At 39.5% G+C, this 49,378-nt stretch carries 51 protein-coding genes, 3 tRNA genes and 1 pseudogene; 27 read left to right on the plus strand and 28 right to left on the minus strand.

The features are described 5' to 3' along the window. From AC979_RS07155 to fis, 8 genes are all read left to right on the plus strand, one after another. Positions 1-746: transferrin-binding protein-like solute binding protein (locus tag AC979_RS07155; protein ID WP_049373564.1), on the plus strand; the 746-nt coding region annotated here is incomplete at its 5' end. A 64-nt stretch (positions 747-810) separates the two neighbouring features. After that, on the plus strand, positions 811-2,259 hold the full coding sequence (locus AC979_RS07160; protein WP_080971325.1) for a surface lipoprotein assembly modifier: 1,449 nt from the start codon (positions 811-813) through the stop codon (positions 2,257-2,259). 16 nt (positions 2,260-2,275) lie between these two features. Further along, positions 2,276-2,530 carry a YhdT family protein gene (locus AC979_RS07165; RefSeq protein ID WP_049373566.1) on the plus strand — a complete coding sequence of 85 codons (255 nt, stop codon included), beginning with the start codon at positions 2,276-2,278 and terminating at the stop codon, positions 2,528-2,530. After that, complete coding sequence (gene panF / locus AC979_RS07170; protein ID WP_049373568.1) at positions 2,530-3,954, plus strand: sodium/pantothenate symporter; 1,425 nt, start codon at positions 2,530-2,532, stop codon at positions 3,952-3,954. Before AC979_RS07165 ends, panF begins: the two co-directional genes overlap by 1 nt. A 16-nt stretch (positions 3,955-3,970) precedes the next feature. Further along, a complete protein-coding gene (locus AC979_RS07175) occupies positions 3,971-4,846 on the plus strand; it encodes a DMT family transporter (protein ID WP_049373570.1) in 876 nt (291 codons plus the stop codon). A gap of 12 nt (positions 4,847-4,858) precedes the next feature. Further along, a complete protein-coding gene (gene prmA, locus AC979_RS07180) occupies positions 4,859-5,746 on the plus strand; it encodes a 50S ribosomal protein L11 methyltransferase (protein ID WP_049373572.1) in 888 nt (295 codons plus the stop codon). Positions 5,747-5,893: 147 nt separating this feature from the next. Further along, positions 5,894-6,874, plus strand: a complete 981-nt coding sequence (gene dusB, locus AC979_RS07185; protein ID WP_049373574.1) for a tRNA dihydrouridine synthase DusB — start codon at positions 5,894-5,896, stop codon at positions 6,872-6,874. Then, positions 6,868-7,167 (plus strand): DNA-binding transcriptional regulator Fis, encoded by a 300-nt coding sequence (fis, locus tag AC979_RS07190; protein WP_005696908.1) that lies wholly within the window; start codon positions 6,868-6,870, stop codon positions 7,165-7,167. The genes dusB and fis overlap by 7 nt, the downstream gene beginning before the upstream one ends. 50 nt (positions 7,168-7,217) lie before the next feature. Here fis and AC979_RS07195 read toward each other — a convergent pair whose 3' ends face one another. The 4 genes from AC979_RS07195 to bcp form a co-directional block, all read right to left on the minus strand. Next, positions 7,218-8,018 carry an energy transducer TonB gene (locus AC979_RS07195; protein WP_049373576.1) on the minus strand — a complete coding sequence of 267 codons (801 nt, stop codon included), beginning with the start codon at positions 8,016-8,018 and terminating at the stop codon, positions 7,218-7,220. Then, positions 8,015-8,452, minus strand: a complete 438-nt coding sequence (gene exbD, locus AC979_RS07200; RefSeq protein WP_049373578.1) for a TonB system transport protein ExbD — start codon at positions 8,450-8,452, stop codon at positions 8,015-8,017. Before exbD ends, AC979_RS07195 begins: the two co-directional genes overlap by 4 nt. 2 nt (positions 8,453-8,454) lie before the next feature. After that, positions 8,455-8,907, minus strand: a complete 453-nt coding sequence (gene exbB / locus AC979_RS07205; RefSeq protein ID WP_049365293.1) for a TonB-system energizer ExbB — start codon at positions 8,905-8,907, stop codon at positions 8,455-8,457. A 176-nt stretch (positions 8,908-9,083) separates the two neighbouring features. After that, positions 9,084-9,551 (minus strand): thioredoxin-dependent thiol peroxidase, encoded by a 468-nt coding sequence (gene bcp, locus AC979_RS07210; protein ID WP_049365294.1) that lies wholly within the window; start codon positions 9,549-9,551, stop codon positions 9,084-9,086. Positions 9,552-9,667: 116 nt separating this feature from the next. Between bcp and dapA the strand changes: the two genes are divergently transcribed. Continuing rightward, positions 9,668-10,564 carry a 4-hydroxy-tetrahydrodipicolinate synthase gene (dapA, locus tag AC979_RS07215; protein ID WP_049373580.1) on the plus strand — a complete coding sequence of 299 codons (897 nt, stop codon included), beginning with the start codon at positions 9,668-9,670 and terminating at the stop codon, positions 10,562-10,564. 101 nt (positions 10,565-10,665) lie between these two features. Then, a complete protein-coding gene (gene bamC / locus AC979_RS07220) occupies positions 10,666-11,667 on the plus strand; it encodes an outer membrane protein assembly factor BamC (protein ID WP_049373582.1) in 1,002 nt (333 codons plus the stop codon). Between the two features lie 65 nt (positions 11,668-11,732). On the opposite strand, the gene AC979_RS07225 is transcribed toward bamC, so the two are convergent. From AC979_RS07225 to arsC, 3 genes are all read right to left on the minus strand, one after another. Next, positions 11,733-12,029, minus strand: a complete 297-nt coding sequence (locus AC979_RS07225; protein ID WP_049365297.1) for a DUF5377 family protein — start codon at positions 12,027-12,029, stop codon at positions 11,733-11,735. 25 nt (positions 12,030-12,054) lie between these two features. Continuing rightward, positions 12,055-12,309, minus strand: a complete 255-nt coding sequence (locus tag AC979_RS07230) for an alternative ribosome-rescue factor A (RefSeq protein WP_014064744.1) — start codon at positions 12,307-12,309, stop codon at positions 12,055-12,057. Between the two features lie 65 nt (positions 12,310-12,374). Further along, the gene (gene arsC / locus AC979_RS07235) at positions 12,375-12,725 is read right to left on the minus strand and encodes an arsenate reductase (glutaredoxin) (RefSeq protein ID WP_049373584.1); all 351 of its coding nucleotides are present in this window, start codon (positions 12,723-12,725) and stop codon (positions 12,375-12,377) included. A 94-nt stretch (positions 12,726-12,819) separates the two neighbouring features. On the opposite strand from arsC, the gene AC979_RS07240 reads away from it, so the two are divergent. Then, positions 12,820-13,866 (plus strand): AI-2E family transporter, encoded by a 1,047-nt coding sequence (locus AC979_RS07240; protein WP_049373586.1) that lies wholly within the window; start codon positions 12,820-12,822, stop codon positions 13,864-13,866. Between the two features lie 36 nt (positions 13,867-13,902). Here AC979_RS07240 and tsaA read toward each other — a convergent pair whose 3' ends face one another. After that, a complete protein-coding gene (tsaA, locus tag AC979_RS07245) occupies positions 13,903-14,640 on the minus strand; it encodes a tRNA (N6-threonylcarbamoyladenosine(37)-N6)-methyltransferase TrmO (RefSeq protein WP_049373588.1) in 738 nt (245 codons plus the stop codon). Positions 14,641-14,701: 61 nt separating this feature from the next. Here tsaA and AC979_RS07250 point away from each other — a divergent pair, with 61 nt between their 5' ends. The 3 genes from AC979_RS07250 (at position 14,702) to AC979_RS07260 (ending at position 17,708) form a co-directional block, all read left to right on the plus strand. Beyond that, a complete protein-coding gene (locus AC979_RS07250; RefSeq protein WP_049373590.1) occupies positions 14,702-15,613 on the plus strand; it encodes a 1,4-dihydroxy-2-naphthoate polyprenyltransferase in 912 nt (303 codons plus the stop codon). A 45-nt stretch (positions 15,614-15,658) separates the two neighbouring features. Then, positions 15,659-16,159 carry a ribonuclease E activity regulator RraA gene (rraA, locus tag AC979_RS07255; protein ID WP_049368652.1) on the plus strand — a complete coding sequence of 167 codons (501 nt, stop codon included), beginning with the start codon at positions 15,659-15,661 and terminating at the stop codon, positions 16,157-16,159. 163 nt (positions 16,160-16,322) lie between these two features. Beyond that, positions 16,323-17,708 carry a DASS family sodium-coupled anion symporter gene (locus tag AC979_RS07260; RefSeq protein ID WP_049373592.1) on the plus strand — a complete coding sequence of 462 codons (1,386 nt, stop codon included), beginning with the start codon at positions 16,323-16,325 and terminating at the stop codon, positions 17,706-17,708. A gap of 60 nt (positions 17,709-17,768) precedes the next feature. On the opposite strand, the gene plsB is transcribed toward AC979_RS07260, so the two are convergent. Beyond that, entirely contained in the window at positions 17,769-20,225 is a 2,457-nt protein-coding gene (gene plsB / locus AC979_RS07265) for a glycerol-3-phosphate 1-O-acyltransferase PlsB (RefSeq protein WP_049373594.1), read from the minus strand. A gap of 218 nt (positions 20,226-20,443) precedes the next feature. Between plsB and lexA the strand changes: the two genes are divergently transcribed. Further along, positions 20,444-21,070, plus strand: a complete 627-nt coding sequence (gene lexA / locus AC979_RS07270; protein ID WP_049373596.1) for a transcriptional repressor LexA — start codon at positions 20,444-20,446, stop codon at positions 21,068-21,070. Between the two features lie 121 nt (positions 21,071-21,191). Further along, positions 21,192-22,016, plus strand: coding sequence for a diaminopimelate epimerase (gene dapF / locus AC979_RS07275; RefSeq protein WP_049373598.1), 825 nt, complete (start codon positions 21,192-21,194; stop codon positions 22,014-22,016). 51 nt (positions 22,017-22,067) lie between these two features. On the opposite strand, the gene AC979_RS07280 is transcribed toward dapF, so the two are convergent. From AC979_RS07280 to dauA, 6 genes are all read right to left on the minus strand, one after another. After that, positions 22,068-22,820 carry a carbonic anhydrase gene (locus AC979_RS07280; protein ID WP_049373600.1) on the minus strand — a complete coding sequence of 251 codons (753 nt, stop codon included), beginning with the start codon at positions 22,818-22,820 and terminating at the stop codon, positions 22,068-22,070. Between the two features lie 154 nt (positions 22,821-22,974). Further along, on the minus strand, positions 22,975-23,907 hold the full coding sequence (gene dusC / locus AC979_RS07285) for a tRNA dihydrouridine(16) synthase DusC (RefSeq protein WP_049373601.1): 933 nt from the start codon (positions 23,905-23,907) through the stop codon (positions 22,975-22,977). Then, the gene (djlA, locus tag AC979_RS07290) at positions 23,907-24,773 is read right to left on the minus strand and encodes a co-chaperone DjlA (RefSeq protein WP_049373603.1); all 867 of its coding nucleotides are present in this window, start codon (positions 24,771-24,773) and stop codon (positions 23,907-23,909) included. Before djlA ends, dusC begins: the two co-directional genes overlap by 1 nt. A gap of 106 nt (positions 24,774-24,879) precedes the next feature. Continuing rightward, a complete protein-coding gene (gene pyrE / locus AC979_RS07295; protein ID WP_049373604.1) occupies positions 24,880-25,521 on the minus strand; it encodes an orotate phosphoribosyltransferase in 642 nt (213 codons plus the stop codon). Positions 25,522-25,530: 9 nt separating this feature from the next. Beyond that, on the minus strand, positions 25,531-26,247 hold the full coding sequence (gene rph, locus AC979_RS07300; RefSeq protein ID WP_049373607.1) for a ribonuclease PH: 717 nt from the start codon (positions 26,245-26,247) through the stop codon (positions 25,531-25,533). Positions 26,248-26,310: 63 nt separating this feature from the next. Then, on the minus strand, positions 26,311-28,053 hold the full coding sequence (gene dauA, locus AC979_RS07305) for a C4-dicarboxylic acid transporter DauA (protein WP_049373609.1): 1,743 nt from the start codon (positions 28,051-28,053) through the stop codon (positions 26,311-26,313). A gap of 125 nt (positions 28,054-28,178) precedes the next feature. Here dauA and AC979_RS07310 point away from each other — a divergent pair. Continuing rightward, positions 28,179-28,268: transfer RNA gene (locus tag AC979_RS07310), tRNA-Ser, on the plus strand. Positions 28,269-28,386: 118 nt separating this feature from the next. Here the strand turns inward: AC979_RS07310 and AC979_RS07315 are convergent. From AC979_RS07315 to AC979_RS07325, 3 genes are all read right to left on the minus strand, one after another. Continuing rightward, positions 28,387-29,640, minus strand: coding sequence for a YadA-like family protein (locus tag AC979_RS07315; protein ID WP_049373610.1), 1,254 nt, complete (start codon positions 29,638-29,640; stop codon positions 28,387-28,389). A 191-nt stretch (positions 29,641-29,831) separates the two neighbouring features. Then, positions 29,832-29,908 (minus strand) — tRNA-Arg (locus AC979_RS07320). A gap of 52 nt (positions 29,909-29,960) precedes the next feature. Then, positions 29,961-30,037: transfer RNA gene (locus AC979_RS07325), tRNA-Pro, on the minus strand. Between the two features lie 177 nt (positions 30,038-30,214). Between AC979_RS07325 and folD the strand changes: the two genes are divergently transcribed. Next, positions 30,215-31,072: a bifunctional methylenetetrahydrofolate dehydrogenase/methenyltetrahydrofolate cyclohydrolase FolD gene (gene folD, locus AC979_RS07330; protein WP_049373611.1), complete on the plus strand. Its 858-nt coding sequence runs from the start codon at positions 30,215-30,217 to the stop codon at positions 31,070-31,072. Between the two features lie 41 nt (positions 31,073-31,113). Here folD and AC979_RS07335 read toward each other — a convergent pair whose 3' ends face one another. The 4 genes from AC979_RS07335 to rsmA all read right to left on the minus strand — a co-directional run bounded on the left by AC979_RS07335 (position 31,114) and on the right by rsmA (position 34,888). Further along, a complete protein-coding gene (locus AC979_RS07335; RefSeq protein ID WP_049373613.1) occupies positions 31,114-32,448 on the minus strand; it encodes an NAD(P)/FAD-dependent oxidoreductase in 1,335 nt (444 codons plus the stop codon). A gap of 101 nt (positions 32,449-32,549) precedes the next feature. Further along, the gene (locus AC979_RS07340) at positions 32,550-33,173 is read right to left on the minus strand and encodes a glucose-6-phosphate 1-dehydrogenase family protein (RefSeq protein ID WP_049368811.1); all 624 of its coding nucleotides are present in this window, start codon (positions 33,171-33,173) and stop codon (positions 32,550-32,552) included. A gap of 9 nt (positions 33,174-33,182) precedes the next feature. Then, entirely contained in the window at positions 33,183-34,010 is an 828-nt protein-coding gene (gene apaH / locus AC979_RS07345) for a bis(5'-nucleosyl)-tetraphosphatase (symmetrical) ApaH (RefSeq protein WP_049373615.1), read from the minus strand. Between the two features lie 14 nt (positions 34,011-34,024). After that, on the minus strand, positions 34,025-34,888 hold the full coding sequence (rsmA, locus tag AC979_RS07350) for a 16S rRNA (adenine(1518)-N(6)/adenine(1519)-N(6))-dimethyltransferase RsmA (protein ID WP_049373617.1): 864 nt from the start codon (positions 34,886-34,888) through the stop codon (positions 34,025-34,027). 225 nt (positions 34,889-35,113) lie between these two features. On the opposite strand from rsmA, the gene infA reads away from it, so the two are divergent. The 5 genes from infA (at position 35,114) to rplI (ending at position 36,919) form a co-directional block, all read left to right on the plus strand. Continuing rightward, positions 35,114-35,332, plus strand: a complete 219-nt coding sequence (infA, locus tag AC979_RS07355) for a translation initiation factor IF-1 (protein WP_005627617.1) — start codon at positions 35,114-35,116, stop codon at positions 35,330-35,332. Between the two features lie 190 nt (positions 35,333-35,522). Beyond that, on the plus strand, positions 35,523-35,900 hold the full coding sequence (rpsF, locus tag AC979_RS07360) for a 30S ribosomal protein S6 (protein WP_005627620.1): 378 nt from the start codon (positions 35,523-35,525) through the stop codon (positions 35,898-35,900). Further along, complete coding sequence (priB, locus tag AC979_RS07365) at positions 35,887-36,213, plus strand: primosomal replication protein N (protein ID WP_049373618.1); 327 nt, start codon at positions 35,887-35,889, stop codon at positions 36,211-36,213. The genes rpsF and priB overlap by 14 nt, the downstream gene beginning before the upstream one ends. An 11-nt stretch (positions 36,214-36,224) precedes the next feature. Next, entirely contained in the window at positions 36,225-36,455 is a 231-nt protein-coding gene (gene rpsR / locus AC979_RS07370) for a 30S ribosomal protein S18 (RefSeq protein WP_005696867.1), read from the plus strand. Positions 36,456-36,469: 14 nt separating this feature from the next. Beyond that, complete coding sequence (gene rplI / locus AC979_RS07375) at positions 36,470-36,919, plus strand: 50S ribosomal protein L9 (RefSeq protein WP_005698599.1); 450 nt, start codon at positions 36,470-36,472, stop codon at positions 36,917-36,919. A 146-nt stretch (positions 36,920-37,065) separates the two neighbouring features. Here rplI and frdD read toward each other — a convergent pair whose 3' ends face one another. From frdD to frdA, 4 genes are read right to left on the minus strand one after another with little or no spacing between them, the layout of a single operon-like run. Then, the gene (gene frdD / locus AC979_RS07380) at positions 37,066-37,410 is read right to left on the minus strand and encodes a fumarate reductase subunit FrdD (RefSeq protein WP_049373620.1); all 345 of its coding nucleotides are present in this window, start codon (positions 37,408-37,410) and stop codon (positions 37,066-37,068) included. Between the two features lie 11 nt (positions 37,411-37,421). Further along, the gene (gene frdC, locus AC979_RS07385) at positions 37,422-37,832 is read right to left on the minus strand and encodes a fumarate reductase subunit FrdC (protein WP_049373622.1); all 411 of its coding nucleotides are present in this window, start codon (positions 37,830-37,832) and stop codon (positions 37,422-37,424) included. Between the two features lie 10 nt (positions 37,833-37,842). After that, the gene (locus AC979_RS07390) at positions 37,843-38,613 is read right to left on the minus strand and encodes a succinate dehydrogenase/fumarate reductase iron-sulfur subunit (protein ID WP_049367031.1); all 771 of its coding nucleotides are present in this window, start codon (positions 38,611-38,613) and stop codon (positions 37,843-37,845) included. Beyond that, complete coding sequence (frdA, locus tag AC979_RS07395; protein WP_049373623.1) at positions 38,606-40,405, minus strand: fumarate reductase (quinol) flavoprotein subunit; 1,800 nt, start codon at positions 40,403-40,405, stop codon at positions 38,606-38,608. The genes AC979_RS07390 and frdA overlap by 8 nt, the downstream gene beginning before the upstream one ends. 279 nt (positions 40,406-40,684) lie before the next feature. On the opposite strand from frdA, the gene epmA reads away from it, so the two are divergent. Both epmA and AC979_RS07405 read left to right on the plus strand, forming a co-directional pair. Beyond that, on the plus strand, positions 40,685-41,668 hold the full coding sequence (epmA, locus tag AC979_RS07400) for an elongation factor P--(R)-beta-lysine ligase (RefSeq protein ID WP_049373625.1): 984 nt from the start codon (positions 40,685-40,687) through the stop codon (positions 41,666-41,668). 312 nt (positions 41,669-41,980) lie between these two features. Further along, positions 41,981-43,024, plus strand: a complete 1,044-nt coding sequence (locus AC979_RS07405; RefSeq protein WP_049373627.1) for a porin — start codon at positions 41,981-41,983, stop codon at positions 43,022-43,024. 220 nt (positions 43,025-43,244) lie between these two features. Here the strand turns inward: AC979_RS07405 and hemH are convergent, their stop codons facing one another. Both hemH and AC979_RS07415 read right to left on the minus strand, forming a co-directional pair. Next, a complete protein-coding gene (hemH, locus tag AC979_RS07410; RefSeq protein WP_049373628.1) occupies positions 43,245-44,216 on the minus strand; it encodes a ferrochelatase in 972 nt (323 codons plus the stop codon). Then, on the minus strand, positions 44,213-44,632 hold the full coding sequence (locus tag AC979_RS07415; protein WP_049373629.1) for a hotdog fold thioesterase: 420 nt from the start codon (positions 44,630-44,632) through the stop codon (positions 44,213-44,215). The genes hemH and AC979_RS07415 overlap by 4 nt, the downstream gene beginning before the upstream one ends. A 395-nt stretch (positions 44,633-45,027) precedes the next feature. On the opposite strand from AC979_RS07415, the gene AC979_RS07420 reads away from it, so the two are divergent. Together AC979_RS07420 and AC979_RS07425 are read left to right on the plus strand one after the other, a co-directional pair. Beyond that, positions 45,028-45,378: an ESPR domain-containing protein gene (locus AC979_RS07420; RefSeq protein ID WP_049373631.1), complete on the plus strand. Its 351-nt coding sequence runs from the start codon at positions 45,028-45,030 to the stop codon at positions 45,376-45,378. An 8-nt stretch (positions 45,379-45,386) separates the two neighbouring features. Continuing rightward, positions 45,387-49,378 (plus strand): annotated as a pseudogene (locus AC979_RS07425) (hypothetical protein); the annotation flags it as partial.

Here is a 49,378-nt window from a genome sequence, read left to right on the forward strand (position 1 = left end):
CTAAACCAGTTGAGCAACCTAAACCAGTTGAGCAACCTAAACCAGCTGAACAAATAGCGCTTAAACGAGTGGGGTTTGAGGTTAATAAAGAAGATAAAACAGTGACGGTCATTGAAAGACAAATACATGATGACAATAACGTTAATCTCGTTAATGTTGAAGGTCAAGAAATTGAAATTATTCCATCAGGGTATTACGAACGTCCAGTCATTGGAACGAATGAGAAAGAAATACTACAGGCGGATCCTCCCGAATTTCGTTCTATTAGTGGCAAAAATTATAAAAATATTCGTTGGGGGAAATTTACGGAGCCTACTTTAGGTTCTGATTATTATGTTGCATTTGGTGTAAATCCAACAACAGAAATGCCACAATCAGGTACTGCAAATTATACTGGAAATGGTATGCATGTAGAGAAGCGGGCTGATGACTTAAAGTCTAACTTATCATTCGTAAAACTAACGGCTAATTTTGCAGATAAAACATTAAATGGAACAATTTCTTTAGCAACAACTGGCTTTAAAGATGAGCTTGTATCAAATGAGATTGCTGGAGGCGCTCTTCCTCCTCATTTACATTTCGATGATGTTTCTTTATCTGCTAAAATTCAAGGTAATCAATTTAGTGGAACAAATAGCCAAGGTGTTCAGGTTGAAGGAGGCTTCTATGGAAAAGATGCAGACGAAGTAGCCGGAACTTATCAAGGAAATGATAAATTTGGTGTTTTTGGTGCTAGAAAAAATTAGAAAATTTTTGTAAATTTTAAAGCAAGCCTTTGGCTTGCTTTATTTTTCTTTATAGGAATAAAAAATGACTTCACAATCTAAACTTGTTTTATTTTTAAGCTCCTCATTGTTGCTTAGTTCATTCTCTTTTGCTGCAGAGAAGTCTCCACAACCTCGGGATGAGCGGTTTGATGATCAGCTTCAGCTTGCGAAACCAGACTTATCCACTCAAAAGCCACAAATTTCAGAAAAACGTGATGATCAACATACACTTTCTATGACGAAAGAAGAATTGGCAAAACATCCTGATTTGATCGTACGTGGATTGATTCCTGCAGTGTTGCAAAATAACGGTGAAGCCGTTCAACTATTACTGCCGTTGTATCAAAATTTGCCAAAACAAGATCCATTTTTACTTGAGTGGGCAAATGCAATTAATGCTCGCGAAAATGGTCGTTTTTCGGAGGCGGTAACTCGTTATCGTACGCTATTTTCTCAAGATTCGACCATTCTGCCGTTACGTTATCAGTTAGCACAAGCACTCTTTTTAAACAATGATAATGAGGCGGCCAAAGATCAATTCCAAAAACTGAGAGCTGAACAAGTTTCATCTGAGTCTATCGTCATGATCGACCAATATCTTTCGGCACTTAACCGCCGAGATCAATGGAAGTTTCGAGGTGGTTTGAGTTTCTTGAATGAAAGTAATATTAACAATGCGCCAAAAGCTGGCACTCGCATTGGAAATTGGAATGCCTGGGAACGTGAAAGTGCAACAGGTTTTTCTTATTTTGCAGAAGCAGAGAAAAAATGGTCATTATCCCATAATTATTTCGCTCAATTTTCTATTGAGGGAAGAGGAAAATATTACTGGGATAATAAAAAATATAATGAATTTAATGGTAGAGTCGGTGCTGGAGTAGGTTATCAAACAGCACATTTTGAGATTTCATTGATGCCATTTACAGAAAGACGATGGTATGCTGGTGGCGCATCAGGTAACGAGTCAATGAAACAGTATTCGAAAAATTCAGGTGCTCGTTTAGATTTAACTTATTGGTTGAGTGAAAAGTGGCAAATTTCAACCGCACTTGAGTATGGTGAACAGCGTTATAACACTCGTAAACATTTGAATGGGAATAACTATCTTTGGTCGAATACGTTATCTTATTTTCCTAAGAGTGGTCAATTTTGGTTTGTAGGCGCTGATTATAATCGTGAAAATACACGAGACGAAGACAATGCTTATCAACGTAAAAATCTGCGTTTAGGTTGGGGGCAAGAGTGGGGCTGGGGTATTTCAACTCGAGTTTCCCTTGCCTATGCGCATAGAACTTACAAAGGTGCTGATTTATTTAATATTCGTCAAAAAAATAATGAATATCAATCAGCAGTAACATTATGGCATCGTGATCTTTACTTTTGGGGAATCACGCCTAAAATTACATGGTCTTATCAACGAGTTTCAAGTAATCATCCATTTTATAGTTATGATAAAAATCGTATTTTTCTAGAAATGGGCACAACTTTCTAACCAAAAGGAGTTAATAATGAATTTATCACAACGATATAAACAAGCTACCAAGGAGGCGCGCTGGGCATTAGGTTTAGCTATTTTTTACGTAATTGGATGGTGTGTTTGTGCTTATTTACCCAAAGACTCGCCTGGACCGATAGGTTTTCCGTTGTGGTTTGAATTATCCTGCATTTATTTACCTATTTTGTTTGTCGTCATTGGGTATTGGATTGTCAAAATTGTCTTTTTAGATATTCCGCTAGATGTTGAGTCAAAGGAGAATAAATAATGAATTTAGGTATTATTCTCCCCTTAGCTATCTATTTAGTCTTTATCTTTGGTGCGGCATTATTTGCTTATGTAAAACGCAGTAAAGGTGATTTCCTTACGGAATATTATGTAGGAAATCGCTCCATGACGGGCTTTGTGCTTGCGATGACAACGGCTTCCACTTATGCTAGTGCCAGTTCTTTTGTTGGTGGACCTGGGGCAGCTTATAAATATGGGCTAGGTTGGGTATTACTCGCCATGATCCAAGTACCGGCTGTTTGGTTAGCCTTAGGTGCATTGGGCAAAAAGTTTGCATTACTTTCTCGCGAGACCAATGCGCTTACTATCAATGATTTATTTCTCTATCGTTATAAAAATAAATATCTCGTTTGGATTTCCAGTCTAGCATTGTTGCTTGCCTTCTTTGCTGCTATGGTTGTGCAATTTATTGGTGGGGCAAGATTGCTCGAAACCACGATAGGGATTCCTTATACTCACGCCTTGCTTATTTTTGCCTTAACGGTTGGTATTTATACGTTTATTGGTGGTTTCCGAGCCGTCGTGTTAACTGATACGATTCAAGGCACCGTAATGATTTTTGGCACAATCGTGCTATTAGTGGGCGTGATTTACCATCTCGGTGGCGTAGAAAGTGCGGTCAATAAATTAACTGAAATTGATCCGAGCTTAGTAAGTCCTTACGGCCCAAATGAGATGCTTGATTTTCAATTTATGGCATCGTTTTGGATCCTAGTCTGTTTTGGTGTGGTTGGTTTACCACATACAGCCGTGCGTTGCATGGCTTTCAAAGACAGTAAAGCCTTACATCGAGGTATGCTCATTGGGACGATTGTCCTTTCCGTGATTATGTTAGGGATGCATTTGGCTGGCGCTTTAGGACGTGCTGTTGTGCCAGATTTAACGGTGTCAGATAAAGTCATTCCAACCTTAATGTTGGAAGTGCTCCCACCTATTGTTGCAGGGATTTTCTTAGCGGCGCCGATGTCTGCGATTATGTCCACAGTTGATGCGCAACTCATTCAATCCTCCTCAATTTTTGTGAAAGACTTATATCTTGCAAGCAAACCTGAAGCTGCGAAGAATGAAAAACGAATTAGCCGTATTTCATCAGTCATTACACTAATTTTATCGGCGTTGTTAATTCTTGCCGCACTGAATCCACCTGATATGATTATTTGGTTGAATCTATTTGCTTTCGGTGGATTAGAAGCAGCATTCCTTTGGGTGATTGTATTAGGCATTTATTGGGATAAAGCAAATGCAGCAGGTGCAATAAGCTCAATGGTGGTGGGATTAAGTAGTTATGTGCTACTGACTCAATTTGGTATCAAACTATTTGGTTTTAATGCCATTGTACCTGCACTTGTATTTGGCTTGATTGCTTTCATCTTGGGTAACCAATTCGGCGCAAAAAAACAGTAAAAATGGACCGCACTTTATGATTTACCAGATCCTAGCATTGTTTATTTGGAGTAGTTCCTTTGTTGCCGCTAAATACACCTTTACAATGATGGACACCATTTTGATGATCCAAGCCCGTTTATTAATGGCGGCGATTATTGTGATGCCACTCTTTTTTCGTCGTTGGAAAGGCGTGTTTAAACCGATGCGAAAACAGCTTTGGTGGCTAGGTTTTTTCAATTATACCGCGACCTTTTTGCTGGGATTCATTGGTTTAAAATATACAAGCGCGGCGAGTGCAACGACCATGATTGGATTAGAACCATTATGTGTGATTTTCATTGGGCATTTTTTCTTTCAAGATCGTGCGAAATGGTATCATTGGTTGTGTGGGGCTTTTGCCTTTTTAGGCGTAGCCATTTTAATTCTAGGCGGGCAGGGCAATGAAGGCGCAAGTGAAATTAGCTTATTGGGTTGCTCCTTAGTGGTGGCGGCAAGTATTGTGTTTGCTTGTTGCTTGCGTTGGACGAAAAAAGTGGTGGCAACGGTTTCAGCACAAGCCTATACATCCATTTCGATTGTGTTAGCAAGCATCACCATGCTGCCATTTACTTTATTGCTGACGGAAAACTGGGATATCCATTTTAACTGGCTTGGTTTCTTTGGTTTGATTTATCTCGGTGTAGTATGTAGTTGGTTTGCCTTTTGGTTGTGGAATAAAGGCTTAAATTCGGTGGATGCAAAAATCTCGGGAATTTTGACCGCACTTGAGCCGATTTTTGGTGTCTTTTTGGCAGTATTATTACTCAACGAAGAGGTTTCACTTGTTTCAGCGCTTGGGATTATCATTATTGTGGTTTCAGCCCTAGGCGTAAGTTTATTACCCAGATGGTTACATAAAGAAATTAATTAAAAGGAAAAGAAGATGGCGTGGATTCAAATTCGCTTAAATAGTACAAATGAAAAAGCCGAGAATATTAGCGATTTTTTAGAAGAAATTGGCTCAGTTTCGGTCACATTTATGGATAGCCAAGATACACCGATTTTTGAACCACTTCCAGGCGAAACACGTTTGTGGGGAAATACGGATGTGATTGCATTATTTGATGCAGAAACCGATATGAATGAAATTGTGAGTTTGCTTAAACAAGCACATCATTTAGATGAAAACACCGCTTACAAAATTGAGCAAATCGAGGATAAAGATTGGGAACGTGAATGGATGGATAACTTCCACCCAATGCAATTTGGCAAACGTTTATGGATTTGCCCAAGCTGGCGTGAAGTGCCAGATCAAAATGCAGTTAATGTGATGCTTGATCCTGGTTTAGCTTTCGGAACAGGCACCCACCCGACAACCGCACTTTGTTTAGAGTGGTTAGATGGTTTGGATTTAACTGACAAAACCGTCATCGATTTTGGTTGTGGCTCTGGAATTCTTGCCATTGCAGCCCTTAAATTAGGGGCTAAAAATGCAATCGGTATTGATATCGATCCACAAGCCATTCTCGCCAGTCGAAATAATGCAGAACAAAATGGGGTGGCGGATCGTCTTCAACTTTTCTTATCCGATGATAAACCTGCAGATTTAAAAGCAGATGTTGTTGTGGCGAATATTCTTGCGGGGCCATTGAAAGAACTTTATCCGATTATTTCTCAACTAGTGAAAGAGAGCGGTGATCTTGGATTATCGGGTATTTTAGAAACCCAAGCAGAATCGGTATGTGATGCTTATACACAATCCTTTGATTTAGATCCTGTTGCAGTGAAAGAGGAATGGTGCCGTATTACAGGTAAATTAAAATCGGCTTAATTTCTTTTTGTCAATTAAAAAAAGTGCATTTTTTGAACAAATTTCCCTTTGCAAAAAAAAGAAAAATGCGTAATATAGCACCCCTTGTCGGTTGCTATTGTGGCCTGACTTGCTGGAGATAGGGCTTGTAATTGGGGATAACATAAAATGCGAATTGGTTCTTACGAATTAAAAAATCGTATTTTATTGGCACCCATGGCAGGTATCACGGATCAGCCCTTTCGACGTTTATGTGCCCATTATGGTGCAGGGTTAACGTTTTCAGAGATGATGTCTACTAATCCACAAGTTTGGCATACAGAGAAATCGAAACTTCGTTTAGCACATAGTGAAGAGTTGGGATTAAATGCGGTGCAAATCGCAGGTTCTGATCCTTTAGAAATGGCCCAAGCTGCAGCAATTAATGTAGCCTATGGTGCTGAAATTATCGACATCAATATGGGCTGTCCCGCAAAGAAAGTAAATCGAAAATTAGCGGGCTCTGCACTGCTTCAATTTCCTGATTTAGTGGAAAAAATTTTAAAAGAAGTGGTGAATGCCGTTGATGTGCCTGTGACGTTAAAAATTCGCACAGGTTGGGATAAAGCAAACCGAAACTGTGTGCAAATCGGTAAAATTGCAGAACAATCTGGTATTCAAGCTTTAACCATTCACGGGCGGACGAAAGAATGCTTATTTGAAGGGAAAGCGGAATACGACAATATTCGAGCAGTAAAACAATCAATTTCAATTCCTGTTATTGCGAATGGTGATATTGATTCTGCCCCGAAAGCGAAAAAGGTACTTGAGTACACAGGTGCCGATGCAATAATGATCGGTCGTGCCGCACTAGGCAATCCATGGCTTTTTCAAGCCGTTGAGGCCTTAGTGGAACATGATTCGATAATTCAAACTCCAAGTTTGCGTGAAAAGTGCGGTCATATTTTGCGTCATATTCAGGAACTTCATCAGTTCTATGGTGAGCAAAAAGGCTATCGAATAGCCCGTAAGCACGTGGCTTGGTATTTACAGGGAATTCAACCCGATTCCGTTTTTAGACAGACTTTTAACGCAATTAATGAACCGAAAGAGCAATTAATTGTGCTGGAAGATTTTTTAAATTCAATTTTGGATAAAGAAAAATGTTAGAACAACAACGTAGTCCGTCTGAAGCGTTAACCGTTTCAGTTTTAAACTCTCAATCACAAGTAACAAACAAACCATTACGTGATTCAGTAAAACAAGCTTTACGCAATTACTTATCACAATTAGATGGTCAAGATGTGAATGATCTTTACGAATTAGTATTAGCGGAAGTTGAACACCCGATGTTAGATATGATTATGCAATACACCCGCGGTAACCAAACCCGTGCAGCGAACATGCTCGGCATTAACCGTGGTACATTGCGTAAGAAATTGAAAAAATACGGTATGGGCTAATTAAGATTAGCAAAAAGAAAGGCGAACATGATGTTCGCCTTTTTATTTATCTATTGAATGGTGAAGCTAATTGGCACACTGACTGAAGAGGTAAATCCAGCTGGTTTTGGACCAACAGGTCTTGCACTTCTCACCGCTTCCAGTGCTGCGTTGTCTAAGCTTTCATCTCCAGAGGAATTTGTTACTCGTTCTCCAGATAAGGAACCATCTGCCCCTACGCTAAAACTCACGCTCACAACACCTTGTTTACGCATCATCTTCGCACGAGCAGGATAGCGTTTGTGCCGTTCAATTTCACGTCGAATAGCCGCACGATAAGCATTTAGTTCATCCGTATTGGTACCTGAGCCACCTTGAACGCCATTTGTACCAGGTTGACCTGTGGTCGTTGCTTTAGAATTTGCCGTAGCCGTTGAATTAATATTCTTATCGCCAATCGGTAAGCTCTTCGGCATTTCTACCGCTTTCTCTGCTTTTACCTCATTTTTAGGTTTTTCCTTTGGCTTCTCTTTCGGTTTTGGTTTCGGTTTTTCTATTGGTTTTTCTGGCTTTTTCTCAGGTTCTTTTTTCTTCTCGGGTTCTGGTTTTTTCGTTGGATCCGCAACGACTTCCTGTTTTTCAGGTTCCGGTTCTGCCTGTTGAGGTTCAGGTTCCGGCTCTGGAGCCTGTTTTTCTACTCGCATTCCTTGAATCATTTCCATCGAAATCGTTGTAGATGTTTCACCTGTAGCATTACTTGCGGCTTCACTTGGCTTATGCCAGTTCCAAAGCGATGCGCCTACAATGGCACCATGAATTAATAGAGAAATAAGCAAGCCTAATAGTGATCGTTTAGCTTGTTGGCTGTTCATTGTTTATGCCCTACTCCGACGCCTCCCACTGCTGGCGAATTTTTGCTCGAAGCGCCTTTATCTTTCATCGAAACAATCGCGACATTTTTAATTTCGTTTTTCGATAACATGTCAGTAATCGTCACAAAATCTTGGAAAGAGGCTTCTGCATCAATTTTTAATGTCACTTTCTGATCTTTATTCCAACCTGCAATCTCTTTTTCAAGTGCTTCTTGCGAGATAGGTTTGTCATTAAAATAAAGTTGTTTATCTGCCGTCACGGTCAATAATTTGGCTAATTCATCTGATTTGAATGCCACCGTTGAACTGGCTTTTGGCACATTAACTTGAATTTTTCCTTGAGAAATAAAGGATGCGGTGATCAACACTATCGCTAATAGCACCAACATAATGTCGATGAAAGGAATAATATTGATTTCATCAAATTTTTTCACGATTATTCCTTATCTTTTTGAGCGTTTAATACTTTCCATTTCAATAAGTTAACTTCTACTTTACGACCTAAGCCGTTATAGAACATCATAGATGGAATTGCGACTAAAATACCTAGTGCGGTTGCTTTTAATGCAAGAGAGAGGTGCATCATGATTGCGCCAGCATCGACATCACCGCCAGCTTGACCAATTTGATAAAAGGTTAACAAAATACCAATTACTGTTCCTAACAAGCCCACATAAGGTGCGTTTGCACCAACTGTTGAAATGATCGTCATATTGCGATTTAAATCAATTTCAAGCGAATGGATATTGGAATATTTAGCGACATTGATACGGCTTAAAAAGATAAAGCGCTCAATTACAGTAGCAAGCATAATTACGCTCATAAGAAGTAAAAGCCCGATAATAATGTAATCACTATATTGTTCTAAAAACTCAAAAAGTTTTGGCATCTGATAGTCCTTTTATGTGTAATAAAGAATACAAAATGAATTGATAATTAATTTCAATTAGATTGAGAATTCTATCAAATGGAAAATAGAGCGTAAATATAAATTAGAAAAATGGCTACTTTTTTGACCGCACTTTGAGGTAAATCATAGAAAGTGCGGTTGTTTTGAGAGGGGATTTAAAGGGATTGCAGGTAATCTAAGACAACCTGATGATGTTCGCCTGTTTTGAATTTATCAAAAACGTGTTGAATTTTGCCTTGTTCATCAATGAGGAAGCTAATACGGTGAATGCCGTCATAGGTGCGTCCCATGAATTTTTTTTCTCCCCATACACCAAATTGCTCGGCAACCTGGTGATCTTCATCAGAAAGCAAGGTGAAATTGAGCGACTTTTTCTCAACAAATTGAGCCAGTTTTTTTGGCGCATCTGTGCTGATGCCTAAAATAACCACACCTAATTTTTCTAACTCACTTTTAGCATCACGTAGACCGCAGGCTTGAGTTGTACAGCCTGGTGTTAAGGCTTTGGGATAAAAATACACAAGTACTTTTTTACCTTTAAAGTCGCTAAGTGAAATCGGTTGATTATCTTGATTTAAAAGGGTGAATTGCGGTGCTAAGTCACCTGCTTGTAATGTTTTCATAAAAAATCCTTAAAAATGTAAAAAATGATTTGTAAATTTAGGTTATTTTAGCCATTATAACCAGGCATTTTCAAATGTTATGGTTAAAAAGTAGAATAGATGTAAATGGAGTGCTTATGACCACGCAAAATCCTTTATTTTCGGGCAGTATCGTTGCCTTAGTGACACCAATGGATAATCATGGACACATCGATTTTGAAACGCTAGAAAAACTTGTTGAGTTCCACATCAATTCTGGCACAGATGCGATTGTTTCTGTGGGAACAACGGGTGAATCAGCCACTTTAAGCATTGATGAAAATGTCCGAGTAATTGAGAAGACGGTTGAGTTCGCAAAAGGTCGTATTCCTATTGTTGCAGGGGCGGGAGCAAATGCAACGAGTGAAGCCATTGTGATGACAAAATTATTACGTGATAGCGGTGTTGCTGGTTGTTTATCTGTTGTTCCTTACTACAATAAACCAACTCAAGAAGGCATGTTCCAACATTTTAAAGCGATTGCAGAATGCACGGATTTACCACAACTTCTTTATAACGTACCAGGTCGTACCGGTAGTGATATGAAACCTGAAACCGTCGCACGTTTGTCTCAAATTGAGAATATTGTAGGGATTAAAGAAGCAACAGGCGATTTAACTCGCATTACAGCGATTAAAGAATTAGCCGGTAAAGATTTCATTGTATTAAGTGGAGATGATGCCACAGGGTTAGAAGCGATGAAATTAGGCGCAGAGGGTGTTATTTCTGTGACAAATAACCTTGCAGCAAAAGATATGGCTGCGATGTGTCGCTATGCTTTAGCGGGCGATTTTGCGAAAGCGGAAGAAATTAATGCACGTTTAATGCCTTTACATCAAGATTTATTTATTGAATCAAACCCAATTCCAGTTAAATGGGCTGCATATCGTTTAGGTTTAATTAAGACTCCACACTTACGTTTACCACTTACTGTGTTAAGCGAAAGCGCGCAAGTAAAAGTAGAAGAAGCATTAAAAATTGCTGGCTTAATTTAATGAATTAAAGGGTTGTTTTTACAGCCCTTTAAACTTTCGACTTTTTTATTTGTCAAAGAGCGGCCATTATTTTAATTATTTTTTATTGAAGGATTTAAGGAATGAAAAAAATCGTACTGAGTTTAGTCGCAGCAGCATTGTTATCGGCGTGTTCAAACAGCGTAGAAAAAATGCAGACGGCTAATGACACTTATCAAAATTCTGATCGTGAAATACCGAGCTTTTCTCCTTTAGCAAGCGGTGGTGTAACATTACCGCAAGCCGATCCGACTTATGAACTTCCTCAGCTTAATGCGAAAAAAGAACGCGTGGATATTCGTCCGCCTTCAACCCCATTAGCGATTATCAAAAATTCTTTGACACAATTTGATGGCGAACGCGCATTGATTGTTTATACGGATGCACAAGCAGAGCTTTATAATCTCAAACAAATTGAGCGTTTATTGAAAGAAGAAGGCACGAATTCAACTTTAAATGGTGCGGTATTAATTAGCGATTGGGCGCCAACAGGTCGTGCAGATGATAAAGCCAATACAGAGATCCGTTATAAAATTGAACAAGTTACGGCGCAAGATGCAAGTGCGTTAGCGGTTTCTGTAGAGCAAATGCGTCGTGATGGTGTGATTTACACACCAAACCAAGCAGATAAACAACGCTATGCATCGGATCGTTTAAATCGTTTTGTTGCTGCGCTTACTAACGCTTATAACAAGCAACAACAAGATTTAAATAATGCTTCTGCAGGACCTTTCCAATCAGGTTTAATTACTGATACGAACGGTAGAATGGCATTAGGTATGGATGCAAGCTTTGGTCAAGCATGGCAACGTTTAGGTTCGGTTTTACCGAAATTAGGCTTTAAAGCTACATCGGAATCTGCTGGCCGTGGCTATCGCGAGTTAAAATATAAACCATTAGATAAACAAGAGTGGTTACGTTTAGGTGTGAATCCGCCTAATTTAGAAAAAGGTGTTTACCAAATGCAAATCTCTGCAGTGGGTAAACAAAGTGCGGTCGTCATCACTGATGAAGACGGCAAGGCATTACCAAATGAAGCAGCTCAATCCTTGTATTCAGCATTAAGTGTATTACTTGCACAATAATAAATATGAGTTGAGAAATAAAAAGTGCGGTTCAATTTGACCGCACTTTTTTATTGGTAGAGACGTTATTCAGCTTTTACGCCTAAGTTACCAATTTTTACACCAAGATTACCGAGAGAAACCGGATCCAGATAATCCCCTAAGAATTTGAATAACTCACTTAATTCTGTAAATGAGCGTTTGATTTTTACTTGATCTTCTACTTTTCGCACAAATTCATAACGCACATTTTCGCCTTCAAAATAAGCCGTGAGCGTGAGATAAATGGTTTCAAAAAAGTGGCTTTGAGCCCCTTCTTCACCCGGATCACTGATACGGACATTCCAAGTATTGTTAAATAAAACTTCTGTTTTGATTGACATATAGACTTCCTCTGTTTGTTATTTTTTATACTGAAATTGAAACGAAAAACCCGATGATAAAATTTCTGAAATCAAAAACTTTATCATCGGGCTTTTCAAACCAATTGCTAGCATATTTTGCTTTGCGTTGGTAACTGCCTTTACCTTTACGTTTTTTCTCAACGCGTTGGCGGAATAATTTGTCGTGTAATAGTGCCATCACGGCATTATCTTTCACGACACCTTTGGTGTGTTGATAAATGGGCTGATTTTCAACCGCACTTTTTGTTTTTTTCGTCATATTTACCTCTAAAAAATTGCCGTGAAGTCGTTCACGGCAAGTCATTATAGCGAAAATGAATAGAATTACAAAATGGTGAGTACGCTTTCAGGCGGTCGTCCAATTTTAGCTTTTTCACCTTTTACCACAATCGGGCGTTCTAATAGGGCTGAATTTTCACTGATGGCTTTTAATAAATCATCATTCGTTAATGCAGGATTAGCTAACCCTAATGATTGATAAAGCTCGTCTTTGGTACGCATCATTTTTCTGACATCATCTAATCCTAATTTATTAGCCAGTTGCTGCAATGCTTCAACAGAGTAGTGTTGTTGTAAATAAAGTTCAATCGTCGGTTGAATGCCTTTTTCTTCTAATAAAGCTAAGGTTTCACGGCTTTTTGAGCAACGCGGATTATGATAAATCGTCACAGACATAACGTTTCCTTCTATTTTATGTTGAATGAGTGGATATAGGATTGATTCAAATTTTAACTTATAATGACAAAAAATACTTGTTTAGGAAGACTTTATGTTAGAAATGCTAAAAAATTGGTATAGCCGTCGCTTAAGCGATCCGCAGGCGATGGGGCTACTTGCCATTTTGTTGTTTGGCTTTATTGCGATTTATTTCTTTAGTGATTTAATCGCCCCCTTGCTGATTGCCATTGTATTAGCATATTTATTGGAAATGCCGATTAATTTTCTAACGAAAAAATTAAAATTTCCTCGAATGCTTGCTACGCTAGTCATTTTTGGTGGATTTATAACCTTGGCGTTATTAATTTTCTTCGGGCTTGTGCCAACATTATGGAATCAAACGATTTCCTTATTAAGCGATTTGCCAGCCATGTTCAATAAGTTACATGAATGGTTGTTAGCCCTTCCTGAGCATTACCCTGAACTCATTGACTACACCATGATTGACACCTTTTTTAGTGCTGCTCGTGCGAAGATTTTGGGCTTCGGTGAATCTGCGGTGAAATTGTCGATTACCTCATTAATGAACCTTGTATCACTGGGTATTTATGCGTTTTTAGTGCCATTAATGATGTTCTTTATGCTGAAAGATAAAACTGAGCTTCTTGCTGGCGTGAGTCGCTTTTTACCTAAAAATCGTCTTTTAGCCTCTAAAGTATGGAATGAAATGCAGCAACAAATTGCGAATTATATTCATGGTAAGCTGTTGGAAATTTTGATTGTCGGCGTGGTGACTTACATCATCTTTTTAAGCTTTGGTTTAAATTATCCGCTCTTACTTTCTGTTGCCGTTGGGTTGTCTGTATTAGTGCCTTATATCGGGGCGGTATTAGTGACGATCCCTGTTGCGTTAGTGGCGATGTTCCAGTTTGGCATCTCCCCAACGTTTTGGTATTTAATTGTGGCCTTTGCGGTGAGTCAACTTCTAGATGGAAACTTGTTAGTACCGTATTTATTCTCTGAAGTCGTTAATTTACACCCTTTAGTAATCATTATTTCCGTGCTGATTTTTGGCGGATTATGGGGATTCTGGGGAGTATTCTTCGCGATTCCATTGGCAACGCTCGTCAAAGCTGTGATAAATGCATTGCCGGATTAGACAGAATTAAAGAGATAAAAAGAAAGCTGACGAAAGTCAGCTTTTTTGTTCTTTTAATTTTTGGATATCCAGAATTTCGACACAATCTGTTGTCCCTGCTTTAATACGCCATTTAATATTAAATTCGTACAGACTAATGCCGTAAATGCGATCGGTTTCTTTACCTTGTTGATAAGCGGGACGGGGATCTTGAGCGATCACTTCCGTAATAAATCTTGCTAAGTGAGGTCGGTTTTTGTGATATTTTTCAACTGCGCTTTGGGCGATTTCTGTAAATTCTACGCTTAATTTTGCAGGTGGTTTTTCTTGCGCAAAACTTGATTTTGCCTCAGGTTCGCTATCAGCATAGGTAATATAAGGTTTAATATCAAAAATAGGTGTACCATCGACAAGATCCACAGATCCTAAATGCAGAAAAACACGTCCATGAATACATTCTACTTGGCGTAATTCAACTTTGGATAAGCCTAGCGGGTTTGGACGATGTGTAGCGCGTGAAGCAAATACGCCGACACGTTGATTGCCGCCTAAACGAGGAGGGCGAACGGTGGATTGCCATTTCCCATGAGGTACTTTGTCGAATTGGAAAATAAGCCAAAGATGGCTAAATTGCTCTAATCCTCGCACAGCCTCTGGCGAATTATACGGAGGGAGTAGTTCCACAATACCAATGCCATCCTGTACTAAATCTGGTTGGCGTGGCACCGAGAATTTTTCTTTGTAAGGCGTGTGAATCACCGCAATTGGGTGAAGAGTCAGTGTTAAATCATTCATAAAAAGGCAATTTCCGTGTAGAATACGCCCTTTATTGTAATCAAAAGTGCGGTCAAAAAAAATGACAAATCATAAATTGAAAATGTGGTGGGAAACCGCTCGCCCAAAAACCTTGCCTTTGGCATTAGCTTCTATTTTTACGGGCTCAGCATTGGCATATTGGGCAGATAAAGAAAGTTTTAATCTCACCGTGATGTTACTTTGCTTGCTTACCACCATTTTATTGCAAGTACTTTCTAACTTTGCTAACGATTATGGTGATCATCAAAAAGGGTCAGATACCGAAGAACGCATTGGGCCTTTACGTGGTATTCAGCAAGGTGCAATTTCCGCGAATGAGCTCAAATGGGGCTTAATTTTAATGGCCGTAGGTTCATTTTTTTCAGGTGCATTCTTAATTGGTATCGCATATCAAAGTCTCACAGATTTATTGGCTTTTGCAGGTTTGGGTATTCTTGCCATTATTGCTGCCATTACTTATACCGTAGGGGCTAAACCTTATGGCTATTTAGGTTTAGGCGATCTGTCAGTGTTGCTCTTTTTTGGACTATTAGGTGTAGGTGGAACTTATTATCTACAAACTCACAGCATTGATAGCTTAATTACGTTACCAGCTCTTGGCTCAGGTTTATTAGCGACAGCGGTTTTAAATATCAATAATTTACGTGATATTGAGCAAGATGCGAAAGTAGGAAAAAATACCTTGGTGGTACGTATTGGACCGAAGAAAGGACGTATTTATCATTGTGTTTTATTAAGCGTTGCCGCTTTATGTTATGTGCTATTTGCGGTATCAACAGCATTTAGTCCTTGGCATTTCTTATTTTTGTTGGCATTTCCACTGTTATTAAAACACGCATTATTTGTTTATCGCAGCAAAGAGCCCGCAGTGTTGCGTCCTATGCTAGCTCAGATGTCAATGATTTCTTTATTTATCAATATCTTGTTTAGTTTAGGCTTGCTTATCGGCTAAATCGGCTTATACTAGAGAAAAAATTTTAACGACAAGGGGTACATTATGTATATCGATACTTCAGAACTTTGTGATATTTATGCTGATCAAGTGGATGTAGTTGAGCCAATTTTTTCTAGCTTTGGTGGCGTCAGCAATTTCTACGGCAAAGTGACGACAGTAAAATGTTTTGAAAATAATGGATTAATTGCCGAGATCCTTGAAGAAAATGGTGAAGGCAGAGTGCTTGTCGTAGATGGCGGTGGTGCAGTACGTCGTGCTTTAATTGATGCTGAGCTTGCACAACTTGCCGCAGATAATGACTGGGCGGGCATTATTGTTTATGGTGCAGTACGTCAAATTCAACAACTTGAAAATATTGATATTGGTATTCATGCGCTTGCTCCAATTCCAGTTGGCGCAGATGAAAATAATCATGGTGAAAGTGATCTTCCAGTGAATTTTGGTGGTGTAACATTCTTCCCTGAAGATTATATTTATGCCGATTTAACAGGTATCATTCTTTCACAGGAAGCATTAGATTTAGAAGACGTCGAAGAAGAATAATTTTGAAATTATTGACCTTTTTAAAGTGCGGTTAGAAATAACCGCACTTTTTTTGTTAAAATTTTTTTGAACAAGATCACATTTTAGACATTTGTTAGTTGAAAGTTTGTAACATTCATTTAACATCGAAAATAGTTCATTTGTAATCAGTTTGGAGGGACTCATGAACGAAACAAACACAACTAAAAATTATAAAAGTGGGATTATCTTTCTGCTGGCGATAGCCTGTTTTTTTATTTTGTTAAAATCTTTACCTTTCGCACCTAAGGAAAATGCAGGTTTAGCATTATTAGCCTTTGTGGCGATTCTTTGGTTAACTGAAGCATTACATGTCACAGTGACCGCTCTGTTGGTGCCATTGCTTGCGATTGCACTTGATTTGGTAACAACCAAGCAAGCTTTAGTCGCCTTTGCCGATCCAACTATTTTCTTATTCTTTGGTGGCTTTGCTTTAGCGACAGCTTTACATATACAAAAACTCGATAAAATGATTGCCAATAAAATCATGGCAATGGCTCGTGGTAATTTATTTGTCGCTGTGATGTATCTTTTCTCTATTACTGCTTTCCTTTCTATGTGGATGAGTAACACAGCAACAGCAGCCATGATGTTGCCTTTAGCGATGGGGATCTTGAGTAAACTTGATAAAGAAAAAGAACATAATACTTATGTCTTCGTCTTATTAGGGATTGCATATAGTGCGAGTATTGGTGGTATGGGTACATTAGTGGGTAGCCCACCAAATGCGATTGTTGCAAGTAACTTGCATTTAACCTTCTCTGATTGGTTATGGTATGGCTTACCAATTATGCTCATTTTGATGCCGTTGATGATTGGTACACTTTTCATTGTCTTTAAACCAAAACTTAATTTACATTTTGAACAAAACTTTGAACGTATTGAAATGAATGGCCAACGCGTTTTAACGCTTGTCATTTTTGCTGTGATTGCACTTTGTTGGGTATTTAGTAGTTATATTAATCCAATCATTTCAGGTGTATTTGGTCTTGCTAAAAATATCGGTAGTTTTGATAGTGTGGTCGCATTACTTGCTGCAGTTATCATTTGTTCAACGGGTGTGGCAAATTGGAAACAAATCCAAGAAAGCACAGACTGGGGTGTGTTGATGCTTTTCGGTGGTGGTTTAACCTTAAGTGCGGTGTTAAAAGATTCGGGTGCAAGTAAAGTGTTAGCTGACGGTATTGTATTCTTAGTTCAAGGACAACATTACTATCTCATTGGTTTATTGGTTGCAACCTTCATTATTTTCTTAACGGAATTTACTTCCAATACCGCAAGTGCAGCGTTATTAGTACCAATCTTTATTTCTATCGCGCAATCTCTCGGCATGCCGGAAATTGGTCTTGCGTTAATTATCGGTTTAGGTGCATCTTGTGCCTTCATGTTACCAGTGGCGACACCGCCAAATGCCATCGTATTTGGTACAGGTGAGGTTCGCCAAAGTGATATGGTGAAAGCCGGATTTATCTTAAATATTGTGTGTATACTCGTTATCGCGACAATAGGATATTATTTCTGGTTGAATTAATCATATAAAGAAAAGGGCGTGTTGGATATTCAACACGCCCTTTTATTATGTCAGTAAAGATTATTCATCTTTATTTGATTTATCCTCTTCTTCTACTTCAATCTCAACTTCATCTGCTTTATCTGCAGCGCCGTTGATTGTTAAGCAAATCTCGCTCGAAATCAAATGCTCTAAGATTGTGGCAAGCTCGTGTAATTTTTCTTTATCATCATCGAAATAACCTTCTTCTTTTAAGTTAGCAATGAAGGCAGAGAATACCGCTTTATCAAAGAACTCTGGTGCGTTAATGCCGTGTAATACAGAAAGACGCTGTGCCACCAATTGGCTTTCTTTTTCTAGTAAACCACGGGCAATTCCAGGATCTCTACGTAAAATGCTTACTGTAATGTAGTAGCGTTGTAAGATTTCACGCATACCGGCAGACCAAAGTTGTAAAATACGAACTTTAGAGCGGTGGATAGATAAGAAATTATCATTGGCTTGGATAACGTCCTGACGCGCAAATTCATCAATAATGGCTTTAATTTGTGTATTTAATTCTTCTTCATTGAAATGAAGGAAGAGTTCGCCTTTCAAGAATGGATAAATTTTACGTACTGCATCCAACAATAAATCTTTTTGAATCGCTTCATAATGTAAAACGATACTCGCAACAAGTGAAGGCAACACAAATAAGTGTTGAATATTGTTGCGGTAATACGTCATGAGAACAGCGGAATTACGTTCTAAACGAATAATTTCCCCAAAATTATCTTTTTCAACTAACACACCAACACGATCTAAGCTTAATACGTGGTCAAGCATCGCTTTTGGTGTATCAGTTGGCAGTACCACATCAGTAGAATACGGTACATTCTTTAACATTTCTTGATAACTAGAGAGTTGTTCTAATAGTTGCTCATGAGAAAGTGCACGCTGACGAGAAGAGAGTAGAGCTGTCCCCACTAAATTCATCGCATTAACAGCAGCGGCTTTATTAATATTCACCATCACTTGATTCGAAACAGACCCAACTGCATGGTTAAACCAGTGAGGTTTATCTTCATGATGTTGTTCTTTCCATTCTGGATAATGGTGATTGAGGTAATTTGAAAGCGTGATTGGCTCACCGAAATTCACAAAGCCTTGACCTAAATTACGCAATTTTTTAATCACACGTAAAACTAAGCCAGCATTTTCTTTTTCTTTCGCTGCACCACGTAATTCTTTCGCGTAAGTATCTACTTCTAATACGTGCTCATAACCGATATACACTGGCACCACAGAAATTGGACGAGTTTGGTTATGTTGAAGCGCTTGTAGCGTCATTGACATCATACCTGTTTTCGGTGCAAGCAAGCGACCTGTACGAGAACGGCCACCTTCAATAAAGTATTCAACGGAATAACCGCGATGGAATAATTCCCCTAAATATTCTCGGAAAATCGCAGAGTAAAGGCGGTTACCTTTAAAGGTACGGCGAATAAAGAATGCCCCCCAGCTACGGAATAAAGGACCCGCTGGCCAGAAGTTTAAGTTAATCCCTGCCGCAATATGTGGCGGTACAAGGCCTTGGTGATAGAGCACATAAGAAAGTAATAAATAGTCAATGTGACTACGGTGACAAGGCACATAAACAATTTCATGGCCTTCTAATGCTAATTTACGCACACGGTCCGCATTTTGCACATTAATACCGGAATACAGTTTGTTCCATAACCAACGCAAGAAACGATCCGCCGCACGAAGGCTTGAATGGCTTACATTTGCTGCTATTTCATGAAGAATTTTTTCGGCTTCAGCGTAAGCTTTATCGCGGCTGATATTTTTTGATTTTGCCTCATCTTCAATCGCATTTTGGATTGCTTGGGAATTTAAGAGCTTATTAAACATCGCTTCGCGGTTTGGCAAACGAGGTCCTGTCGCGGAAATACGTTGTTTAGCAAAGTGTATTTTGGCCACGCGAGCCAGTTTTTGCGCAATTTTTTCATCTGAACCGTGCTCATTTACCATGTAACGCAAAGAAAGTGCCTGAGAAAAACGCACAAAAGTATCACGTCCAAACCAAATGGCAGCAAAGGTTTTTTGAAGACCATTTAATAAACGTAGATTGGGTAAGCTTGCTTTATCTTCTTTACCTGGTGAACGCCCCCAAAGCACAGAAACAGGGATCAGCTGTACATCTAAATCAGCTGTATCACGGTGCAGTTCTAAATATTTATTGAAGACTTTGACAGTTTCATCTTTTGCGCCTTTTGATTTAAAAAAGCGGCGACCTTCGTCTAAATAGACATAACGTGGTAATGCTACGCCATCAATCACATTCTTTTCAGCTGGATCAGGTAAACCGACGCTCAAACAGTTACGACGGAAAATCACGAAGTCAGTTTGAGAGGTATAAGGTAAAACGTAAAGAATGGGTTGATTGATATTGAGTTGAAGCTCTTCGATGGGTTGAGCGGGAATAGGGTTATTTTTTACTAAAACCGAAAGCGGTAATTCTAATAATTTACGATAAGTACTTACGATGCCAGACATAATTAATATTCTCTTTTTGTTAGACATTTCTAGGTATTATCAGGCATTTTAACACATTCGACCAGTCAAATTCTAAAAATTTACATTTGCGATTTATGATGAGCAGTCAAAAATATGAAAAAAATTGACCGCACTTTTATCGCTAGAAAATAGTTGTTGCAATCGTCATATTTCTGTATATACTAACAGTTATTCTGTATAAAGTAACAGGAGTGTATGTGAGACCATTAACTGCCAGACAACAAGAGGTGCTGGAACTCTTAAAACGCCATTTAGAAACCACGGGTATGCCGCCAACTCGTGCAGAAATTTCTCGTGAATTAGGCTTTAAATCCCCTAATGCGGCGGAAGAACACTTAAAAGCACTTGCTCGTAAAGGTGCAATTGAAATTGTTGCGGGGGCTTCTCGCGGTATTCGTATTATTGATGACGGTGCAAATGATGAGGAAGAAGAAGGCTTACCGCTCATTGGTCGAGTGGCCGCAGGGGAGCCAATTTTAGCCGAGCAACATATTGAAGGTACCTATCGTGTTGATGCTAATATGTTTAAGCCTCAAGCTGATTTCTTATTAAAAGTATATGGCCAATCCATGAAAGATATTGGTATTTTAGACGGCGATCTTCTTGCCGTACATAGCACAAAAGATGTGCGAAATGGACAGATTGTTGTTGCCCGAATTGAAGATGAAGTGACAGTAAAACGCTTAGAACGCAAAGGTTCAGTTATTTATCTGCATGCAGAAAATGAAGAGTTTCAGCCGATTGTCGTTAATCTTGAAGAACAGCCTCATTTTGAAATTGAAGGGATTGCAGTAGGGATCATTCGTAATAACGCTTGGATGTAATGATGAAAGTGCGGTGAGAAAATAACGTGTTTTTTGACCGCACTTTGTCTATTCTAGCTATTTGCCATTCGGCTTATTGCTCTCTATAATGCCAAAAAATTTTCAAATCAAGGAAGGAAACATGCAGTTTTCCAAAATGCATGGCCTTGGCAATGACTTTGTCGTTGTTGATGCTGTGACGCAAAATGCCTATTTTACCCCTGAAACCATTAAACGCTTAGCTGATCGTCATCGTGGCATTGGTTTTGATCAGCTTTTAATTGTTGAGCCACCTTATGATCCAGATTTAGATTTCCATTATCGTATTTTTAATGCCGATGGCAGTGAAGTGTCGCAATGTGGAAATGGGGCAAGATGTTTTGCGCGTTTTGTCACCTTAAAAGGGTTGACCAATAAAAAGGATATTGCAGTAAGCACGCAAAAAGGAAAGATAGTTTTAACGGTAAAAGAAGATGGGCAAATTCGCGTCAATATGGGTGAGCCGATTTGGGAACCCAATAAAATACCTTTTACTGCAAACAAATTTGAAAAAAACTATATTTTACGTACCGATGTGCAAACGGTGCTTTGTGGTGCGGTATCAATGGGTAATCCACATTGTGTTGTTCAAGTGGACGATATTGAAACGGCCAATGTAGCAGAATTAGGTCCATTATTAGAGAATCACGAACGTTTTCCAGAAAGGGTAAACGCTGGATTTATGCAAGTCGTCAATCGTAACCACATTAAGTTGCGTGTATATGAACGTGGTGCAGGTGAAACGCAAGCTTGTGGCAGTGGTGCTTGTGCTGCAGCAGCTGTAGGGATTATGCAAGGTTTACTTGATAACAAAGTGCAAGTCGATCTACCTGGTGGTAGCTTACTTATTGAATGGGAAGGCGTAGGCTCACCGCTTTATATGACTGGCGATGCGACTCATATCTATGATGGCAATATTCACCTTTAATCTTTCTAATCTGAATAAAAAATGCGTGGAGATTATCCACGCATTTTTTATTTATTGTTCAACTTCTACATCACGCTGATTTAATGGTTGCGTTGGACGGTTGTTTTTCCCTTCCATTTCTTCTATCGCGGCAATTTGTGCTTTGCTTGCTTGAATTGGTGATTTAAAAATGGTCCAAGCCACGTTTTCACTACAAGGTGGCGTAGTGAGTGATCCATTTAAGCGGAAGCGTGCCATCTCTTTTGGCATTAGCGCTTTAATATCAATCTGTTGATCCAATTTTTCTTTTTGTCCAACGGTGAGTTTTTTCTCAACTACCGGTGCTAATGCTGGATTCGCTTCGCCTTCATTGACCATTACGGCAACAACTGCCAAAGCTTTATCTTCACTTTGATGGACAAAATGAATTTCTAAAGGATAATGTTGGCGTTTAAAAGTATGTTCACTCGGTGTGTGAAAGTGAAATTGTTTTAAATAAAATGGTTTGTTGTTGAGCGTAATAAATGGTGCATTTTCTTGTGCAACGCTAACTTGCACGGTATGTCCATTGTTTTCTACTTGATACTCCGCAGGGAAGTAATTCATCTTAAGTGGTTTATTTGCCACTTTCATGCCGTTATCTGCTTCCAGATTAACAGGCGACTGAACTTTCCCTAGCTTACAGGTTTGATATTCGGTGAGCAAATCACCCCAATGTTCAGGGCTTTCTTTTCCATTATAAGACCAATGCGCTTTATGCGTTTGGGCAAATGATGATGCGCTTAATGCGATAAGTAAGCTAGAAAGCAATAGACGAGTCTTCATAAGGCACCTCTCCTTTTTTGTGGTATATGCCTCATCGATTCTACTGATTCTGTATGATAGCTTTTTGATTTTGGTCAAGTTTTGTTTGAGTGTAAGCACTCATCGTACGAGTGGGGGTAATGCTAAAAAAGCCGTCTATTTTGACCGCACTTTTTTAGCTCTGATAGAGTCTTTCTCTAAGATCTTCTGCAGTTTTGCTGGTTTTAATTCGTTCAAAAACGATATCTGCTTCAGGATATTCTTTATTAAGATAGCGTAGCCATTGTTTGATCCGAGCAACATGATAAAAACCGGAATCATGGAAATTTTCCATTTCCGCATATTTTTGCAAGATTTTTTGAATATCCACCCAAGGCATTTTTTCGCAATTTTGTTTGAGTACAAGGCTTAAGTTTGGGATATTTAATGCACCACGCCCGACCATTAGATCTTCGCAACCTGTCGCTTTCAAACATGCTTGACCATCTTCCCAACGCCAAATTTCACCATTAGCAATCACTGGGATCGTCAAGCGAGATCTCACTTCACCGATTTTTTCCCAATTGATGCGATCGGCACGATAGCCATCGGCTTTAGTTCGACCGTGAATAGTAATTTCAGTGGCGCCACCTTGTTGTACGGCATCGGCAATTTCAAACGCTTGTGAAGTACAATCCCAACCTAATCTCACTTTCACACTGACAGGTAAATGACTAGGTACGGTTTTTCGCAAGGCTAGAGTCGCTTGATAAATTAATTCAGGTTGTTTGAGAAGTGTTGCACCTCCGTTGCTCCCATTAACAGTTTTGGATGGGCAGCCACAATTTAAATCAATGCCATGTGAGCCAAGCTCAATGGCACGATTGGCATTTTCAGCAAGACAGTTTGGATGTTGACCTAAAAGTTGGACACGAACAGGTGTTTTAGAAGGAGTAAAGCCCTGATTTTTGAGTTCAGGGCAAAGACGATAAAAGACTTTTTCAGGTAAGAGTTGATCCACCACGCGGACAAATTCAGTGACGCAGAGATCATATTTATTCACTTCGGTTAAAAGCCGGCGAACGAAAGGATCAAGCACCCCTTGCATGGGGGCGAGGATAACACGCACTATTTCCAGCCTTTCACTTTACAAATTAAATCGTAAGCGGCTTGGATTTGCTGCGCCTTTTCTTTAGCCATTTCCATCATTTCTGGCGGTAGGCCTTTAGCAACTAATTTATCCGGATGATGTTCATTCATTAAACGACGATATGCACGTTTTACGGCATTGCGATCATCGCTTTCACTCACACCTAATACTTTATAAGCATCGCTTAGTGTTGGGCCTGAAGATTGTTGGTATCCGCCTTGTTGTTGGTATTGGTAGCCACCTTGCTGTTGATAGCTGCCTTGTTGGTATTGGCGATAGAATCCACCTTGGGTAAATTGACGAGCGGCAATTTCCATGGCCAGCATTTGCTCAAACTGCATACGGGAAAGACCAAGTTCTTCGGCTACCACATAAAGAACTTCTTTTTCCGACTCATGTAATTGAGAATCAGCAAAGGCAGCCTGCACTTGCACATGTAAGAACATTCTCAGTAAGTCAGCACGTTGTCCACATCCAATGCGGAACTCACGAATCACCTGACGCAATGGAAAATCCGCTTCTTTACCACGACGGAAGGCTTCTTGAGCAAGTTTGCGATGGCTCTCATCTAATTGCATCTGGTTCATCAACTGATTCGCCAGTTGAATATCTTCTTCTGTCACACGACCTTTGGATTTACTTAAATGTCCAAGTACCGCAAAAGTAGTTTGCATAAAGAGTGCTTGTCGAGTCGTTTTTTTCTTAAAAAAGCTAGAGTTAACTGAACCAAGCTCATAAAGTTTTTTATCTGCGATAGAGCCTAAAATCAGTCCAGCGATGGCGCCGAAAAAGCCCCCCCATTTAAAACCGAGAAAAACGCCGATAATCTTTCCAAAAAAATACATTCTCTTCCCCTAAAGTGCGGTCAAAAGGTCTTTTGACAATAATGGGCAGACGCAAATGCCTGCCCTTACATTAATATGGCTTTATTCTTATTTTTCAAGTGATGAATTACACACCATAACTTTCACGATAAGCCCGCATCGCAGGTAAATATTGCTGATAATCGGGTTCTTTTTCAATGAATTGCATTAAATCATCCAAATCAATAATGGAAAGCACTTGGCACTGATAGTCGCGTTCTACTTCTTGGATGGCAGAAAGTTCCCCTTTGCCTTTTTCCTGACGATTTAATGCAATAAAGACAGCGGCTAATTTCGCGTGATTGGCTTCAAGAAGTGCCATGGATTCACGAATAGCCGTGCCAGCAGTGATGACATCATCAACTAATAACACATTGCCGGTTAATGGGCTGCCGATCAAATTACCGCCTTCACCGTGATCTTTGGCTTCTTTGCGGTTAAAGCAAACAGGCGTATCACGGTTAAATTGATTGAATAGTGCAATGGAAACGCTCGTCGCAATTGGAATGCCTTTGTAGGCAGGTCCAAAAATAACATCAAAATCGACCGTACTTGACTGAATTGCCTTCGCATAGAATTCACCTAAGCGAGCAAGATCTGCGCCAGTGCTGAATAATCCTGCATTAAAAAAGTAAGGGCTTTTTCGACCTGATTTTAGTGCAAACTCACCAAATTTAAGCACGTTTCGGCTCAAGGCGAATTTAATAAATTCGATTTTGTAGCTTTCCATTTTTTGTTCCTATAAACCTAATGCTTCACGTTGTGCAGCGAAGATTTGTTCGCAGCCTTGTTTGGCTAAGCCTAATAAGGTAAGTAATTCTTCGTGGCTGAACGGTTCACCTTCTGCAGTACCTTGCACTTCGATCATGCGACCATCTTCCATCATCACAACATTCATATCTGTTTCAGCGGCTGAATCTTCTACATATTCCAAATCACACACGGCTTCACCTTCAACAATTCCAACCGAAATCGCCGCAACCAGACCTTTGATTGGATTGGTTTTTAATGTGCCGTTAGCGATTAAACTGTTGATGGCATCACATAATGCCACTGCGGCACCGGTGATGGAGGCTGTTCTTGTACCGCCATCCGCTTGAATCACATCACAGTCTAAGGTAATAGAACGTTCGCCAAGGGCCTCTAAGTCAACCATAGCACGTAATGAGCGAGCGATTAAGCGTTGAATTTCCATGGTGCGTCCACCTTGTTTGCCTTTTGCCGCTTCACGTTGCATACGGCTGTGTGTAGAGCGAGGTAACATGCCATATTCTGCTGTCACCCAACCTTGATTCTGTCCTTTTAAGAAACGCGGTACGCTTTCATCAACACTCGCCGTACATAAAACTTTAGTATCACCAAATTCCACTAATACTGAGCCTTCAGCATGTTTCGTGTAATTGCGGGTGATTTTAATTGGACGAGGCTGATGATTTTCACGATTATTTGGACGCATTCTGAATTCCTTTATTTTTATTGATAAAAAAAGCGTGCTTATTTTAGCACGCTTTTTAGTGTTTTATGGATTTGCTTGTTCAAACTCACGAATTTTATTAAACACATCTTGTAAATCTGTACCATAGTTAATTTTTTGCAATTCAGGCACAGAGTTAGATTTTACTAACATTCTGAGTGGTTGGAATTGCATATTGCACAAGTAGATTTGTTGATGTGGCAACATATGCTGTACAAAATGAGTGAGTGCATGAATACCGCCGGTATCCAGCACAGTCACGGCATCGCATTGCAACACGATATGTTTGATCTCGTGATCCGTATGGACGGTTTTATCATGCAAATCCGCAAAGAGTTTATCCGCTGCAGCAAAGAAGAGTGGACCGCTGATACGATAAGCTAATACATCATTTAAATCTTCTGGTGCAGGTTGTTCAATCGCTTTTGTCATTTCTGCAATGGTGCGGATAAATAAGAGACTCGCTAATAATACGCCGACAGAGATGGCAATTACCATATCAAATAACACGGTGAGAATTAAGCAGGTGAACAACACAGCAATTTCGTTTTTTGTGGAGCGACGCGCCAAACGAATAATTTCAGGTACATTTGCCATATGCCAAGCTACCATTAATAGCAATGCAGCCATAGAAGAGAGTGGCAAATAAGACAGGGCATTTGCAAAGAATAATAGCGAGAATAAAACTAAGAGTGCATGAATTACACTGGCTATTGGTGATACAGCCCCAGATTTAACGTTGGCTGCAGAACGTGCAATTGCTGCAGTTGCCGTAATGCCGCCTAAGAATGGTGAAATAATATTACCTAAACCTTGGGCGAGTAATTCATTATTGGAATGATGTTTGGTATCCGTCATATTATCTAAGATGACAGCACAAAGTAGCGATTCAATCGCGCCTAATACAGCCATTGAAAAGGCGGCAGGCAAGATATCTTGTATGCGATCAAAATTCCAATTGAGGACTTCACCTTGTGCATTAGGAATATTCCAAGGTAAGGCAAATTCAGGCAAGACATTAGGGATACCATGTCCTGTTGTACCGTCAGATAAGGTATATTGGAATGCCGTACCAATCGTTTCAACGGAGAAGCCAAATTGTCCTAAGGCTAATGCCATGAGTGTCCCAATAATGACCGCAGGTAAATGACCTGGCACGGGTAAACGAAGTTTATGCCATTGGGTGAGTACAAATAATGTGACCACACCAACAGCGGTATCTGCCCAGTTAATCGTCGGAAGTGCGGTCAAAATAGCTTGCACTTTTTCAATATAGTGAGGTGGCATCTGGGCAATGTCTAAACCTAAAAAATCTTTGATTTGCAAGGTGCCGATGGTGATCCCAATCCCGCAGGTAAAGCCAAGTGTAACAGGTAGAGGAATGTACTCAATTAGTCGTCCCAATCGAGACAACGCCATGATGACTAAAATAATTCCCGAAAGTAGCGTTGCCATGAGTAATCCGCTGAGCCCAAATTGTTGGGTGACGGGATATAAAATCACAACAAATGCGGCGGTTGGACCTGAAATATTAAAACGCGATCCACCGGTTAACGCAATTACGATCCCCGCTACGATAGCGGTATAAAGACCGTGTTGTGGTGGCACACCGCTAGCAATGGCTAAAGCCATGGAAAGTGGAATCGCAATGACGCCCACGGTGAGACCCGCGATAATATCTTTAATCAATTTTTGTTTTCCGTAACCTTCACGGAAAGATTCTTTCAATGCGCTAAATGGTTTTACGGCCAGAAACACATTTTTAGAAAAGAGTAATTTGATTTGCATAAAAATACGACGATAGAAAAGAGATAAGTTTATATTTTAGCTAAAAGGAAAAGGATTTTTTATGTTCTAGCTCAAAAAACTTGACTAATCTTGGATAAATCTTTATATTTCACGCACTTCAAAACGGTGAGATGTCCGAGTGGTTGAAGGAGCACGCCTGGAAAGCGTGTATGTGCGAAAGTGCATCGGGGGTTCGAATCCCCCTCTCACCGCCATTCAAATTACAATCCTTTATAAATATCCGAGCATTTTTAAAATCATAGATTATTGATATTTTATGGATATAAAAAAGCACGCATTAAGCGTGCTTTTGTTATTTATACGAGTGTTTAGTTAGCGCCAACGTATACCAACACCTGCACCCGCACCAAAATCACCGCGGCTACTTGCAGTACCGCCAACTTTAAATAGCAGTTTGCCATTATCAGAAGCACGAGAATAACCGACTGCTAGCGCACTTTCATTACGGAAAGTTCCTGCACCTACACCAAGCACGCTTTCCCCAGAAGTAATTGCTTGGGGGACTTGTGTTAACGCAATAGCGCTAGAAATCCCTGCACGTAATTTTTTCACGTTGTGTTTTAAATCTGAGCGCAATGATTCAGTAGAACGTGTCATTTCAGAGCGTAAATCAGAAATCTCTTTTATATTTGTCATCACTTGATTTGATAAGTGATCTAAACGTGAAGCGTTATTCGCAATATTTTGCACGTTATTGTTTACTTTATCAGCAAGTGCTTTGGCGTTCTGAGTATTACTTGCAGAATTATGGCTGATTCTATTTTTTAGATCATCGATATCAGTTCTGTTCGTTTGAATATTGTTTGTATTATTTTTTACTTGGTTATCTAGGTTATTTAGATTTTTTTGGGTATCCGTAACACGCTCTTCTACACCCGTGATACGATTATCTAAATCCTTACGATTCTCCGTAATTCGCTCATCTAAATCTTTACGGTTTTCCGTAATACGATTATCTAAATCTTTGCGATTTTCCGTAATTCGTTCATCGAGCGCTCGGCGATCTTCAGTAATGCGACCATCTAAACGACTCACTTCATCATTAATGCGGTTGTTGAGATTTTTATCTGTTTCATTAATACGATCATTTAGTTTTTTATCTGTTTGGTTTAAACGTTCATCAACACCAGTAATACGATTATTTAAATCTTTCTGAGCATTGGTGATGCGATCATCAAGACGTCCCACTTCAGTTGTTACACGATTATCAATTTCAGTTTGAGTATTCGTAATACGTTCATCTAATGCTCGGCGATTTTCTGTGATATCTCTATCTAAACGCCCTACTTCGTCATTAATGCGGTTGTTGAGATTTTTATCTGTTTCATTAATACGATCGTTTAAACTTTTGTCCGTTTGATTTAGTCGAACATCGACACCCGTGATGCGATCGTCAAGTTCTTTACGCTCATTTGTAATTCGATTATCAAGAACTGAACGAGTTTCAGTAATACGCTCGTCGAGTCTTCCTACTTGAGTATAAACTTCAGTTTTTGTTGCGGTATCTTCTGCGAAAGCAAGAGATGCACTTCCAAATAAACATACAAATAATAGTGTTTTTTTCATTAGGTTTAATTCCTTTAAATAAAAAATATCCGAAATATCATAAAAGTTTCATTCGGTATGAAACGAAATGAATAATACTTGTATAAAATAATTTGGTAAATATTTTAATGTAAAAATTTACCAATATTTACATTGCAAAACAATGACTTATGACTTTGTGAGATGATTTGATTTTTTGAGAATGTATATAATGGCACGCCCTAAAGGATTCGAACCTTTGACCCACGCCTTAGAAGGGCGTTGCTCTATCCAGCTGAGCTAAGGGCGCATTTTAAGGGTTACATCTTTTGTATGGAATTTCGAGGGAAATATAAAAGAAGTGGTCGGCGAGATAGGATTTGAACCTACGACCCACTGGTCCCAAACCAGTTGCGCTACCAAGCTGCGCTACTCGCCGACGATTGAGCACAATTATAGTGAGCTTTTCTTTTCAGTCAATTAATTTTTTAGATTCCTCTTTCAATTGCTCAAAATTATTCCAGTTTTTCAACCGCACTTTTGTTGTCTTTGTAAAATAAGGCGTTGTCAGTTAAAATAGCAAACGTTTACTTAATGCCATCTTGAGGAAAAACGCATGACTGCTCAAATTATTTCAGGTACTGAACTCTCAAAAAAAATCAAATCGGATGTTGCCAATAAAATTGAACATTATCGTGCTCAAGGTAAACGTGCACCAGGACTTGCGGTAATTTTGGTGGGGGCAGATCCCGCTTCTCAAGTTTATGTAGGCAGTAAACGAAAAAGTTGTGAGGAAATCGGAATGGTTTCAAAATCCTATGATTTACCTGAAACAACTTCAGAAGCAGAACTACTACAACTGATAGATCAATTAAATGCCGATGAAAGCATTGATGGTATTCTCGTCCAGCTTCCATTGCCTGAACAAATTAATAGCACATCAGTGATTGAGCGTATTAGCCCTGAAAAAGATGTGGATGGTTTCCACCCTTATAATGTGGGGCGTTTATGCCAACGCATCCCAACTTTACGCGCTTGCACCCCTTATGGTGTGATGAAATTATTAGAAACCACAGGTATTGATTTACACGGTAAGCATGCGGTGATCGTTGGTGCATCAAATATTGTGGGTCGTCCAATGTCGCTTGAATTATTATTAGCAGGCGCTACTGTCACAGTGACACACCGTTTTACCAAAGATTTAGAGCATCATATCCGTCAGGCAGATGTTTTAGTGGTAGCTGTGGGTAAACCTCGTTTTATTCCAGGCGATTGGATTAAAGAAGGGGCAACAGTCATTGATGTAGGGATTAACCGTATCAATGGCAAATTAGTCGGAGATGTGGAATATGATGTGGCGATACAAAAAGCGGCTTATATTACGCCAGTACCGGGTGGAGTAGGGCCAATGACGGTTGCCATGCTGATGTTTAATACACTTTATGCCTATGAGCGTAACAATCAACTCGTTTAAGAAATAAAAAAGTGCGGTTAAATTTGACCGCACTTTTTGTCTTAATGTAATTTCAATCTTGGTTTTAAATAGTGGTTAAGTTTATCTACTAAAATAATCAAGCCAATCTTAATACATCCATGCAAAGCATGTTGATGCATACGATATAAAGACACATACGCAAACTGTGCAAATTTACCTTGAACAGTTAGTGGATTTTTCCCAAATTTATTTGAAATGCTACCCAATGCGGTAAAGCTTGAAAGAGAAACCAAGGTGCCTTTATCGTTGTATTTGAAGGCTTTTAATGGTTTTTGTTCAAAAAGTGCAAAGATGTTTTTCGCACAAGCTTTTGCCATTTGGTGTGCCGCTTGCGCTCTTGGCGGAACTAATTTACCGTTTGGTTGCATTAATGCCGCACAGTCACCAATGGCGAAAATACTGTCATCTACTGTGGTTTGAAGGGTATCTTTTACCACTAATTGATTGATGCGGTTAAGCTCTAATCCATCGAATTGCTGTGTCACTGTTGAGGTGCGAACACCTGCCGCCCACACAATCAGATCAGCTTTAATTTCTTCACCATCTTTGGTGATAAGCGTGTTTGGTTGGGCTTCCGTGATCATCGTATTTAATTTCACGTTTGCACCCATCTCTTGCAATTCATCTAATACCGCTGCAGATAAATTTTCAGGTAGAGCAGGCAGTAATCGAGGGCCCGCTTCAACTAAGGTGACTTGCAAGCAAGAATTATCAATTTTACCGTAACCGTAAGAAGACAAGTCTTCAGTGGCATGATAAAGCTCAGCAGTTAATTCCACGCCAGTTGCACCACCGCCAACAATCGCGATATTGACTTTGCTCTCATCGACTAATTTCTGTTTAAATTCTTCTTCACCAATATCATCTAATGCACGGTTTTCAGAGAATTTAAGGAATAATTCCAACATTCTTTGTTGAAAACGAAGCGCTTGATCAGAGCTATCTAAGAAAATACAGTTATCGGCGACGCCTTTTGTATTGAAATCATTCGATTTACTGCCGATTGCAATCACTAAGTAGTCATAAGGAATGCGACGCGCAACTACAAGCATATCGCCTTCTTGCCCATAAACAGGGGCAAGCTCAACATATTTTTGTTCACGATTAATGCGTGTGATTGAGCCTTGCTCGAAGCTAAAATGATGGTTTTTACCGTGAGCACGATAGCTCAGAGAATCCATACCATCATCCATGACACCTGTTGCAATTTCATGTAATAGAGGTTTCCACAAGTGGGTCGCATTGCGGTCAACAAGCGTTACTTTAGCTTGTTTCTTACGACCTAATTTGTCACCTAAAAATGTCGCTAATTCAATGCCGCCAGCGCCACCGCCAACGATCACGACGTTTTTCATAAAGTACTCCTAAAAGCAAAATTGTTAAAAATGTTAAACTAATGTAATGATAGCATAACAAATAAACAAGGCGAAAAAATTTAATGGAAATTGACCGCACTTTATTGATGACAGCGATCGTAAAGCGGTTGTAATTGTTGGATGGTTTGCGTGATAAATAAAACAGGATCAATTTGGCTTAGTTGATCTTTTTCAATACTTTTCCCAATACACCAAAAATCGTCCTCTGAACGCAAGAGAAGATCTTTTTCAGGAATGCTCTTCACCTGGCGAAAATCATCATATTCGCTTTCATCTTCTCGCCAAATATCAAAATCAGCAAATTGTTTGAAATTAAATTGAGCAAGCCACTGATTATATTGTTGTACATTAATTTGGGAGCGATCTGCACGATAGCAATGCCAATCTAAACATACTCTTAGTCGGCGACGATTTAACAGCACAGAAAAGATTGCTGCAGAATTTTGGTTGAACTCGTATTTAAAATAAGCGAAAAAATGCGCGCGGACTTGCCAACCATTGGTCCAACTTTCAATATGCGGTTTTGCAAAAGGCATGCCGAGTTGCTTTGCAACTTCTTGGATAATCGCTTTCCAATTATCCCAATGTAATTTGTAATTAGCTTTGATCGCAGGAATATCTTCCGGACAAAATTTCTTCATCTGGGCGAATTGGTAGAAAGGAATATTGAACAGTTCGCAAGATTCAGCATTGAGCGAGAGCATGGCGTTTCCTTAAAAATCACTGTAATTTTTGACCGCACTTTGTGTGAAGAGCTGTTTATCTTCCCAACGCAACAGGGTCATCCGATTATTCCACACACATCCTGTATCCAAGGCATAAATACCTGGTGGAGTAGGCTCATCGACCAAACTTGCCCAATGTCCAAATACAATGGGAATTTGTTTATAAAGTGGATTATCTAAATTAAACCAAGGCGTGAGCTCCGCTGGTGCATCTTTTAAAGGGGATTTACAAGCAAAATCAAAGCGATGATCTAAATAGCAAAAACGCATTCGAGTGAACGCATTAATAATGTAACGATGACGCGCTAAGCCCTGCAAATCTGGCGACCAGCGATCAGGCTGTTCAGAATACATATTTTCAATGAGATAATGAAAATCACCGTTTTGTAAAATCTGTTCCACTTCGGCCGCGCAAGATTTCGCAGTTTCCAAATCCCAATCAGGCGAAATACCTGCATGCGCCATCAGGAAGTTTAACTTTTCATTATGCACAAGTAAGGGCTGATGGCGTAACCAATGAATCAGTTCATCAAAATCGGGTGCATTAAAAATGGCATCAACGCGATCACGCGGTTTTACTTTTTTAATACTCAGTGCAGTTGCAATTAAATGTAAATCATGATTGCCAAGCACTGTCTGTGCTGCATTGCCAAGTGATTTAACAAAACGAAGACATTCAAGTGATTTATCCCCACGCGCGACAAGATCCCCCACAAGATAAAGTTTATCTTGCGTTGGATTGAAGTTCACACACTCTAATAAAAGCTGTAATTCATCATAACAGCCTTGCAAATCACCGACGAAATAGGTTGCCATTTTTGACCGCTCTTTTACTCTTCTGAATCTAAGATTTCATCTTTATTGACATCTGCTGGTGGATTATCTGCCAACCAGTTCGCTAAACGTGCATAATCTGCGATAGCCAAATTTTCTGCGCGTGCATTTAAATCAATGCCAAGTGCGGTTAGATTTTCAGGTGAAAATAACGTGGAGAGTGCATTGCGCAGTGTTTTACGGCGTTGATTGAACGCTTGGGAGCAAACACGGTTCAACCAATATAAATCTTTTACAGGGTGCGGTAATTCTTTATGCGGAATTAAACGCACAACGGCTGAATCCACTTTTGGTGCAGGTTTAAATGCAGAAGGTGGCACTTCAAGTACGGGCATCACTTGGCAGAAATATTGCGCCATAATGGTTAAACGACCGTAAGCTTTGCTATTTGGCCCTGCGCATAAGCGTTTGACCACTTCTTTTTGCAGCATGAAGTGCATATCTTGAATCACATCATGATACTTAAACAGGTGGAACATTAATGGGGTAGAAATGTTGTAAGGCAAGTTACCAAATACACGTAATTTCTGACCTTTTTCTGCCAAATTCTCGTTTGTATAAAGCTCACCAAAATCAAATTGCATCGCATCCGTTTCAATAATGGTGAGCTTTTGATGTAAAAATGGATGATGACGTAAACGTTCTGCAAGGTCTCGGTCAAGCTCTACCACAGTAAGATGATCGACAAGTTCACCAACTGGCTCTGTTAATGCACCCAGCCCTGGACCAATTTCTACTAAGAATTGATTGGGTTGTGGGTAAATCGCTGCCACGATACCTTGAATCACAGAAGTATCATGTAAAAAGTTTTGTCCGAAACGTTTACGGGCTGTATGGCCTAAGTGTTTTTTTGAATTCATAAGTATTATTTAATAAGAAAAGTGCGGTTATTATAGAGCCTGTATTTCTTTTGTAAATCATTCCTAAGTCTTGATACAACTTACAAATTAGTAAAAAAAGTGATTTTTTTCTGTTCAATTTTATTTTAATCTTTCGTCTAACATTAAAAACGGCTATAATTCGCCCGTTTTTCATTTATAGCCGCAAAAAGTGCGGTCAAAAAAATCATTATTTTAGAGGATAAAATGGCAAAAGAAGATTGCATTGAAATGCAAGGCACAATTTTGGAAACCTTACCAAATACCATGTTCCGCGTTGAGTTAGAAAATGGTCACGTGGTGACTGCACATATTTCTGGCAAAATGCGTAAAAACTATATTCGTATCTTAACGGGCGATAAAGTAACTGTAGAAATGACACCTTATGACTTAAGCAAAGGTCGTATCATTTTCCGTAGCCGTTAATTTAGAAATGAAAAGAAAAGCCGATATGTTGATATCGGCTTTTTTTGTTTGAAAAGCATACAAATTATTTGAAGTCTGAAAAAAAATCTGTATAATCAGCGCCCTTAGCCACGTTCATTTTTTCGTTCCTTGCCTTTGCAGATTGGTGGCTAATCTACGTCAAAGGCTGATTAACCCGTAAGGAGCAGTAATGCGTCACTACGAAATCGTGTTTATGGTTCATCCGGACCAAAGCGAGCAAGTACCAGGTATGATCGAACGTTACACAGGTTCTGTTAAAGAAGCTGGTGGTCAAGTTCATCGCCTAGAAGATTGGGGTCGTCGTCAATTAGCGTACCCAATTAACAAATTACACAAAGCACACTACGTGCTTATGAATGTAGAAGCGCCTCAACAAGTCATCGACGAGCTAGAAACGACTTTCCGTTATAACGATGCTGTATTACGCAGTCTTGTTATCCATACTAAGCACGCCGTAACCGAAGCGTCCCCAATGAAAGCGGCTAAAGAAGAACGTAAACCTTTAGCTGAAGTTGAAAACAACGATTTTGAGGATGCTGAAGAGTAATTCAAAACTTGATAATCGCTTCTCGTTAATCGGCACCGTGTGTCAATTACCTAAACGAAGCAAAAGCCCTAACGGGATTGTGCATTGCCAGTTTTGGCTGGAACATCGTTCCGAACAAGTCGAAAGTGGTTTATCACGCCAAGCGTGGTTAAAGATGCCAGTTCAAGTCAGTGGCAATCAGTTAATAGAAAAAACTCAAAGCATTACGGTCGGCAGTAAACTTCTTGTGGTGGGGTTTATAACTTCACATAAAACCTCAAATGGTTTAACGCAATTAGTATTGCATGCCGAGCAAATCGAATTTATAGATTAGGAGACAGCCAAATGGCACGTTATTTCCGTCGTCGTAAGTTCTGCCGTTTTACAGCGGAAAATGTTGTTGAAATCGATTACAAAGATATCGCTACATTAAAGAACTACATTTCTGAAAGCGGCAAAATTGTACCAAGCCGCATTACCGGTACTCGTGCGAAGTACCAACGCCAATTAGCACGCGCAATCAAACGCGCTCGTTATTTAGCGTTATTACCTTACTCTGATTCTCATCACAATTAAGAAGGAGTTAGGAAATGCAAGTAATTCTTTTAGATAAAATCGTTCACCTAGGTAACGTAGGTGATCAAGTTAATGTTAAATCTGGTTTCGCTCGTAACTTCTTAATCCCACAAGGTAAAGCAGTTATGGCAACTAAAGCTAACATTGAACACTTTGAAGCACGTCGTGCAGAGTTAGAAGCAGCGGCAGCAGCAAGTTTAGCAGCAGCTCAAGCTCGTGCAGCACAAGTGACTGCATTAGGTTCTGTAACTATCGCATCTAAAGCTGGTGAGGAAGGCCGTTTATTCGGTGCAATCACTACTCGTGATGTAGCAGAAGCAGTAACTGCAGCAGGCGTTGAAATTGCGAAAAGCGAAGTTCGTTTACCAAATGGTCCAATCCGTACTCTTGGTGACCACGACGTTCGTTTCCAACTTCACGGCGAAGTATTTGCAACATTAGATGTTATCGTTGTTGCAGAATAATTATCAAAGTTTTTGATAAAAGAAAACCCGACGTCATGTCGGGTTTTTTGTTTTTCTAGATTAAGAAAATATTTTGGTTATTCTTCGAGAATAAAAAAGTGCGGTCATTTTTGACCGCACTTTTATTATCAATTTAGTGTTTTAAATTACAAACCTAATACAGCAAATAACACCCAGATTGTGTAAATTATGGCTAAGCCGTAAAAGATAAATCCGCCTGCTGGCACGTGGATTTTAAGATCGTGCATCGCGTGATGGATACGGTGTAAACCACACCACATTGGGAAAATGGTTAAAACTAAGATAACTAATTTTCCGATCCAAGAATAAGCGAATGTAATTAGGTTATGTGGATCAATTAATCCGAATGGTAACAATAAACCAAGGATTAAGATCACAACAGGGAAGAAAATCGCACTGACAGTCCCGCCAGCACCAAACATCAACCATACTGGTGGTTCACCAGAGCGTTTTGGATTTTGATCGACCATTTTTTCTCTCCCTACATATAAACTAAAATTAATGCGATAACACTAATTACAGCCGTAACTGCCCAAAGTGCATTTCTTAATACGTGATGTGGTAAACGTTCATTTTTAACAATGATGTTCATCACTTTTGGTGTCATCACGAAATAAGTTGCAGTGTGGTATAAGGTCGCAATTAATGTGATGATATTTAAGAACACCACAATTGGATTTCTTAAGAAGGCAATGAAATCAACAATGCCTAAGCCTGGTACAGGATTGCTTGCCAGGCAAAGTACACCGTAAAGCAATACGATACAGAACCATACAGCAAAGATAGAGGTTGCTTCGCGTACCATATAAGCTTTGTAGAAATCCAATTTTTGCCACCAAGTAGCCGTCATTGGGCGAACATATTTTTTACGTTTACTTATTGTTACTGACATATTCTTCCCCTTAGCCTTTTGGTTTTAGCATTGAGATAACATAATCTTTGGCACTTTCCACTTTGCCTTGGTTAATTGCAGAAGCTGGATCCACGTGTTTTGGACACACTTCAGAACAATAACCCACGAAAGTACAGCTCCAAACACCATTTTTACCATTTAATAATGGCATACGTTGTGCTTTACCATGGTCACGGTTATCAAGGTTGTAACGGTGTGCCATTGTAATCGCTGCAGGGCCTAAGAATTCAGGGTTTAAACCAAATTGTGGACAAGCCGCATAGCATAAACCACAGTTGATACACATTGAGAATTGACGATATTTTTCAAGTTGTGCCGGCGTTTGTTTAGTACGGCTTACTTGCAATTCTTTTGATGGATGTGGTTTACCATCTAACGGTGGTGCTTCGTTACCAATAATATAAGGTTTAATCGCCTCTAAACTTTCGATAAAGTGGCTTAAATCAACCACTAAGTCGCGTTCAATCGGGAAGTTTGCTAATGGTTCAATACGCATATGGCCGCTGTAATCACGTAAGAACGTTTTACAAGCCAATTTAGGTTTGTTATTCACCATCATCCCACAAGAACCGCAGATCGCCATACGGCAAGACCAGCGATAAGAAAGAGACGGTTCAAGTTTATCTTTAATGTAACCTAACGCATCTAAAAGAGAGGTTTGGTTATCATAAGGTACTTGATAAGAGCTTAAATGTGGCTCTTGATCATTTTCTGGGTTGTAGCGTAATACTTCTACAGTCATTACTGGTGAATTAGCCATTTGCTTGCTCCTTAGCTTTCGCAGCCGCTTCTGCCGCTTCTGCTTCAGCACCATAAACACGTTTTGCTGGTTGAGATTTAGTGATTTTCACCGGACTGTATTCAATACGCGGTGCATCATCGCCATTGTAGTAAGCAAGGGTGTGTTTTAAATAATTCACATCATCACGTTCAGTGTAGTCTAAGCGTTGGTGTGCACCACGAGACTCTTTACGTTCAATTGCAGAGTTGGCAATAGATTGTGCCACATCAAGAATGTAACCTAATTCTACGGTGTAAAGCACATCGGTATTGAATACGCTTGAACGGTCTGCAACACGAATACGTTTATAACGTTCTTTAAGCTCAGCAATTTTATCTACTGCTTTTTGCATGCTTTCTTGGTCACGGTAGATACCACAACCTTCTTCCATCACGGTACCCATTTCGTCACGGATTTCAGACCAAGATTCATTACCTTCTTGGTTATAAAGCGCCCCAAGGCGAGCCACAACATCTTGTGCTTGTGCATCAACTGCTGCACGGTTTGCTGGTTGTGCTTCTGCTGCACGTTGTGCGGCATATTCACCTGCAACACGGCCTAAAACCACTAATTCTGCAAGCGAGTTAGAACCTAAACGGTTTGCACCGTGTAAACCAGAAGACGCACATTCACCCACAGCAAATAAACCTTTAATGCGAGTTTCGCTGTTGAAATCGACTTCGATACCACCCATGGTGTAGTGAACAACCGGACGAACTGGAATTGGTTCATTAACTGGGTTTACACCTTCATAAGCACTTGCTAATTCACAAATGAATGGAAGACGCTCATGTAAATATTTTTCACCTAAGTGACGTAAGTCAAGGTGAACCACATCAACACCTTTTGCCGTTTTTAAGGTGTTACCTTTTTTCCATTCTTGCCAGAACGCTTGTGAAACTTTATCACGTGGACCAAGTTCCATATATTTGTTTTCAGGTTTACCGATTGGGGTTTCAGGACCTAGACCATAATCTTGTAAATAACGGTAGCCGTTTTTATTCACTAAGATACCGCCTTCACCACGACAACCTTCAGTCATTAAGATACCGGTGTTCGGTAAGCCGGTTGGGTGATATTGGACGAACTCCATATCACGAAGAGGAACGCCATGACGATATGCCATTGATAAGCCATCACCTGTTACGATACCGCCGTTGGTATTGAATTTAAATGCACGACAGCCACCGCCAGTAGCAATCACAACCGCGTTTGCATTAATTTGAACAAGTGAACCTTCCATCATATTCATCGCCACCATACCGCGAGCATGACCATTATCAACTAAGATGTCTAAAACGAAGTGCTCGTCAAAGCGTTGAATTTGTGGATATTGAATGGATGTTTGGAAAAGAGTATGTAATAAGTGGAAACCGGTTTTATCTGCCGCGAACCAAGTACGCTCGATTTTCATCCCACCGAAACGACGCACGTTCACATCACCATCAGCTTTACGGCTCCAAGGACAGCCCCAACGTTCAAGTTGAGTCATTTCTACTGGAGAATGTTCAACGAAGTATTCCACCACATCTTGTTCACATAACCAGTCACCACCGGCAACGGTATCGTGGAAGTGTTTATCGTAGGAATCTTCCTCTTTAATTACTGCGGCCGCACCACCTTCTGCTGCAACCGTATGGCTACGCATAGGATAAACCTTAGAAACTAATGCGATCTTTAAGTTAGGGTTTGCTTCTGCTGCTGCAATTGCTGCACGTAAACCGCCGCCACCGGCACCAACAATAGCAATATCGACATTAACCGTTTGCACGATATCCTCCAATCAATAGAAAGTAAAAAAATAAAATGCCCTAAATAAATAGGGGATATATTGCCATTCTGCCATTTTTGTTTACAAATTAGTAACCTTTTTTCCGGAATAAACGGATAAAATATCAAAAGTGTGATCTAACTCAAAAAAGTTACTTTTTTTATATTTTTTAGATGATAACCGTTTTCGTTTAAGAATGATTTAGTCGGATTATTGAGTTAAAAATCGCTCTTGTTTACAATAGTCTTATTCATTTTAAAGGTGAAAACGGAGAAAAAAATGACCGCACTTAGCGATAAAAAAACAGAATGGCAACCTTCCGCTTCAATTAAAAACTTATTGGCGCGAGCCAAAATCATTGCGGATATTCGTCAGTTCTTTACTGAACGTGGATTATTAGAAGTGGAAACGCCCGTTTTAAGTGAATTTGGCGTAACGGATCTTCACCTTTCCACCTTTAATACCGAATTTGTTGCCCCTTTTGATGAACTCTCAAAAACACTCTGGCTTTCTACCAGTCCGGAATATCACATGAAGCGTTTACTGGCGGCGGGCAGTGGACCGATCTTTCAAATTGGCAAAGTGTTTCGTAATGAAGAAGCGGGCAATCGCCATAATCCGGAATTCACCATGCTTGAATGGTATCGACCGCACTTTGACATGTATCGTCTGATGAATGAAGTGGATGATTTGTTACAACAGATCCTCGATTGTAAACCGGCAGAAACCTTAAGTTATCAGTTTGTTTTCCAAGAATATGTCGGATTAGATCCATTATCAGCCACTCGTCAAGAGCTGGTGGAAGCGGCGCGTAAACACAACTTCATGGCAGATGAAGATGAAGATCGTGATACCTTATTACAATTTCTATTCAGTGAAGTGGTGGAGCCGAAAATCGGACAAGAGGCGCCTGTTGCGGTTTATCATTTCCCTTCTTCCCAAGCCGCGCTTGCACAGCTTAGCCCAGAAGATAGCCGTGTGGCAGAACGTTTTGAGTTCTATTATAAAGGCTTAGAGTTAGCTAACGGTTTCCATGAGCTCACGGATGCACGTGAACAACAATACCGTTTTGAAAAAGACAATCGCCTACGGGAAAAAGCAGGTTTGCCACAGCGTGAAATTGACTATCGTTTTCTCGGGGCTTTACAAGCAGGCATTCCAAATACTTCTGGTGTGGCTTTAGGGGTCGATCGTCTAATTATGATTGCATTAGGTGCTGAAAGTATTAAAGAAGTGATTTCATTTTCGGTGGAATGTGCTTAGTTTGTTTAAAAAATATTCATTATTCCTTCTGGAATAAATCAAAAAGAAGAATAAATTGCTCAAAATAGAGCGATCATTGTATAGACAAAATTCTGAAAAGTTCGATGTGAAAGGATGTTTTTGATTAAAAAATATCCTTTTTTGCGCAAAAAATGTGATCTTGATCCGATTTTAGAAAATTGAAATGGATCCTCCATTGACACCATAGGTTTATTTTGTAATATTTGCGGCGTCTATTTCGGAGATTGAACTTTTTTATGAAAAATTGTTTCAATCAAAAATCGTAGGTAACAACCAAAAGGAATAACAATTATGAAAAAGACACTAGCAGCATTAATCGTTTCTGCAGTTGCAGCTTCAGCAGCAAACGCAGCAGTAGTTTATGATAACGAAGGTACTAAAGTTGAATTAAACGGTTCTCTTCGTTTAATCTTAGAAAAAGCCGATGCTAAAAAGTATGACGCAGCAGGTAATTCAACTAAAACTGCAAATTCCGCTTTACGTAACGCAGGTTCACGTTTCGGTATCACAGTGAAACACAACTTAGATAACGATTTCTATGCGTTAGGTCGTTTAGAATTCCGTTTTGATGATACAGAATCTCGTGACCAATTCGGTAGCCTTTATGCTAAACGTGCTTACGTAGGTTTAGGTAGCAAAGCGACTGGTGACATCACATTCGGTCGTCAATTAACTATCGCAGATGATTTAACTCAAGCAAATGACTATGAATATGGTTTCATTCCAAAAGGTAAATATATCCCAACTTCAGGTACTGGTGTAGTACGTTATGACTATAAAGGTATCGAAGGTTTACAATTAAGTGCAAACTACAACTTCGGTCAACGTCATAATGATAAAGGTAGAGCGCTTAACCCAGGTCTTAAAAATGCATATGGTTTCGGTGCATTATACACAGCGGGTGATTTAGATGCACGTTTCGCTTATGGTCACACTAACCTTGAAACTAATGCAACATATAAACACCGTGTAGATGGTTTCTTAGCATCATTAGGCTATAAATTCGGTGATTTCAAATTAACTGGTGATTTTGGTTATGCACATGTGAAATTTGATGATGCAAAAACAAATAAATTCTATGTATCTCCAGGTTTTGCATATCAAGTAACTCCAGCATCTCAAGTATATGGTAACTACCTATATGAACGCGTAAAAGGCGAAGCTGATAAAGATAAAACTCACGGTTTCTTACTTGGTGCAGACTACAAACTTCATAAACAAGTTGTATTATTTGTAGAAGGCAAATATGTGACTACTAAAGAGTACGTTAACGATACTTACGATGGTAAAACTAAAGACAGAGCTATCGGTGTAGGTATGCGTGTATTCTTCTAATCTTTGATTAGAAAAAATCTGAAAAGGCGAATCGAAAGGTTCGCCTTTTTGTTTGTTTTTTTAAATCTCCCCAACCCCTCTTTACGAAAGAGGGGCTTTTTTATGATGTTACTTTTAGTGGTTTTATTGGGAATATCTTTAAGGGAGAGTTAAGAATGGAGAGTCTTTATTTGCTATTAAGATCCCCCTCTTTCGTAAAGAGGGGGGAGGGGGAGATTTACTATTTCAATCTATCCAAAACCAATTTCCCCATCATTTCAATATGCGCTTTTTCAGAATTCAATGCAGGGATGTAGTGATAAGACACACCACCGTGATTTAAGAACGTCTCTTTGTTTTCAACCTCTATTTCTTCTAAGGTTTCTAAACAATCCACGGAAAAGCCAGGGCAAATCACCGCTATTTTTTGAATACCTTGAGAAGCGGCTTCTTCTAAAAAGTGATCCGTATAAGGTTGTAACCATTCTTCACGACCAAAGCGAGATTGGAAAGTCATATTCCATTGGTTTTCGGTTAAACCTAATTTATCCACAATGGCAATGGTGGTTTGTTTACAGTGCTGACGATAATAATCGCCCATATTCTCATAACGCAATGGAATGCCATGATAAGAGAAAAGCAAAAACTCATCGGGTTTTAACCGCACTTTAATCGAATCCACTAAGGCATTAATGTAATTTTCATCAAGGTGATAAGAATGAATAAACTCAAAAGGCACAATATTACGTTCTTGTGCGATGGCACGATTGAAGGCATCGATTAATGCGCCCGTTGTGGTGCTGGAATATTGCGGATAAAGCGGCAATACAATTATGCGCTCTACCTCATTTTTAAGTAAATTTTTGACCGCACTTTGCATTGAAGGATTGCCATAAGTCATGGCAATTTCGACTTGAGCATTGATGCCTTGTTCATTTAAATAAGCTTGTAAACCGGCTTGTTGTTGCTTTGTAATGGCAAGTAGGGGAGAGCCTTGTTCTGTCCAAATAGCTTGATAATTTTGAGCAATACGTTTAGAACGCATTGGTAAAATAATGGCTTTTAAAAGGGGATACCATTTCCAACGAGGCAAATCGACCACACGGGGATCCATTAAAAAATCTGCTAAATAACGGGAGATCGCAGCGGGTTGAGGGGCATCAGGCGTACCAAGGTTCGCTAAAATGATGCCAATTTTTTGAGTTGTAGTCATAAATGTTTGATATAAAGCGTTAATCGAGAAACGCAGCAAAGTTTATCTTGTTCATCGCGAATGTCAATTTGCCAAACATGGGTATTTTGACTTAAAGCAATTGGCGTGGCCTTTGCGGTAACAAAACCTTTTTTCACTGGGCGAAGATGATTGGCGTTGATATCTAATCCCAAGGCAACTTGGCCTTCTTCTATACAGAGAAATCCAGCCAATGAACCAATGGTTTCAGCCAACGCGACAGATACACCACCATGCAATAAGCCGAAAGGCTGAGTGGTGCGATGATCAACAGGCATTTTTGCCTCAATCCAGTTTTCACTATAAGCTGAAATCTCAATCCCTAAATGTCCAACAGCACAATGTTTCCCCATTTCATTGAGTTGCTCAAGGGTGAATGCTTTTTTCCAAATTGCCATGTACTTTTCCTTATCTTATTTGATGGCGTTAGTTTGATCTAATTCGACACTTTCGTAAAGAAAAAAGAAAAGTGATGTAGCAATTTAAGCACGAAAAATGTTCATTTTTTGCACAAAAATTTACATATCTTTAATTTTTTTTGTGAAAAAAGTCAGAAATCTTTACATATATTTACATAACTTAAGTTTTATCTTAATTAATTGTAATTTTTGGTAAATCCTTTTTGTTATGCTTCCTTTTTGTGCAAAGTTCGCTTAAAATAAGCTGTTCTGACCAGAAGGGTAAGGGAAACTATTGTCTAAAATTGTTGTCCCGCCTTTCTGATGTTGAATCTTTTGGCGCTGTTGCTTGCGTAACAGCATCTTAACAATCCTAGTAAAAAGGAATAATTTATATGAACAAAGTGTTTAAAGTTATTTGGAATCACGCCACTCAAACGTGGACAGCTGTTTCTGAACTTGGGCATGCTAAAGGTAAAACTAAGTCTAAAAAGATCGTTAAATTGACCGCACTTGCAGGTGCTGTGCTTGGTGTAGTGGGTACTGCTCAAGCTGCAGTGGATGTAGATTCTAGTTCTATTACGATTGCATCTAATAATCCAACGGCAAATGAAGCCACCAAAGGCAAACAAAATATTAATATCGGTACCGGTGCTAATACTTACAGAAATGCAAATGGCAAAGTATCTCACGATGCAATTGCAATTGGTTCTAACGCGACAGGTACAGGCGATGCTGTGCAGTAGCTATTGGTTTGGAAGCTAGTGCAACAGAGCAAAATGGTGTTGCTATCGGTCATAAGGCAAAAAACACTTCCCAAAGCTCAGTAGCAATTGGTGAAAATGCAACATCAAGTAAAGATATGGATGTGGCAATTGGTAAGAATGCAGCTGCTTCAGGTGGTGAATCTCTTTCTTTTGGTTCTGATTCAAAAGCTTCAGGTCAAGCTACTGTTGCAGTAGGTAAAGAATCTAATGCTTCTGGTTCTTCTGCAATCTCTGCTGGTTATCAGTCTGCTGCAGCTGGTGATAATGCTGTAGCTGTTGGTAAAAATACGACTGCAGGCGCAACCAATGCGATTGCTGTTGGTTTACGTGCTACTGCAACTGGTACTCGTGCAATCGCAACAGGTGCAGGTTCTAGTGCAACTGGTGAGCAATCTCTTGCAAATGGTTTTACAGCTAAGGCTTCAGGTGAGAACTCTATTGCTCAAGGTAATGCAGCAAATGCTTCAGCAGCTAATGCTACCGCAATTGGTACTTTATCAAATGCATCAGGTGTTGCTTCATTTGCAGGCGGTACTTCAGCGAAAGCAATTGGAGATAACTCTATTGCTATTGGCGGCGCGACAGAGATGGATGATGAGCAGGTTGGTGGTAGGAAGCAAACTGGAGCAAATGCCGCTAAGGCAAATGGGAAAAAATCTATTGCTATCGGTTTTAACGCGACGACTTCTGAATATGCTGCAGATTCTGTTGTAATGGGAACATTTGCTAATGCTAAAGCGTTATCTGCAGTTGTAATTGGTGAGGGTGCACTCGCCGATGAGTACGCAACTCATTCAGTGGTGGTTGGTGACAACGCTAAAGCAATAGATGGATCAGCTGTTGCTATTGGTCGTAGGGCTAATGCAAATGCTTATGACGCAATTGCACTAGGTGACAATGCAACTTCTAGCGGTATTTCTATTGGTGCTGAAAGTATTTCTAGCAAGGAAGACTCAATAACGCTCGGACATGCCGCAGTATCTAAGGGTTCAGAAACGGTGACTATTGGTCATAGTGCATGGTCTAAGCAGGATGTGAGTTATGCTGTGACATTAGGGGCGAATGCGATAAACTCTGCGAATTACTCAACCGCTTTAGGGAACGCTGCAAACACAGCAGCATATTATTCAGTGGCATTAGGTGCGGCTTCTGAAGCAGGTGATGATTTCGTTGAAAGTAGCTCAGCAACGGTTAATAATGTGACGTATGGCGATTTTGCGGCTAGTACCAGTAGCTTTAATGAAGAGAGTGGTGGCTTAGGCGCAGTGGTTTCTGTAGGTAAAAAAGGCTATGAGCGTCAAATTAAACACGTTGCTGCAGGTCAAGTAACAAAACTTTCAACAGATGCGATTAATGGTTCTCAGCTTTATTCTGTAGCGAATGCTCTAACAACCGGAATCAATAAACAACATTGGAATGTTGGTAACAATGACGGTGCAGTAGTAAGTGGCGTTCATCATGAAGACCAAGTTAACTTTGTGAATGGTAATGTAACAACTGTTAAAGTCGTTAAAGCACCAAGTCAATCCAGCACGCCAGATGGTGGCCCAAATATCACTAACGTTTCTTATGACGTGAACGTGGGTAAAGGCTTAAAAATTGAGAACAATAAAATTGTTGCTAATTTAGTTGCGGGTAACGGTGTGACCTTTAATGAAGATGGTGACAAAATCACAATTAATGCACAATCAACCGGTGGCGCAGCATCTTCAGTTGTTTCTGGTGACACGAATACTTTATCTGTAAAACAGAATGCAACTAATCCATCAGAATATATTGTTACACCTATAACAGGTTCTTTATCAATCTCACCAGAAAACAAAGGTAAAGTTGGTGATGATGCCGTAGGTAAGGAAGATAATGGTAAAAAATTAACTACTATCCAAACTACACGTGACATGATTAATAAGGCTCACTGGAATTTACAAATTGGTACATCAAGTGATCCGAAGAATGCTGGTGAATCAGAGATTACAAGTGCAGATCAAAATGCTGAGCCTATTCATGCGGGTGATACCGTTAATTTCTTTGCAGGCAAAAATATCAAGTTGAAACGTCAAGGTTCTGACATTACTATCAGTGCAAAAGATGCATCTGTAGATACAGGTGAAATCATTCCTGCAACAAATACAACTAATACCAATAACAATGGTACTGTAATGGCTAAAGATGGTGATGGTGATAAATTCGCGAACATCACGAATGTTGTAAATGCAATTAACAGTGCATTCTGGAAAATTGGTGAAGAAAATTCAGGTACTGTTACACCTAAAGGTAATGTTACTGCAGGTAGCCAAGTGAACTTCTCAAATGGTGTTGGCACGATTGCAACAGTCACTGCAGATGAAGCAAACAAAGCCTATAAAGTTCAATATGATGTGAATGCAGGTCCTGGTATTGAAATTCCTACTGATGGCGCAAACAAAGGCAAAGTAACGGTTAAGGTTGATAATTCAACTGTGACAATTAACGATGATGGTCAATTAGTCGCTAACTCAGCATGGAATGCGAATGCAACCGGTAATGTTGACGGTACTTCAGCAGCAAAAGCTGTGAAAGCTAACGCAACAGTGAATTTTGATGCGGGTGAAAACTTAAAAGTGAAACAAACTGGTGATGAAGCAAACCAAGTTTATAGTTTCTCTTTAAACCAAACATTAACCAACATCACAAGTATTCAAAATAAAGCAACTGGTCCAAAACTTACCTTTGGTGATAACTCAATCAATATTACCGGCGGTAATCTTGATATGGGCGGTAACAAGATCACTAACTTAAAACCTGGTGAAGATGATACTGATGCGGTTAATCTTAGTCAGTTAAAAAAATCTCGTACAGTTGTGACTTCAAATGATGGCTCTGTTACAGTGACTGATTCAGATTCAGAGGACGGTCTCACTAAAACTTATGATTTAAAAGTTAATTTAAGTAACGTAGCGAAGTCATCTTGGAATGTGAAATCATCTGCTGAAGGTGGCGCTGTAACGGCTAACCATGATGCAACAGCAAAAAATATTGCTGATAGAAATACTGTTGAATTTAAAGCAGGTAAAAACTTAACCGTAGAACAAGTTAATGGTGATAACGGTGCAAATGTTACTTTTGCTTTAAGTAATAATATCACACTTGATAATAACGGTAGCATCAACATTGGTGACACAGCAGTTAAAAATGGTGATATCAAAATTGGTGATACACATATTACCAATGGTGCAGTAACCAATTTAACGCATCACATTGAGAACCCAACAACTGTTGTGGATAGCAATGTGTTAAATATCTCTGATGACAAGAAAAAAGAAGCGGCGACAGTTCGTGATGTATTGAATTCAGGCTGGAACTTACAAGCAAATGGTCAACCTGTTGATGCCGTAACTCACGGTAACAACGTGAACTTTGCAAGTGACAATTCAGTTAAAATTACACCAACAACTGACGGCAATACCAGCACAATTAATCTTTCTGTAAATGCAACGAATGTTGTTGAACAAGTAACAGGTAATGTTTCAGCAAATATGACAACTGGTAAAGCGGTTGTAGGTAAAGATGGTAATGAAAATACATCAACTGATGCAGGCAATAAAGTTGCCACAGTAGGTGATGTAGCGAATACCATTAACAACACAGGTTGGATTACAAAAACAACTGATGGAGCAAACGTTACTGTAAATCCAGGTGATCGTGTTGAATATGTTGATGGTAAAGGCACAACAGCTAACGTGACTGTAACCAATACAAATGGTCAAGACGTTGTAAATGTAACCTATGATGTGAAAACTGATGGTAAAACTGTTACTGTTAACAATGATGGTAACTTAAGTGTAGTGACTGGTAACATTACTAAAGCTTCAGATGATGTAACACAACCTAACGCAGGAAAAGTTACAGTTACTACTGGAGATGAGAATAAAGTTGCAACAGTTAAGAATGTAGCGGATGCAATCAACAGCGCAGGTTGGATTGTTAACACAGGTAAAGC

Source organism: Parahaemophilus parainfluenzae (genome assembly GCF_001053575.1).
Lineage (GTDB): Bacteria > Pseudomonadota > Gammaproteobacteria > Enterobacterales > Pasteurellaceae > Haemophilus_D > Haemophilus_D parainfluenzae_S.

Excerpts from the sequence above, each read along its gene's own strand:
- AC979_RS07160 (WP_080971325.1), top strand. The coding sequence starts at position 811 with ATGACTTCACAATCTAAACTTGTTTTATTTTTAAGCTCCTCATTGTTG.
- AC979_RS07165 (WP_049373566.1), top strand. The coding sequence starts at position 2,276 with ATGAATTTATCACAACGATATAAACAAGCTACCAAGGAGGCGCGCTGG.
- panF (WP_049373568.1), top strand. The coding sequence starts at position 2,530 with ATGAATTTAGGTATTATTCTCCCCTTAGCTATCTATTTAGTCTTTATC.
- AC979_RS07175 (WP_049373570.1), top strand. The coding sequence starts at position 3,971 with ATGATTTACCAGATCCTAGCATTGTTTATTTGGAGTAGTTCCTTTGTT.
- prmA (WP_049373572.1), top strand. The coding sequence starts at position 4,859 with ATGGCGTGGATTCAAATTCGCTTAAATAGTACAAATGAAAAAGCCGAG.
- dusB (WP_049373574.1), top strand. The coding sequence starts at position 5,894 with ATGCGAATTGGTTCTTACGAATTAAAAAATCGTATTTTATTGGCACCC.
- fis (WP_005696908.1), top strand. The coding sequence starts at position 6,868 with ATGTTAGAACAACAACGTAGTCCGTCTGAAGCGTTAACCGTTTCAGTT.
- AC979_RS07195 (WP_049373576.1), bottom strand. The coding sequence starts at position 8,018 with ATGAACAGCCAACAAGCTAAACGATCACTATTAGGCTTGCTTATTTCT.
- exbB (WP_049365293.1), bottom strand. The coding sequence starts at position 8,907 with ATGCCAAAACTTTTTGAGTTTTTAGAACAATATAGTGATTACATTATT.
- bcp (WP_049365294.1), bottom strand. The coding sequence starts at position 9,551 with ATGAAAACATTACAAGCAGGTGACTTAGCACCGCAATTCACCCTTTTA.
- dapA (WP_049373580.1), top strand. The coding sequence starts at position 9,668 with ATGACCACGCAAAATCCTTTATTTTCGGGCAGTATCGTTGCCTTAGTG.
- bamC (WP_049373582.1), top strand. The coding sequence starts at position 10,666 with ATGAAAAAAATCGTACTGAGTTTAGTCGCAGCAGCATTGTTATCGGCG.
- AC979_RS07225 (WP_049365297.1), bottom strand. The coding sequence starts at position 12,029 with ATGTCAATCAAAACAGAAGTTTTATTTAACAATACTTGGAATGTCCGT.
- AC979_RS07230 (WP_014064744.1), bottom strand. The coding sequence starts at position 12,309 with ATGACGAAAAAAACAAAAAGTGCGGTTGAAAATCAGCCCATTTATCAA.
- arsC (WP_049373584.1), bottom strand. The coding sequence starts at position 12,725 with ATGTCTGTGACGATTTATCATAATCCGCGTTGCTCAAAAAGCCGTGAA.
- AC979_RS07240 (WP_049373586.1), top strand. The coding sequence starts at position 12,820 with ATGTTAGAAATGCTAAAAAATTGGTATAGCCGTCGCTTAAGCGATCCG.
- tsaA (WP_049373588.1), bottom strand. The coding sequence starts at position 14,640 with ATGAATGATTTAACACTGACTCTTCACCCAATTGCGGTGATTCACACG.
- AC979_RS07250 (WP_049373590.1), top strand. The coding sequence starts at position 14,702 with ATGACAAATCATAAATTGAAAATGTGGTGGGAAACCGCTCGCCCAAAA.
- rraA (WP_049368652.1), top strand. The coding sequence starts at position 15,659 with ATGTATATCGATACTTCAGAACTTTGTGATATTTATGCTGATCAAGTG.
- AC979_RS07260 (WP_049373592.1), top strand. The coding sequence starts at position 16,323 with ATGAACGAAACAAACACAACTAAAAATTATAAAAGTGGGATTATCTTT.
- plsB (WP_049373594.1), bottom strand. The coding sequence starts at position 20,225 with ATGTCTGGCATCGTAAGTACTTATCGTAAATTATTAGAATTACCGCTT.
- dapF (WP_049373598.1), top strand. The coding sequence starts at position 21,192 with ATGCAGTTTTCCAAAATGCATGGCCTTGGCAATGACTTTGTCGTTGTT.
- AC979_RS07280 (WP_049373600.1), bottom strand. The coding sequence starts at position 22,820 with ATGAAGACTCGTCTATTGCTTTCTAGCTTACTTATCGCATTAAGCGCA.
- djlA (WP_049373603.1), bottom strand. The coding sequence starts at position 24,773 with ATGTATTTTTTTGGAAAGATTATCGGCGTTTTTCTCGGTTTTAAATGG.
- pyrE (WP_049373604.1), bottom strand. The coding sequence starts at position 25,521 with ATGGAAAGCTACAAAATCGAATTTATTAAATTCGCCTTGAGCCGAAAC.
- rph (WP_049373607.1), bottom strand. The coding sequence starts at position 26,247 with ATGCGTCCAAATAATCGTGAAAATCATCAGCCTCGTCCAATTAAAATC.
- dauA (WP_049373609.1), bottom strand. The coding sequence starts at position 28,053 with ATGCAAATCAAATTACTCTTTTCTAAAAATGTGTTTCTGGCCGTAAAA.
- AC979_RS07315 (WP_049373610.1), bottom strand. The coding sequence starts at position 29,640 with ATGAAAAAAACACTATTATTTGTATGTTTATTTGGAAGTGCATCTCTT.
- folD (WP_049373611.1), top strand. The coding sequence starts at position 30,215 with ATGACTGCTCAAATTATTTCAGGTACTGAACTCTCAAAAAAAATCAAA.
- AC979_RS07335 (WP_049373613.1), bottom strand. The coding sequence starts at position 32,448 with ATGAAAAACGTCGTGATCGTTGGCGGTGGCGCTGGCGGCATTGAATTA.
- AC979_RS07340 (WP_049368811.1), bottom strand. The coding sequence starts at position 33,173 with ATGCTCTCGCTCAATGCTGAATCTTGCGAACTGTTCAATATTCCTTTC.
- apaH (WP_049373615.1), bottom strand. The coding sequence starts at position 34,010 with ATGGCAACCTATTTCGTCGGTGATTTGCAAGGCTGTTATGATGAATTA.
- rsmA (WP_049373617.1), bottom strand. The coding sequence starts at position 34,888 with ATGAATTCAAAAAAACACTTAGGCCATACAGCCCGTAAACGTTTCGGA.
- infA (WP_005627617.1), top strand. The coding sequence starts at position 35,114 with ATGGCAAAAGAAGATTGCATTGAAATGCAAGGCACAATTTTGGAAACC.
- rpsF (WP_005627620.1), top strand. The coding sequence starts at position 35,523 with ATGCGTCACTACGAAATCGTGTTTATGGTTCATCCGGACCAAAGCGAG.
- priB (WP_049373618.1), top strand. The coding sequence starts at position 35,887 with ATGCTGAAGAGTAATTCAAAACTTGATAATCGCTTCTCGTTAATCGGC.
- rpsR (WP_005696867.1), top strand. The coding sequence starts at position 36,225 with ATGGCACGTTATTTCCGTCGTCGTAAGTTCTGCCGTTTTACAGCGGAA.
- rplI (WP_005698599.1), top strand. The coding sequence starts at position 36,470 with ATGCAAGTAATTCTTTTAGATAAAATCGTTCACCTAGGTAACGTAGGT.
- frdD (WP_049373620.1), bottom strand. The coding sequence starts at position 37,410 with ATGGTCGATCAAAATCCAAAACGCTCTGGTGAACCACCAGTATGGTTG.
- frdC (WP_049373622.1), bottom strand. The coding sequence starts at position 37,832 with ATGTCAGTAACAATAAGTAAACGTAAAAAATATGTTCGCCCAATGACG.
- AC979_RS07390 (WP_049367031.1), bottom strand. The coding sequence starts at position 38,613 with ATGGCTAATTCACCAGTAATGACTGTAGAAGTATTACGCTACAACCCA.
- epmA (WP_049373625.1), top strand. The coding sequence starts at position 40,685 with ATGACCGCACTTAGCGATAAAAAAACAGAATGGCAACCTTCCGCTTCA.
- AC979_RS07405 (WP_049373627.1), top strand. The coding sequence starts at position 41,981 with ATGAAAAAGACACTAGCAGCATTAATCGTTTCTGCAGTTGCAGCTTCA.
- hemH (WP_049373628.1), bottom strand. The coding sequence starts at position 44,216 with ATGACTACAACTCAAAAAATTGGCATCATTTTAGCGAACCTTGGTACG.
- AC979_RS07415 (WP_049373629.1), bottom strand. The coding sequence starts at position 44,632 with ATGGCAATTTGGAAAAAAGCATTCACCCTTGAGCAACTCAATGAAATG.
- AC979_RS07420 (WP_049373631.1), top strand. The coding sequence starts at position 45,028 with ATGAACAAAGTGTTTAAAGTTATTTGGAATCACGCCACTCAAACGTGG.